The 48,369-nt window shown below is 74.2% G+C and carries 44 protein-coding genes and 2 pseudogenes; 24 read left to right on the top strand and 22 right to left on the bottom strand.

What is annotated here, in order from left to right:
* Positions 1-91 precede the first annotated feature (91 nt).
* Entirely contained in the window at positions 92-1,378 is a 1,287-nt protein-coding gene (locus AB0442_RS31385) for an MFS transporter (RefSeq protein ID WP_366167000.1), read from the bottom strand.
* Positions 1,375-1,914 carry a winged helix-turn-helix domain-containing protein gene (locus AB0442_RS31380; RefSeq protein ID WP_366166999.1) on the bottom strand — a complete coding sequence of 180 codons (540 nt, stop codon included), beginning with the start codon at positions 1,912-1,914 and terminating at the stop codon, positions 1,375-1,377. The genes AB0442_RS31385 and AB0442_RS31380 overlap by 4 nt, the downstream gene beginning before the upstream one ends.
* A gap of 379 nt (positions 1,915-2,293) precedes the next feature.
* Between AB0442_RS31380 and AB0442_RS31375 the strand changes: the two genes are divergently transcribed.
* Positions 2,294-2,953: a TetR/AcrR family transcriptional regulator gene (locus AB0442_RS31375; protein ID WP_366166998.1), complete on the top strand. Its 660-nt coding sequence runs from the start codon at positions 2,294-2,296 to the stop codon at positions 2,951-2,953.
* 87 nt (positions 2,954-3,040) lie between these two features.
* On the opposite strand, the pseudogene AB0442_RS31370 reads toward AB0442_RS31375, so the two are convergent.
* Both AB0442_RS31370 and AB0442_RS31365 read right to left on the bottom strand, forming a co-directional pair.
* Positions 3,041-3,421 (bottom strand): annotated as a pseudogene (locus AB0442_RS31370) (discoidin domain-containing protein); the annotation flags it as partial.
* Between the two features lie 117 nt (positions 3,422-3,538).
* A pseudogene (locus AB0442_RS31365) lies at positions 3,539-5,917 on the bottom strand (discoidin domain-containing protein); the annotation flags it as partial.
* Between the two features lie 334 nt (positions 5,918-6,251).
* Here AB0442_RS31365 and AB0442_RS31360 point away from each other — a divergent pair.
* Entirely contained in the window at positions 6,252-6,446 is a 195-nt protein-coding gene (locus AB0442_RS31360) for a DUF1918 domain-containing protein (RefSeq protein ID WP_095877200.1), read from the top strand.
* A gap of 4 nt (positions 6,447-6,450) precedes the next feature.
* The gene (locus AB0442_RS31355) at positions 6,451-7,338 is read left to right on the top strand and encodes a DedA family protein (protein ID WP_366166997.1); all 888 of its coding nucleotides are present in this window, start codon (positions 6,451-6,453) and stop codon (positions 7,336-7,338) included.
* On the opposite strand, the gene AB0442_RS31350 is transcribed toward AB0442_RS31355, so the two are convergent.
* Genes AB0442_RS31350 through AB0442_RS31335 form a run of 4 tightly spaced genes read right to left on the bottom strand, consistent with a single transcriptional unit; the run spans position 7,302 to position 10,062 of the window.
* Positions 7,302-8,042: a PIG-L deacetylase family protein gene (locus tag AB0442_RS31350; protein ID WP_363539350.1), complete on the bottom strand. Its 741-nt coding sequence runs from the start codon at positions 8,040-8,042 to the stop codon at positions 7,302-7,304. The two genes, AB0442_RS31355 and AB0442_RS31350, sit on opposite strands and share 37 nt — an antisense overlap.
* A gap of 2 nt (positions 8,043-8,044) precedes the next feature.
* Positions 8,045-8,701, bottom strand: a complete 657-nt coding sequence (locus tag AB0442_RS31345) for an NAD(P)-binding domain-containing protein (protein WP_366166996.1) — start codon at positions 8,699-8,701, stop codon at positions 8,045-8,047.
* Positions 8,702-8,729: 28 nt separating this feature from the next.
* Positions 8,730-9,086 carry a VOC family protein gene (locus tag AB0442_RS31340; RefSeq protein WP_363539346.1) on the bottom strand — a complete coding sequence of 119 codons (357 nt, stop codon included), beginning with the start codon at positions 9,084-9,086 and terminating at the stop codon, positions 8,730-8,732.
* A 34-nt stretch (positions 9,087-9,120) separates the two neighbouring features.
* Positions 9,121-10,062 carry a LysR family transcriptional regulator gene (locus AB0442_RS31335; RefSeq protein WP_366166995.1) on the bottom strand — a complete coding sequence of 314 codons (942 nt, stop codon included), beginning with the start codon at positions 10,060-10,062 and terminating at the stop codon, positions 9,121-9,123.
* A 178-nt stretch (positions 10,063-10,240) separates the two neighbouring features.
* Between AB0442_RS31335 and AB0442_RS31330 the strand changes: the two genes are divergently transcribed.
* Positions 10,241-11,725, top strand: coding sequence for an amino acid decarboxylase (locus AB0442_RS31330; protein WP_366167004.1), 1,485 nt, complete (start codon positions 10,241-10,243; stop codon positions 11,723-11,725).
* Between the two features lie 242 nt (positions 11,726-11,967).
* Here AB0442_RS31330 and AB0442_RS31325 read toward each other — a convergent pair whose 3' ends face one another.
* Positions 11,968-13,233, bottom strand: coding sequence for an MFS transporter (locus AB0442_RS31325; RefSeq protein ID WP_366166994.1), 1,266 nt, complete (start codon positions 13,231-13,233; stop codon positions 11,968-11,970).
* Positions 13,234-13,345: 112 nt separating this feature from the next.
* On the opposite strand from AB0442_RS31325, the gene AB0442_RS31320 reads away from it, so the two are divergent.
* Positions 13,346-14,326 carry a DUF5937 family protein gene (locus tag AB0442_RS31320; protein WP_366167003.1) on the top strand — a complete coding sequence of 327 codons (981 nt, stop codon included), beginning with the start codon at positions 13,346-13,348 and terminating at the stop codon, positions 14,324-14,326.
* A 64-nt stretch (positions 14,327-14,390) separates the two neighbouring features.
* Here the strand turns inward: AB0442_RS31320 and glmS are convergent, their stop codons facing one another.
* Together glmS and AB0442_RS31310 are read right to left on the bottom strand one after the other, a co-directional pair.
* Positions 14,391-16,217, bottom strand: coding sequence for a glutamine--fructose-6-phosphate transaminase (isomerizing) (gene glmS, locus AB0442_RS31315; RefSeq protein WP_366166993.1), 1,827 nt, complete (start codon positions 16,215-16,217; stop codon positions 14,391-14,393).
* A 34-nt stretch (positions 16,218-16,251) separates the two neighbouring features.
* Entirely contained in the window at positions 16,252-16,527 is a 276-nt protein-coding gene (locus AB0442_RS31310; protein ID WP_030269292.1) for a hypothetical protein, read from the bottom strand.
* Positions 16,528-16,687: 160 nt separating this feature from the next.
* Here AB0442_RS31310 and asnB point away from each other — a divergent pair, with 160 nt between their 5' ends.
* From asnB to AB0442_RS31280, 6 genes are all read left to right on the top strand, one after another.
* Entirely contained in the window at positions 16,688-18,538 is a 1,851-nt protein-coding gene (gene asnB, locus AB0442_RS31305) for an asparagine synthase (glutamine-hydrolyzing) (RefSeq protein ID WP_366166992.1), read from the top strand.
* Positions 18,539-18,713: 175 nt separating this feature from the next.
* Positions 18,714-19,820 carry a hypothetical protein gene (locus tag AB0442_RS31300; protein WP_366166991.1) on the top strand — a complete coding sequence of 369 codons (1,107 nt, stop codon included), beginning with the start codon at positions 18,714-18,716 and terminating at the stop codon, positions 19,818-19,820.
* 135 nt (positions 19,821-19,955) lie between these two features.
* Positions 19,956-21,404 (top strand): pyridoxal-dependent decarboxylase, encoded by a 1,449-nt coding sequence (locus AB0442_RS31295; RefSeq protein WP_366166990.1) that lies wholly within the window; start codon positions 19,956-19,958, stop codon positions 21,402-21,404.
* A gap of 98 nt (positions 21,405-21,502) precedes the next feature.
* Positions 21,503-22,888, top strand: coding sequence for a GNAT family N-acetyltransferase (locus AB0442_RS31290; protein WP_366166989.1), 1,386 nt, complete (start codon positions 21,503-21,505; stop codon positions 22,886-22,888).
* Positions 22,889-23,069: 181 nt separating this feature from the next.
* Positions 23,070-23,231, top strand: coding sequence for a WecB/TagA/CpsF family glycosyltransferase (locus AB0442_RS31285; RefSeq protein ID WP_366167002.1), 162 nt, complete (start codon positions 23,070-23,072; stop codon positions 23,229-23,231).
* 3 nt (positions 23,232-23,234) lie between these two features.
* Positions 23,235-24,386, top strand: a complete 1,152-nt coding sequence (locus tag AB0442_RS31280; protein WP_366166988.1) for a glycosyltransferase family 4 protein — start codon at positions 23,235-23,237, stop codon at positions 24,384-24,386.
* A gap of 52 nt (positions 24,387-24,438) precedes the next feature.
* On the opposite strand, the gene AB0442_RS31275 is transcribed toward AB0442_RS31280, so the two are convergent.
* Positions 24,439-25,080 carry a sugar transferase gene (locus AB0442_RS31275; RefSeq protein WP_366166987.1) on the bottom strand — a complete coding sequence of 214 codons (642 nt, stop codon included), beginning with the start codon at positions 25,078-25,080 and terminating at the stop codon, positions 24,439-24,441.
* Between the two features lie 212 nt (positions 25,081-25,292).
* On the opposite strand from AB0442_RS31275, the gene AB0442_RS31270 reads away from it, so the two are divergent.
* Positions 25,293-26,318, top strand: coding sequence for an LCP family protein (locus tag AB0442_RS31270; protein WP_366166986.1), 1,026 nt, complete (start codon positions 25,293-25,295; stop codon positions 26,316-26,318).
* A gap of 7 nt (positions 26,319-26,325) precedes the next feature.
* On the opposite strand, the gene AB0442_RS31265 is transcribed toward AB0442_RS31270, so the two are convergent.
* The gene (locus AB0442_RS31265) at positions 26,326-27,423 is read right to left on the bottom strand and encodes a GNAT family N-acetyltransferase (RefSeq protein ID WP_366166985.1); all 1,098 of its coding nucleotides are present in this window, start codon (positions 27,421-27,423) and stop codon (positions 26,326-26,328) included.
* Entirely contained in the window at positions 27,420-27,773 is a 354-nt protein-coding gene (locus tag AB0442_RS31260; protein ID WP_366166984.1) for a hypothetical protein, read from the bottom strand. Before AB0442_RS31260 ends, AB0442_RS31265 begins: the two co-directional genes overlap by 4 nt.
* A gap of 376 nt (positions 27,774-28,149) precedes the next feature.
* Between AB0442_RS31260 and AB0442_RS31255 the strand changes: the two genes are divergently transcribed.
* The 9 genes from AB0442_RS31255 to AB0442_RS31215 all read left to right on the top strand — a co-directional run bounded on the left by AB0442_RS31255 (position 28,150) and on the right by AB0442_RS31215 (position 37,205).
* Complete coding sequence (locus AB0442_RS31255; RefSeq protein ID WP_366166983.1) at positions 28,150-28,752, top strand: hypothetical protein; 603 nt, start codon at positions 28,150-28,152, stop codon at positions 28,750-28,752.
* Between the two features lie 131 nt (positions 28,753-28,883).
* Positions 28,884-29,024, top strand: coding sequence for a hypothetical protein (locus tag AB0442_RS31250; protein WP_366166982.1), 141 nt, complete (start codon positions 28,884-28,886; stop codon positions 29,022-29,024).
* A 289-nt stretch (positions 29,025-29,313) separates the two neighbouring features.
* Entirely contained in the window at positions 29,314-30,570 is a 1,257-nt protein-coding gene (locus AB0442_RS31245; RefSeq protein ID WP_344626428.1) for a MurT ligase domain-containing protein, read from the top strand.
* A 65-nt stretch (positions 30,571-30,635) separates the two neighbouring features.
* Positions 30,636-31,364 carry a type 1 glutamine amidotransferase gene (locus AB0442_RS31240; protein WP_030269330.1) on the top strand — a complete coding sequence of 243 codons (729 nt, stop codon included), beginning with the start codon at positions 30,636-30,638 and terminating at the stop codon, positions 31,362-31,364.
* A gap of 318 nt (positions 31,365-31,682) precedes the next feature.
* Positions 31,683-32,708, top strand: coding sequence for a 6-phosphofructokinase (locus tag AB0442_RS31235; RefSeq protein ID WP_030269331.1), 1,026 nt, complete (start codon positions 31,683-31,685; stop codon positions 32,706-32,708).
* Positions 32,709-32,821: 113 nt separating this feature from the next.
* Positions 32,822-33,403, top strand: coding sequence for a TetR family transcriptional regulator (locus tag AB0442_RS31230; RefSeq protein ID WP_366166981.1), 582 nt, complete (start codon positions 32,822-32,824; stop codon positions 33,401-33,403).
* Positions 33,404-33,501: 98 nt separating this feature from the next.
* Positions 33,502-34,836, top strand: a complete 1,335-nt coding sequence (locus tag AB0442_RS31225) for an MFS transporter (protein ID WP_366166980.1) — start codon at positions 33,502-33,504, stop codon at positions 34,834-34,836.
* 239 nt (positions 34,837-35,075) lie between these two features.
* A complete protein-coding gene (locus AB0442_RS31220; RefSeq protein ID WP_366166979.1) occupies positions 35,076-36,083 on the top strand; it encodes a 2-hydroxyacid dehydrogenase in 1,008 nt (335 codons plus the stop codon).
* Positions 36,084-36,242: 159 nt separating this feature from the next.
* On the top strand, positions 36,243-37,205 hold the full coding sequence (locus AB0442_RS31215; protein WP_366167001.1) for a cytochrome c oxidase assembly protein: 963 nt from the start codon (positions 36,243-36,245) through the stop codon (positions 37,203-37,205).
* An 88-nt stretch (positions 37,206-37,293) separates the two neighbouring features.
* On the opposite strand, the gene sigJ is transcribed toward AB0442_RS31215, so the two are convergent.
* From sigJ to AB0442_RS31175, 8 genes are all read right to left on the bottom strand, one after another.
* A complete protein-coding gene (sigJ, locus tag AB0442_RS31210) occupies positions 37,294-38,172 on the bottom strand; it encodes an RNA polymerase sigma factor SigJ (RefSeq protein WP_366166978.1) in 879 nt (292 codons plus the stop codon).
* Between the two features lie 24 nt (positions 38,173-38,196).
* Positions 38,197-39,078 carry an urease accessory protein UreD gene (locus tag AB0442_RS31205; RefSeq protein WP_366166977.1) on the bottom strand — a complete coding sequence of 294 codons (882 nt, stop codon included), beginning with the start codon at positions 39,076-39,078 and terminating at the stop codon, positions 38,197-38,199.
* A complete protein-coding gene (gene ureG, locus AB0442_RS31200; RefSeq protein WP_366166976.1) occupies positions 39,075-39,761 on the bottom strand; it encodes an urease accessory protein UreG in 687 nt (228 codons plus the stop codon). Before ureG ends, AB0442_RS31205 begins: the two co-directional genes overlap by 4 nt.
* Entirely contained in the window at positions 39,751-40,407 is a 657-nt protein-coding gene (locus AB0442_RS31195) for an urease accessory UreF family protein (RefSeq protein WP_366166975.1), read from the bottom strand. The genes ureG and AB0442_RS31195 overlap by 11 nt, the downstream gene beginning before the upstream one ends.
* Positions 40,408-40,417: 10 nt before the next feature.
* Positions 40,418-42,169, bottom strand: a complete 1,752-nt coding sequence (locus AB0442_RS31190) for an urease subunit alpha (protein WP_366166974.1) — start codon at positions 42,167-42,169, stop codon at positions 40,418-40,420.
* Positions 42,162-42,473, bottom strand: a complete 312-nt coding sequence (locus tag AB0442_RS31185) for an urease subunit beta (RefSeq protein ID WP_366166973.1) — start codon at positions 42,471-42,473, stop codon at positions 42,162-42,164. The genes AB0442_RS31190 and AB0442_RS31185 overlap by 8 nt, the downstream gene beginning before the upstream one ends.
* Positions 42,474-42,487: 14 nt before the next feature.
* Positions 42,488-42,790, bottom strand: a complete 303-nt coding sequence (locus AB0442_RS31180; protein WP_366166972.1) for an urease subunit gamma — start codon at positions 42,788-42,790, stop codon at positions 42,488-42,490.
* 246 nt (positions 42,791-43,036) lie between these two features.
* Positions 43,037-44,026, bottom strand: coding sequence for an endonuclease/exonuclease/phosphatase family protein (locus tag AB0442_RS31175; protein WP_366166971.1), 990 nt, complete (start codon positions 44,024-44,026; stop codon positions 43,037-43,039).
* A 252-nt stretch (positions 44,027-44,278) separates the two neighbouring features.
* Here AB0442_RS31175 and AB0442_RS31170 point away from each other — a divergent pair, with 252 nt between their 5' ends.
* The 3 genes from AB0442_RS31170 to AB0442_RS31160 all read left to right on the top strand — a co-directional run bounded on the left by AB0442_RS31170 (position 44,279) and on the right by AB0442_RS31160 (position 48,277).
* Positions 44,279-45,508, top strand: a complete 1,230-nt coding sequence (locus tag AB0442_RS31170; protein ID WP_366166970.1) for a glycerophosphodiester phosphodiesterase — start codon at positions 44,279-44,281, stop codon at positions 45,506-45,508.
* A 212-nt stretch (positions 45,509-45,720) separates the two neighbouring features.
* Positions 45,721-46,728, top strand: a complete 1,008-nt coding sequence (gene sph, locus AB0442_RS31165; RefSeq protein WP_366166969.1) for a sphingomyelin phosphodiesterase — start codon at positions 45,721-45,723, stop codon at positions 46,726-46,728.
* 145 nt (positions 46,729-46,873) lie between these two features.
* On the top strand, positions 46,874-48,277 hold the full coding sequence (locus tag AB0442_RS31160; RefSeq protein WP_366166968.1) for an NADP-dependent succinic semialdehyde dehydrogenase: 1,404 nt from the start codon (positions 46,874-46,876) through the stop codon (positions 48,275-48,277).
* The last annotated feature ends 92 nt before the right edge of the window (positions 48,278-48,369 follow it).

The raw sequence follows: 48,369 nt of genomic DNA, 5'->3' as shown, positions 1-48,369 counted from the left end.
TCGCGAGGGAGTCCAGGTCAGGCGTCACAACCGACCTTTGGACTCCCTCGCTTCATGTCATGCGTGCCAGCGAGCCCTTGGCATCAATCATCTAGACGGCGCCCTCCGGAACGAGATCCGCGGATTCTGCGCGCTCCGGGCCCCCGGCCGGGACGGCGGCGCGCAACGCCGCCTCGACCCGGCGGTTGCTGGTCATGGTCGACGTGACGGCGGTCATGGTGAGGAGGAGGCCGGCGGCGGCGTAGAGCGGGGTGCGTACGTCGTAGGCGGTGGCCAGCCAGCCGCCGAGGAAGGCGCCGAACGGGGCGGCGCACATGGCGAGCATGCGGGAGGTGGAGGCGACCCGGCCCATCAGGTGGGCGGGGACGACCGCCTGCCGGAGGGAGGGGGCGAGCACCATGGTGGCGCCCATGCCCGCCCCGCAGACGGCGAGCGCGAGGCCGGCGACGTACGGGTTCGGGGCGGCGGCGAGCCCCAGGACGGCGAGTCCCTCGACCGCGGCCGTGCAGGTCAGCGCGGTGCCGGTGCCGAGTCGCCGGCCGAGGAAGGAGGCGATGCCCGCGCCGAGCAGACCGCCGGTGGCCTCCGCCGTGAGGAGCAGGCCGAAGCCGGAGGTGCCGATGCCGAGACGGTCGTGCGCGAAGAGCGCGAGTACGGTCTCCACGGCGAGGAAGGCGATGTTCCCGACGGCCGGGCGCAGCGCGAGGCCGAGCAGCAGCCGGTCCCGGAACACGTACGAGGCGCCGTCCCGCGCCTGGCGCAGCAGCGACTCACGGGCCTGCGGTACGGGCCGGGGCGCGGCGGGCAGCGAGCGCACGAGCAGTGCGGAGAGTGCGAACGACACGGCGTCGGTGAGCAGCGGGAACGCCCGCCCGAGCGCGAGCAGGGCGCTGCCCGCGGGCGGCCCCGCGAAGCCGGAGGCGGCGGTCTGGCTGCCGCGCAGGCGGGAGTTGGCGCGTTCCAGGAGCGCGGGGTCGCGGCCGAGCAGGTCCGGCAGGTAGGCCGTGGCGGCCGTGTCGAAGAAGAGTCCGCCGAGGCCGAGCAGGAAGGCGACGGCCGCGAGCAGGGGGATGCTGAGCACGTCGAGCGCGGCCGCTGCCGCCGGTACCGCGAGCAGCACCGCGCGTGCCGCGTCCGTGGCCCACATCGTGCGGCGACGGTCCCAGCGGTCCACCAGCGCACCGCCGAGCACCCCGAAGAGCAGCCACGGCAGCGTTCCGGCGGCCGAGACGACGGCGAGCGCCATCGGATCCCGCGTCAACGTCAGTGCGAGCAGCGGCAGCGCGGCGTGCGACACGCCGTCACCGAGCGAGGACACCGTCTGCGCGGTCCACAGTCGTCCGAACCCGGCGGGCAACTTACCTATGTCCGAAGTCACTTGGCGTCCCCCTCGGCCTGCACGCGCGACGCCGGGTGGAAGAGCGCGAAGACGAGTGACGCGTCCGGCAGCGCCGGGTCGGACAGCTCCCGGTACTCGTCCGCCAGTGCCTCCAGCCGCGCCCCCAGCTCCGCGAACTGCTCCTCGGTGAGCCGCAGATGGGCCATCCGCACGTGCCGCTCACCGTCCGCGGGCGCCGCCTCCAGGTCCGCCACCGCGTGCCGCATCAGCACGTCGGACCCTCCTTCGCCCGGGTCCGGCAGCACGATCGACCGCGCGGCCATGGCGTAGTACCGCTCGGTGACCCCGCGGACCTTCCGGGTGCGCACCACCGTCACCAGGCCGGCCCGTTCGAGCAGTCGTACGTGGTAGCTGGAACTCCCCTTCGCGAGGCCCACGCGCTCGGCGATCTGCGTGATCGTCGCGGGCTCGAAGCGGAGTACGGCCATGATCCGGTGGCGCGTCAGGTTGGAGACGGCCCGCAGCTGTTCGTCGGTGGTGACGTGGAACGTCTCGGGAAGATCGTCGGTAGGCATGCCATCAATGGTCAACGCTTCTTGACCATTCGTCAAGCGTTTTCTGCAGGACGGCGCGGCCCACGTGCCGGAGCCGGTCGAGCGAGGAGTTCGGGCCCGGAAGGCCATCGGGCCAGAGGGGCTGCGGGCCGGAGCCGGTGCCGTACGCCCCCGTCGCCGCGGGGGTGTCCGACGCCCGCCCGGCCGCCGACGTCCTGTCGCTGCCGACCCGCGGCCACCACGTCTCCTCGACGGAGGAGCCCGGCCACTGGACGGCCGAACGCGTCGCCCCGCGTCGCCCGGGTCGTGGTGGCAGCGCTCGTCGACGACCGAGAGGCCGTCCGACCGCCGCACCGCACGTGATTCGCGCGTGGAATGCCCGATACGGCACAGTGATCCCATGAAGGCGCAGACGGGGACAGACCACCGGCCGCCGTCCGGGGCGGTCCGGCGCCGGCCCGTCCAGCAGCGCAGCCAGGAACGGTACGAGCGGCTGCTGGACGCCTGCGCGGGCCTGCTCGACGAGGTCGGCCCGACGGCACTGACCACCAAGGAGGTGGCCCACCGGGCGCAGGTGCCGATCGGCACGCTGTACCAGTTCTTCTCCGGCAAGGAGAGCCTGCTGGGCGCCCTCGCCGAGCGGAACCTGGACCGCTTCCTCTCCCGGCTGGCCGTCCGGATCGAAGCGGCGGCGCCGGTCGGCGGCGCCGGTTTCGTCGACCTGGCGGTGGACGAGTTCGTCGCGATGAAGCGCAGCGTCGCCGGCTTCGGCCACCTGGACTTCGGCCTGGTCGCCGCGGTGCCGGGCGACCTGCGGGACGACCGGCACCTGCTCGACCGGGACTTGGACAACAACGCGGCGGTCGCCGAACGGATCGGCGCCCTGGGCGGCGAGCTGTTCGCCTACCCGGGCTCCGCGCTGGCGCTGCGGGTGGCGATGGAGTGCGCGGACGCCGTCCTCAAGGTGGCCTTCCGGGTGGACCCGGAGGGCGATCCGGCGCTGATCGGAGAGTGCAAGCGGCTCCTGCGCGGCTACCTGGCGGAGCGGCCCGCCGCCTGACCACGGGGCCGGCTGCTTGAACACGGAGCCGGGAAAAGCGGATGCCCACCTCCGGCGAGGTGGGCATCCGCTGCCAGGTCTTCGCGGTCAGGAGGCGAAGGCCTGGAGTTCGGAGAGCTGGCCGGCCGGCCAGGCGGTGTTGCCGGTCACGGTGATCCGCAGGTGGCGGGTCGAGTTCGCCGGGAGGTCGATCGTCACCGTGTTGCCGGTGGCCGGGTCGAAGGTGCGGCCGGCCGGACCCGCCAGCGTGCCGAAGGACGAGCCGTCGGTGGAGCCGGAGACCGCCAGGGTCTGGGTCCGGGTGTTCCAGGCCGAGGCCGGCGGCAGCTTCAGGGTCACCTTGCCGAGCGCCACCGCGCAGCCCAGGTCGACCTGCACCCACTGCGGGAACGCGTTGTTCGCGCTCTCCCAGTACGAGTTGGCGTCACCGTCCACGGCGTTGCCCGCACCGTACGTCTGGGTGGAGCCGGACGCGGTGGCGGGCTCGCCCTGCGCGATGTTGCCGGTGCCGGGATTGCAGCCCGGCGTGGTGCTCGGGGTCGGCGTCGGCGTCGGCGTCGGGGAGGACGTCTGGCCGCTGCCGAGGAAGGCCTGCACCTCGGAGAACTGCGCGGCCGGCCAGGCGGTGTTGCCGGTCACCGCGATCCGCAGGTGGCGGGTCGAGTTCGCCGGGAGGTCGATCGTCACCGTGTTGCCGGTGGCCGGGTCGAAGGTGCGGCCGGCCGGGCCCGCCAGGGTGGTGAAGGACGAGCCGTCGGTGGAGCCCTGCACGGAGAGGGTCTCGGTGCGGGTGTTCCAGGCGGAGGCCGGCGGCAGCTTCAGGGTGACCTTGCCGAGGCCCACCGCGCAGCCCAGGTCGACCTGCACCCACTGCGGGAACGCGTTGTTCGCGCTCTCCCAGTACGAGTTGGCGTCACCGTCGACCGCGTTGCCCGCACCGTAGGTCTGGTTGCTGCCGGATGCGGTGGCGGGCCTGCCCTGCGCGATGTTGCCGGTGCCGGTCGGGCAGGTCGGCGTCGGCGAGGAGGACGGGCTCGGCGAGGGGGAGGAGGACTGCGAGGGGCTCGGCGAGGGGCTGGAGGTGCCCGGGTTCGAGGGCACGCCGTTGTACGTCCAGACGGGGGCCGGCCAGGTTCCGGTGCAGGTGGAACCGGTCAGGCCCGAGTTGCCGCCGCCGTCGGTGATGACGAAGCCGGTGCCCACGCAGTTGTGGATCGGCGTGGCGGACTGCGCGATGTTGGTGGCCTTCACGTTGGTGAACTTCAGGGTGGCGTTGGCCTGCGCCTGGACGGCGAAGGTGCCGGCGCCGTTGATGTTCACGTTGGTGAAGTTGATGCCGTTGGCCGCACCCTCGATGGTCTGGATCGCCTCGTAGGAGCTGTCCAGGACGTCGGTGTCGGTGATGTTGATCGTCGCGCCGCTGATCGGCTCGTTGAGGCCGCTGAACCAGACCGCGCCGACGCCGAAGTTCCAGTTGTAGTCGCTGTTGCCGGTGCGGATCAGGGTGTTGCGGGCGGCGGTGATGGTGCCCGCGACGGCGGTGCCGCTGCCGGAGTTGACCCCCGGGTAGCGGTTGGCGATGTGCAGGCCGCCGCCGTTGGTGATGGTGTCCGACATGACGTTGTCGGAGATGGTGAAGTCGCGGCCGCCGTAGGTGACGATGTTGTTCGCCAGGATCGGCAGCACCACGGTGTTGTGGGTGAAGCTGTCGTTGGTGTTCGGCTTGTCCTGCGGCCAGGAGGCGAGGCCGTCGTCACCGGTGTTGCGGACGAAGGTGTTGGTGACCGTCGAGTTGGTGACGCCGGTGTGGAAGTTCACGCCGTCGGCGGTCTGGTCGAGGATGCGGCTGTTCTTGATGGTGAGGCGGTCCATCGGCCCGTCCATCCAGGCGCCGACCTTGGTGTGCTGCAGCCACAGGTTGTCGACGGTGGAGTTGGACATCGCGCCGCCGAGCGCGTTGACCTGGTCCTCGTCGACCCGCTCGCGGATGTCGCCGATGATCGCGAAGTCCTTGAGGGTGACGTTCGAGCTGCCGCCCTGGTTGGCCCACTTGCCGTAGACGCCGGCCGCGTTGGCGCGGTTGTTCGGGTCGCGCCCGCCGAGCACCGAGTACCACGGGCCGGCGCCGACCAGGGTGACCTTGTCCACGACCACGTGGCTGTACAGGGTGAAGTCGCCCTGCGGGATGTACACCGTCCTGCCCTGGGCCGCGCCCGCGTCGACCGCGGCCTGGAACTTTGCGGTGGAGTCGGTGGCACCGGTCGGGTCGGCCCCGAAGTCGGCGACCACGTCGAGGGCGCCGGCCGGCTTGCCGATCGGCCCGGCGACGTTCTCGAAGTCCGCCAGGTCGATGGTGAAGGTGGGTGACTGGGCGGTCGAGGCGACCTGCAGCCGGATCTTGGTGCCGATCGGGTAGGTCCGGCCGAGCAGGGTGCGGGTCTCGTCGTAGAAGTGGTGCGGGTTGGAGTCGCCCGGGTTGTTGTTGAACGGGTAACCGCCGTAGTACCAGCTGTACTTCGAGGTGACGGGGACGCTCTTCAGCTTGGCACCGTCGACCAGCAGGTCGATCGAGGCGTCGCGGCCCTTGCCGTCCGCCGAGTCCGGCAGGCTGTAGCGGAAGTCGATCGAGTTGGCCGGCTGGGTCAGCGTGAACTCGACGTACTGGCCGGTGCCGTTGAGCGCGACGGCCTGCCGGCCGGACGCCTCGGACGGCAGCGCGCCGTACTTGCGGTCGGGGCCGATCACGGTGCCGTTGGTGGCGGCGTACTCCGCCTCCTGCTCGACGAACGGCACGGTCGCTCCGCGGCCCGGGACGTTCAGCGGGGAGAGGGCGGGCACGCCGGCGGCGTGCGCGGCACCGGCGTTCGCCAGGACGGCGGTCAGCAGGCCGACGGTGCCGAGGGCGGTGGCGGTCAGGGCCGCGACGGTGCGCCTGCCGTGCCGGGTGGGGGGTGGTTGCTGCATCTGCGGCTGCACATCCTTGCCGATCGTGGGGGTGCTCCGGGTGGGGGCAAGTGCCCGGCCGCCGCACCGCACTGACGCCGCGTCGACGACGCACCGGTGCAGCCCGCGGCTTCCCGCCGGGCGTGGCGAGACTATGAGCAGCGGATGCACGAAGTCCATACCCGTGCGCAAAAAATCGATCTAAGACTGCAATTTGGATGTGATGGATCAGCAAAGATCTGATCACCTGAGAGGTGAGGGAAGTTGTGCCCCATCTGCCCCCATTGCGTGCACCCGGCCCGCGCCGCAGAGTGGAAGCACAGTTCAGTGTCGACAGCCACCGAGGAGCATGATCATGCAAGCCACTGTGGGCGACCAGCTCCACATCCACAGCCGGTCCGTCGGCATGGTGGACCGCAAGGGCGAGATCATCGAGGTCCGCGGGACCGACGGCGAGCCCCCGTACCTGGTCCGCTTCGAGGACGGTCACGACGGCCTGGTCTACCCCGGCCCCGACTGCGTCATCGAGCACCAGCAGGAACGCCGCTAAGGGATTGACGACCCCGCCTCCGCTGCCGGGCCCGCTGGCCCACCTGGCCCCACTGCTGGACGACTACGGTTATCTGGCAGTGGGCCTGCTCGTGCTGCTCGACAACTGCGGCATCCCCGTCCCCGGCCAGACCGTCCTGGTGCTGGCCGCCGTCTACGCGGGCACCGGCCGGATGTCCATCGCGGGCGTGGTCGCGGTGGCGTTCACCGCCGCGGTGGTCGGCAACAGCCTCGGCTACCTGATCGGCCGCACCGGCGGCCACGCCTTCGTCCACCGCTGGGGCAAGTACGTCTGGCTCACCCCGGCCCGGATGGCCCACGCCGAGGGCTTCTTCCGGCGCAACGGCGTCAAGGTCGTCCTGGTCGCCCGGTTCGTCGACGTCCTGCGCCAGACCAACGGGATCATCGCCGGCACCACCGACATGGCCTGGCGGCGCTTCCTGCCCGCCAACGTCGCCGGCGCCGCGCTCTGGGTGGGCGTCTGGGCCGCGCTCGGTTACGCCCTCGGCACGGACATCGGCACCCTCTACGAACAGGCGCTGCGCTACCAGGTCTACCTGCTCGCCGCGCTCGGCGTGCTGGTCGCCCTCGTCGGGCTCCGCGCCTACCTGAAGCGGCGCCGCCGGGCCGCCGCCGGACCCGCGGAGAGCGGGGAGGCACCGGCACGGGACTCGGCCGCGCAGGAGGTGTCCGCGCAGGACGGGTCGGCGCGGGACTCGGCCGCGCAGGACGGGCCGGCCGACGGGTCCGGGGCGCAGCCCGGCCCGCCCCCGCGGAGGAACGGCGGGGACGGGCCGGGTACGGGCGGGTCCGGTGCCGGCGGGTCCGGTCCGGGCGGGCCGGGCGGGCCGGGCGGTCAGCCCAGCAGGATGACCTCGAACGGCGACGCGTAACGGGTGCCGAGCCGCTCGCCGGCCATCGCCCCGAAGGTCTCCAGCGTGCCGCGGGCGTCCGCCATGTCGCCGCCGAGTCCGTCGAGGTACGCACGGTGCGCCTCCAGCGAGGCGACGCCGAGGTCGAAGGACTCGGTGGTGTCCACCGCGTGGCCGGAGTCCGGCGAGGCCGCGGCCCACAGCTGCCGGACGCCGTTCCACGGCTCGTGGCCCTCGTCCAGCAGGTCGCGGAAGACCCAGCGGTTGCCCGCGTCCCGGACGGCGTCCAGGGTGGCGCGGCCGACCGCGATGTGGTCCGCCTGGTTGGGCCACGTCCCGCCGTAGGTCTCGCGGAAGTTGGTGGTGATCACGATCTCCGGGCGGTGCCGCCGGATCGTCCGGGCGATGTCCTTGCGCAGCGGCAGGCCGTACTCGACGACGCCGTCCTGGTGGCCGAGGAACTCCACCACGTCGACGCCGACGAGGGCCGCGGAGGTGATCTGCTCCTCCTCGCGGACCCGGCGGCAGGTCTCCGGGTCCATCGAGTCGATGCCGGCCTCGCCGCTGGTGGCCATCACGTAGACCACGCGCTTGCCCTGGGAGGTCCAGCGGGCGACGGCCGCCGCGGCGCCGTACTCCATGTCGTCGGGGTGCGCGACGACGGCGAGGGCGGTCTGCCAGTCCTCGGTGACCGGCCGGTACGGGGGTGGTGCCTGATCCGTCATGGTCAGTCGGCGCTCCTGATCGAGTAGTTGAAGTCGGTGTGGCCGAAGTGGCCCATCAGCCGGAGCCAGAACGGCATCAGCATCTCGGTGCCGCGGGCCGCGCTGATCCCGCCGAGGTCGACGACCTGGTCACCGGGCCAGCCGAACTGCTCCAGCACCCCGCGGACGAGGGCCTTCGCCTCCGGGTCCTCCCCCGCGACGAACAGCTGGTGCGGGCCGGGCACCCGGCCCGGGTCCACCATCAGCGGGGCGGACAGCGTGTTGAGCGCCTTGACCACCCGGGCCTCGGGGAACTCCCGCTGGATCTGCTCGCCGACGCTGTCGGTGTTGACCGGCTCCAGGCTGACCTCGCCGGTCGGCGAGAACACCAGCGGGTTGGAGACGTCGATCAGCACCTTGCCCGCCAGCCGCTCCGCACCGGCGAGCCGCAGCGCCGGCAGCGAGACCGTCCCGGCGGTGGCGTTGATCACCACCTCGCCGAAGTCGGCGGCGTCGGCGAAGGTGCCGGCGTGGCCGTTCGGGCCGGACTGGTCCGCCCAGGAGACGGCCGCCGCGTTGTCCTTGGTGCGCGAGCCGAGGGTGACCTCGTGGCCCAGCGCGACGAGCTTGGCGGCCAGGGTGCGGCCCACCGTGCCCGTACCGATGATCCCGAATCGCATCGCAAGTCTCCCGTGTGTGGGGTCCCGTTCAAGGGTCGCTTCGTTGGGCGAGGACGCAGAACTCATTGCCTTCCGGGTCTGCGAGGACGACCCAGGGTGCCCCGTCCTGTCCGACGTCGGCCCGGCGGGCGCCGAGGGCGAGCAGCCGCTCGACCTCGGCCGCCTGGTCGTCGGGGCGGAAGTCCAGGTGGAGGCGGTTCTTCAACTGCTTGCGCTCGGGCACCGGGACGAAGATCAGACCGGGCAGCCGGTCCGCGGACGGGCGGATCTCGAACTCGTCCGGCGCGTCGTTGACCACCGTCCACCCGAGGGCGGACACCCACCAGCGGCCGAGCGCCACCGGATCGGCGGAGTCGACGACGACCTGCTCCCACTCCAGTGCCATGGTCGCACCATAGTCCACCCGAGCTGACGGGGCATCACCCCCCGCCGCCCGCCGCCCGGTCCGCCTCCGACCAGCGGTGACGCAGCCGGTCCGCCTCGTCACGGAGGGCTGCCAGCAGGGCCCTGGCGTTCGCCGAATCGCTGGTGCGCAGCGCGGCGACCCCGATCCGCCGGGCCAGTTGCGGACCGTCGACCGGCCGCACCACGAGGTCGTCCCGGTGCGGGCCGAGACCGAGCCTCGGCAGCAGCGCCACACCGACCCCGGCGGCGACGAACCCCTGCAGCACCGAGTAGTCGTCGGTGCGCAGCACCGGCACGGGTTCGAAGCCGTCCTCCGCGCACGCCCGGAACAGCACCCGGTCGACCGGGTCGGCGTCGCTCACCCCGAGGATCCAGCCGTCCTCACGCAGCGCCGCCAGCGGCACCCGGTCGCGGCCGGCCTGCGGGTGGTCGGCCGGCAGGACGAGCTGCAGCGGATCCTCCAGCAGCGGGTGGACGACGAAGTCCTCGCCGAGGTCCAGGCCGCCGTCCGAGCGGGAGTAGACCAGGGCGACCTGCAGCTGCCGGCTGCGCAGCCCGGCCAGCAGGGCCGGCAGCTCGCCCTCGGTGAGCGCCAGGTGCACCCCGGCGCGGTGCAGGGTGCGGACCGCCGGCGGCAGCAGCAGCGCACCCGCGGTCGGGAAGGTGCCGACCCGGAGCGTGGCGGCGCCCCGCTCCACCAGGTCGGCGAGCTCCCGCTCGGCGACCCGGACCCGGTCGAGCACCGCCTCGGCGTGGGGCAGCAGGGCGAGGCCCGCCTCGGTGAGGACGGCGCCGCGGGCGCCGCGGTGGACCAGCGGGGTGCGGAAGTGCGCCTCCAGGGTGGCCAGGTGGTGGCTCACCGTCGGCTGGCTGTGCCGCAGGGAGCGGCCCGCGGCGGCCAGCGAGCCCTCGCGGGCGATGGCGCGGAGCACCTGCAGGTGGCGGAGATCGAGCACGGGTGGGGCCTCGGCTGTCGGTGTTGCGAGCGTGGGGCGGTCCGGGTGTGGGTCGGTCCGGGTGTGGGTCGGTCCCCGTCGTGGCCGGGGTGGAGTCATCGAGGTTTTCTGGAGATGTCCAGAAAAGTACCGGGTGCCTCGATGGGCGGCGCGGTGCGACGGTCGGAGGGTGAGCACCATGACCCTCTCCTCCCTCGTCCCCGCCGCCGACCCGGACCAGCTGCGCGCCCCCTACGCCGAGGCGGTACGGGCGAGCGCGGACCGCGACTGGCTGCGGCTCAACGTGCCCGGGCACGGCGCCGACCCGGACCGCTTCGCCGGGCTGGCCGGACACGTCGGCGAGGCCGTGCTGCGGCGCGACGTGCCGCCCCTGCTGGAGGGCATCGACCTGGGCCCGGACAACCCGATGGACCAGGCCCTGCAGCTCGCCGCCGACGCCTGGGGCGCCCGGCGGACCTGGTTCCTCACCAACGGCGCCTCGCAGGGCAACCGGATCGCCGCCCTGGTCGCCCAGTCGCTCGGCCGGACCCTCGTCGTCCAGCGCAGCGTGCACTCCAGCGTCGTGGACGGCCTGGTGCTGTCCGGCCTCGGCGCCGCCTTCGTCCAGCCGACCGTGGACGCCCGGACCGGCATCGCCCACGGCGTCACCGCGAGCGACCTCGCCGTCGCCCTCGCCCGGAACCCCGACGCGGCGGCCGCCTACGTCGTCACCCCCAGCTACTTCGGCGCCGTCGCCGACGTGGCCGCGCTCGCCCGGGTCGCGCACGCCGCCGGGGTCCCGCTGATCGTCGACGAGGCCTGGGGCTCCCACTTCGGCTTCCACCCCGCGCTGCCCGCGAACGCGCTCGCGCACGGCGCCGACCTGGTCGTCTCCAGCACCCACAAACTCGGCGGGGCACTCACCCAGGCCGCCATGCTGCACCTCGGCAACGGGCCCTTCGCGGACCGGCTCGAACCGCTCGTCGAACGCGTCTTCCACCTCACCCAGTCGACCAGCGCCAGCTCCCTGCTGCTCGCCTCGCTGGACGAGGCCCGGCGGACCCTCGTCACCGGGCACCGGGCGATCTCGGAGTCACTGGCCACCGCCGACGCCATGCGGGCCGCGGTACGGGCCGGCGGACGGTTCCGGGTGGTCAGCGACGGCTTCGGACGCTTCCGGGACATCGTCGCCACCGACCCGCTGCGGGTCTCCGTGGACGTCCGGGCCGGCGGCATCTCCGGGCACGAGGCCCGGCGGCGGCTGATGCAGGAGCACGGGGTCCTGGTCGAGGTCGCGACCGACGCCGCCGTCGTCGCGGTGGTCGGCGCGGGCGCCGGGCCCGAGGCGGAACGGTTCGCGGCGGCCCTGCACGCCCTGCCGGTGGTCCCGGGCGTCGCCGAGGACGCCCCGGGGCCGGAGCTCCCCGCGCCGGGAGCCGTCCGGATGACACCGCGGGAGGCGTTCCTGGCGCCGGGGCGGTCGGTGCCCGCCGCCCGGGCGGTCGGACGGATCTCCGCGGACGCCCTCTCCGCCTACCCGCCCGGCATCCCCAACGTGCTGCCCGGCGAGGAGATCACCGCCGAACTCGTCGCCTTCCTCCACGCCGTGGCCGCCGCCCCCACCGGCCACGTCCGCGGAGCCACCGACCCGGCCGTCCGCTTCCTCCGGGTCGTGGAGGCCTGACCGGCGCGGAAGCACCATCGGGGACCACCCCGGGCGGGGTCGGCCGCCCGCGCCCCCGAATCGGCTTGCCCTCCCCGTCGGGCGAACCCCGACAGGGGCGCGGGGAACTGCGCGAAACGGAAGGCCGCACACCGACGCTCCCGCACCCACCCGAGTGCACCGGTGGCAGGCCCGTTCCTTCCGCTGCGCGCAGTTCCCCGGGCCCCTGAACGGGCTTCGTCCTTCGGCTTCGCCGTTTCCCGTCAGGTGCCCGGGAGGGTGGGGGCGGTGCGGAGGGGGGAGCGGCGGATCGGGAGCCAGACCAGGGCGAGGCCGAGGGCTCCGGCCCAGAGGGCGGCCCGTTCGGAGAAGAGGGTGCCGAGCAGGCCCGCCAGGGCGCCGCCGACGGTGAGGGCTCCGGTGAGGATCACCCGCATGGTGGCGTTCATCCGGCCGAGCAGGTGGTCGGGGGTGACGTGCTGGCGGAAGCTGACCTTGATCACGTTGTCGATGCCGACCTTGAGCGTGGTCACCAGCCAGGCGGCGGCCGCGCACCAGAGCGCCGGCCCCCGGTCGACCAGCGCGACGCCGATGCCGACCGGTGCCACCGCGATCCCCATCAGCCAGAGCAGCCGTCCGGCCCCCGTCCGGCGGGCCAGGGGGCGGGCGAGCAGGGAGCCGAGGAAGACGCCGACGCCGCCGACGGCGAGGAACAGGCCGGTGGCCGCGTCCGGCAGCCCGAGCGTCCGGGCGAAGAGCAGTGGCAGCACGGTCTGGCAGAGCTGGACGGACACGTTGGTGAGGGCGCCGGCGAGGGCGATCGGCCGCAGGACGGGGTGGGTGAGGACGAAGCGGAGCCCGTCCCGGATCTCGTCGGCCAGGCGCGGGCCGTCGGGGCGGGTCGGGGCGGGGGCCGGTTCGGGGTGCCGGATCCGCCGCAGCAGCCAGGCCGATCCTAGGCAGCCGGCGGCGTCCACGAGCAGGGTCACGGGGGCGGTGAGCAGGGCGACCAGGAGGCCGCCGGCGCTGCGTCCGCCGATCTGGGCGACGGCGTCGACGGTGACCAGGTGGGCGTTGGCCCGGGTGAGTCCGGCGCGGCCGACCACGGACGGCAGGTGGCTCTGGGCGGCGATGTCGAAGAACACGGTGGCGGTGCCCGCCAGCAGTGAGACCGCACAGAGTTGGGGGAAGCCCAGGCAGCCGAGCGCCCAGGCCGCCGGGACGGAGGCGTACAGCAGCGCGCGGGCGACGTCCGCGGCGATCATGACGGGCCGTTTGCGGAGCCGGTCGACCCAGGCCCCGGCCGGCAGGCCGATGAGGAGGAAGGCGGCGGTCTGGAGCGCGGCGAGCAGACCGACCTGCCAGGCGGGGCTGTGCAGGGCGAGGACGGCGGTGAGCGGCACGGCGAGGCCGCCGACGGCGCTGCCGGCCTTGCCGGCGGCGGCCGCGGCGATCAGCAGCCGGTAGGCGCTGTCCGGGCCGTCCGGTACGGCGGCGGGCGAGGGCGCCCGGGTGTGAGTGGTGGTCATGACCCGGGACGATGGCGTCCGGTGGCCCGTCACGGCCACGGATTCAGTGTGGGCTAAATTCGGAGCGGCCCGGGGCGACCGCCGGTCGACGGGCGTGGAGGACGAAGTGCCGATGCTGGACCTGGAGTTCACCACCCGCGACCTGGCGCTGACCCGGTTCGCCCTCTCACCGCTCTGGGAGGTGGTGGCGGCCGTCCGGGTCCTCAAGCGGCCGGAGCAGCATCCGCTGTACCTGCCGTGGAGCGGTCCGGCGCGGGAGCGGCTGGACGCCGCCGGGCCGGACTGGGGGCTGCTCGCCGACCTCGTCCCGGAGCCGCCGCGGACCATCCCGGTCTTCGTCGCGCCGCCGCCGACCACCTCGGTGCCCGATCTGCGGCTGGAGCTGGACGGGTTGCGGGCAACCGCACCGGAGGCGGTCCGGGCCGGGCTGAGCGGCCCTCGTGCGCCGCGGTCCGAGCGGGTCGCCGCGCTGCGTGCGGACCCGGCCCGCGGGCTGGCCGAACTCGCCGACGCGGTGGAGGCCTTCTGGGCGGTGGTGCTCGCGCCGCTGTGGCCGAGGCTGCGGGCGCTGCTGGAGGGGGACGTGCTGCACCGGGCCCGGCTGCTGGCCCGGTCGGGCGCCGAGGGTCTGCTCAACGACCTGGATTCCCAGGTCGGTTGGGAGGGCGAGACGCTCCGCATCGGCCACCGGTACGCGCGCGGCGGGCGCCGGCTGGGTGGGCAGGGGCTGCTGCTGGTGCCCTCGGCGTTCGTCTGGCCGACGGTCTTCTCGGTGACCGGCCCGGGTTGGCAGCCGACGCTGCGCTACCCGCCGCGCGGGGTCGCCACCTTGTGGGAGCGGCGCGAGCACGAGCCGTCGCAGGCGCTGGCGGCCGTCCTCGGAAGGACCCGGGCGCGGCTGCTGGCCGAACTGGACGAGCCGGCGTCGACGGGTGAGCTCGCCCGCCGCACGGGGATCTCGCCGGGCGGTGTCTCGCAGCACCTCGGCGCGCTGCGCGCCGCGGGTCTGCTCGACGCGCACCGCGCCGGCCGCCAGGTGCTGTACGCCCGGACGGAGGCCGCCGAGGTGCTGCTCCGGGCGGCCGGTCCGTAGCGGCGCCGACGGGCCGGGCGGCCGGGGCGCAACGCCCCCGGCCGGCCGGCCCGTCGGGGTGCGGCTACTCGACGGTGACGGACTTGGCGAGGTTGCGCGGCTTGTCCACGTCCCGGCCGAGGGCGACCGCGGCGTGGTAGGCCAGCAGCTGGAGCGGGATGTTGAGGAGCAGCGGGTCGAGCTCGGGCTCGCTCTTGGGGACGACGATGCAGTGGTCGGCGAGCTTGGTCTCGGGGGCGCGGTGGGCGATCGCGAGGACGCGGCCGGAGCGGGCCTTGATCTCGCCGAGGGTGGTGAGGTTCTTGTCGAGCAGCTCGTCGTCGGGGACGAGGGCGACGGTGGGGAGTTCGGGGCTGATCAGCGCGAGGGGGCCGTGCTTGAGCTCGCTCGCGGGGTACGCCTCGGCGTGGACGTAGCTGATCTCCTTGAGCTTCTGGGCGCCCTCGCGGGCGACCGGGTAGCCGCGGACCCGGCCGATGAACATCATCCCGGCGTTGTCGGCGTACTCGGCGGCGAGCTCGGCGATCTCGTCCTGCTGGTCGAGGATCTCCCGGATGTTCCCGGGCAGGGCCTTGAGCGCGGCGACGATGCGGCGGCCGTCGGCGGGCGAGAGGTCGTGGATGCGGCCGAAGTGCAGGGCGAGCAGCGCGAAGGCGATCACCGTGGAGGTGAAGGCCTTGGTGGAGGCGACCGAGATCTCCGGGCCGGCGTGCAGGTAGATGCCGCCGTCGCACTCGCGGGCGATGGCGCTGCCGACGGTGTTGACGACGCCGAGGACGCGGCCGCCCTTGCGCTTGATCTCCTGGACGGCGGCGAGGGTGTCGTAGGTCTCGCCGGACTGGCTGACCGCGACGTAGAGGGTGTCGGCCTCGATGACGGGGTTGCGGTAGCGGAACTCGGAGGCGGGCTCGCTGTGGGCGGGGATCCGGGCGAGCTCCTCGATGAGCTGGGCGCCCATCTCGCCGGCGTAGTAGGCGGAGCCGCAGCCGAGGATCTTCACCCGGCGGATCTCGCGCAGTTCGCGGGCGTCGAGGTTGAGGCCGCCGAGGTGGGCGGTGGCGAAGCGCTCGTCGAGGCGGCCGGAGAGGGTGCGCTCGACGGCGGCGGGCTGCTCGTGGATCTCCTTGAGCAGGTAGTGCTCGTAGCCGCCGGTGTCGTAGGAGCCGACCTCCCAGTCGACGGTGGACGGCTGGCGGGTGACGGTGCGGGCGTCCTCGGTGAAGGTGCGGAAGCCGTCGGCGCGGACGACGGCGAGTTCGCCGTCCTCCAGGTGGACGACCTGGCGGGTGTAGCGGACGAGGGCGGCGACGTCGGAGGCGGCGAACATCTCCTTCTCGCCGAGGCCGAGCACGATCGGGCTGCCGTTGCGGGCGACGACGATGCGGTCGGGCTGGCGGGCGTCGACGACGGCGATGCCGTAGGTGCCGACGACGTGCTTGAGGGCGGCGCGGACGGCGTCCTCCAGCTCGGTGCCCTCGCCGCCGTGCGCGGCGACCAGGTGGGCGAGCACCTCGGTGTCGGTCTCGGAGGTGAAGACGGCGCCCTCGGCGGTCAGCTTGGCGCGCAGTTCGTCGGCGTTCTCGATGATGCCGTTGTGCACGACGGCGATGTGCTCGGCGTTGTCGACGTGCGGGTGGGCGTTGGCGTCGCTGGGCTCGCCGTGGGTGGCCCAGCGGGTGTGGCCGATGCCGGTGGTGCCCCTGAACCGGGCGGGGACGGCGGCGGCGAGGTCGGCGACCCGGCCCTTCGTCTTGCACACCTTCAGGCTGCCGGTCCTGCCGGTGACGGCGACGCCGGCCGAGTCGTAGCCGCGGTACTCCAGTCGCTGCAGGCCCTCCAGCAGGAAGGTGGTCGCGTCCTTGGGGCCGATGTAGGCCACGATTCCGCACATGGGTGGGACTCCTTCGGTTCAGCGGTCGGGCGGCTCACCCGTACACGATGCGGCGCAGCTGGCGGGTGGACAGCTCGGGCGCCGCGACTCGCCGGGACGCCAGTTCGGCGCCGAGGCGGGCGAAGATCCGCTCGTTGGTCAGGCCGCGTGCCTGCAGCTCACCGTGGCGGCGGCGGACGTACTCCTCGGTGGTCTCGGAGAAGTACGCGATCACCTCCGCGACGACCCGCGCCGCCTCGCCCGGCCCGAGCGGGCTGGTGCGGGTGAGGTGGGCGAGGAGGTCTTCATGAGGGTGGGGTGAGGCGGGCACGGTCGAGGACTCTATGCGCCCGATCGCCGGAAGCCCAAGATTTCTGCCCGAAATCGGGCAGACATTCCCTGGTTCGGCCCTCTCGAACACACTTGCAGCGGCCGAACGCTCCCGCGTAGCGTGCTGATCCGTACACGCCAAAGACAGTTGCGGAGGCGGCATGTGCGGAATCGCGGGGTGGGTGGCGTTCGACCGGGACCTCACCCGGGAACGCGCGGCGCTGGAGGCGATGACGGCCACCATGGCCTGCCGGGGCCCGGACGGCGGTGGGCTGCACCTCACCCGGCACGCCGCGCTCGGCCACCGGCGGCTCTCCGTGATCGACCCGGCCGGCGGCGCCCAGCCGATGGCCGCCGAGCAGGGCGGCCACTCCCCCGCCGTCCTCAGCTACAGCGGCGAGGTCTTCAACCACCGCGAGCTGCGCACCGCCCTGCAGCAGGCCGGGCACCGCTTCCGCACCCGCAGCGACACCGAGGTCGTGCTCCGCGCCTACCTCCAGTGGGGCCCGCGCTTCGTCGACCGGTTGAACGGCATGTACGCCTTCGCGCTCTGGGACGCCCGCCGCGAGGAACTGCTGCTCGTCCGCGACCGGATGGGCGTCAAACCGCTGCACTACCACCGCACCGGCGCCGGCGTGCTGTTCGGCTCCGAACCCAAGGCGCTCTTCGCCCACCCGGCGCTGCGCCCCGAGGTCGACCTCGACGGGCTGCGGGAACTGCTCAGCACCGCCCGCACGCCCGGCCACGCCGTCTACCGGGGCCTCGTCGAGGTGCAGCCCGGCCAGGTGGTCACCGTCCGCCGCTCCGGGCTGACCGCCCGCCGGTACTGGGCGCTGGAGGCCCGCGAGCACACCGACGACGCTGCGGCCACCGCGGCGGCCGTCCGCGAACTGCTGGCCGACACCGTACGGCGGCAGCTGGACTCCGACGTGCCGCTCTGCGCCCTGCTCTCCGGCGGACTCGACTCCAGCGCGATCACCGCGCTCGCCGCGCAGGCGCTGCGGCGGCGCGGCGCGGGCCCCGTCCGCACCTTCGCCGTCGACTACGCCGGGCAGACCGAGCGGTTCCGCCCGGACGCGATGCGCGGCACCCCGGACGGCCCGTACGCCCGGCTGCTCGCCGAGCACGTCGGCGCCGACCACCGCACCGTCGAGCTGGACAGCGACACCCTGAGCGACCCGGCGCACCGGACCGCCGTGCTGCGCGCCCGCGACCTGCCCTGGGAGTTCGGCGACATGGACACCTCGATGCTGCTGCTCTTCCGGGCGGTGCGCCGGGACTCGACGGTGGCGCTGTCCGGCGAGGCCGCGGACGAGCTGTTCGGCGGCTACCCCTGGTTCCACGACCCGGCGCTGATCGCCGCCGAGACCTTCCCCTGGGCCGCCCTGCTGGCCCGCACCGCCGGGCTCGGCGCCGGCCCCCGCGAGGGCCTGCTCGACCCGGGCCTGCTCGCCGGGCTGGACCTGGACGCCTACCGGGCCGACCGCTACCGGGAGGCGGTCTCCGCCGTGCCGCAGCTGCCCGGCACCGACCCGGTGGAACGCCGGATGCGCGAGCTCACCCACCTGAGCCTGACCCGGTTCGTCCGGATCCTGCTGGACCGCAAGGACCGGCTGTCGATGGCCTGCGGCCTGGAGGTGCGGGTGCCGTTCTGCGACCACCGGCTGGTCCAGTACGTCTTCAACACGCCGTGGCGGATCAAGTCCGCCGACGGCCGGGAGAAGAGCCTGCTGCGGGCCGCCGTGCGCGACCTGCTGCCGAACGCCGTCGCCGACCGGGCGAAGAGCCCCTACCCCTCGATCCAGGACCTGCGCTACCCGCGCTCGCTGCAGTCGGCCCTCGGCCGGCTCGCCGCCGACCGGGACTCCCCCGCCGCGGCCCTGCTGGACCGCACGGCCGTCGCCGAGGCGCTGGCGCCGGGCGCCGACCCGCAGTACGCCCGGGCCGCCACCGAAGTGGTGCTCGGCATCGACGACTGGCTGCGAACGTACGACGTGTCACTCGTGATGTGAGACGGTGGGGGTGAGGTGTCGACAGGGGGGCCTGTTGCGCCGTCCGGGGGAAACCGCTCCCCCGGTGGTGCCGACACCTCACCGTTCGGCGGCGGCCGGTCCGTGCAATCGGTGCCGCCGACGTCAGGATGGGAGTGCCGCCCGTCCGTCGTCGACCACCGGGGGAATCAGCACCATGCATCCGCGGATCTTCGCGATCGTCACCGCAGTCCTGCTCGGCGTCCTCGGGATCGGCGCGGTCTCGGTGACCCGCTGGACCCCCGAGACGGCACCGGTCGCGGCCGGCGTGCCCGCCACCACCCAGGCCGCGCCCGGCGGAGCCACCCCGGCGTCCGCCTCGCCGACCGGCGACCCCGCGGTGTGGACCCGCTCCACCCTGCGGAACAAGCTGGTCGCCGAGATGGACGCCACCGACCCCGGCGTGGCGCTGGCCGACCTCGACAAGATCACCAAGGAGAAGCCGTACACCGTGCGGTTCTGCCACCCGATCGCGCACGAGCTCGGCCACACCGCGGTGAAGCGGTACCACGAGGACTTCCAGAAGGTCATCTCCTTCCCGCACGAGACCTGCGCGGCCGGCTACCTGCACGGCGCGGTCGAGGAGATGCTCGCGGCATCCAAGAACCCGCAAGCGGACATCCTGACGCTCTGCGCACCCGCCAACACCGGGCCGTGCATCCACGGCGTCGGCCACGGGATCATGTTCGTCACCAAGCAGGACATCCCCTCCGCCCGCGACCTGTGCAGCAAGTTCCCCAGCACCAGCCGCCGGATCACCTGCTCCGAGGGCCTGTTCATGCAGCTCTTCGCCCCGGACGAGGAGGACGAGAAGGCCAAGGCGAACCTGCCCGCCGACAAGCTCGCCGCCGAACCGCTCTACCCCTGCCCCGAGCAGCCGGCCCTCTTCCAGTCCGCCTGCTTCTTCTACGCGCCGACCCTGTACCTCAGCTCGCACGACTACGCCAACCACCCCGAGGCCTTCGCCGGGGCGCTCAAGTGGTGCCTCAACGCCCAGGCCTCCGGCGGCGCCAACGACTGCAGCCGCGGGGTCGGCTCGCGCACCATGAAGTACAACCTGGACCGCGCCGACTGGGCCGCCCAGCAGTGCGCCACCGCCGCCGACACCTGGCAGCGCAAGGCCTGCACCCAGGGCCTGGTCAGCTACTGGACGGTCAACTACACCGAGTCCGGCGCCGCGGCCAAGCTCTGCAAGCAGATCACCGACAAGGAGATCGCCGGCTACTGCCGCTCCGCGGGCGGCCTCTCCAGCACCCTGGACTGACGGGGCAAGCGCAGGGGCACGTGGGGCACCTGGGTGGATCCACGCCGATGTAAGGAGCGTACGATCGGGACGCGGGTGCGCCGAGGAAGCCGCGCCATGGCTTCCCCCACCCCCGTTCTCTGGAGTGCACCCACCATGACCTCCGAAGACTTCCGCAGTGCGGCGCACGCCGCGGCCGACCTGGTCGCCGACCACCTGGAGGGCCTGGCCGACCGCCCGGTCTGGCAGCCGATGGCCGTGGCCGACCGGCAGGCGCTGCTGGACCTGCCGCTCCCCGAGACCGGCACCGACCTGGACGGCCTGCTCAAGACCGTCGCCGAGCAGGTGCTGCCGGCGCCCATGGGCAACGGCAACCCGCGGTTCTTCGGCTGGGTGAACTCCGCCCCGCAGCCCGCCGGTGTGCTCGCCACCCTGGTCGCCTCCGCGATGAACCCCAGCTCGGCCGGCGGCGACCACGCCGACGTCCACCTGGAGCGGGCCGTGGTCCGCTGGATCGCCGAGCTGGTGGGCTTCCCGCACCCGGCCGGCGGCGGTCTGCTCACCTCGGGCACCTCGATGGCCACCATCGTCTGCCTGGCCGCCGCCCGGAACCGGGCCGCGCTGCGGGCCGGGGTGGACGTCCGTGCCGAGGGCCTCGCCGCGCTGCCGCCGCTGGTCGGCTACGTCACCGGCGAGACCCACTCCTGCGTCCGCAAGGCCGCCGAGCTGCTCGGCCTCGGCAGCCGCCACCTGCGCACGGTGGCCACCGACGCCGAGGGCCGGCTGGACACCGCCGCCCTGGAGGCCGCGATCGCCGAGGACCGGGCGGCCGGGCGGCTGCCCTTCCTGGTGGTCGCCTCGGCCGGCACCGTCGGCACCGGCGCCGTCGACGCGTTCCACCCGATCGCCGACCTCGCCGAGCGCGAGGGCCTGTGGATGCACGTGGACGGCGCGTACGGCGCGTTCGGCGTGCTCGACCCGGTGATCGCCCACCGCTACGCGGGCATGGACCGCGCCGACTCGCTCGCCCTGGACCCGCACAAGTGGCTGGGCGTGCCGGTGGACTGCGGCTGCGCGCTCGTCCGGGACACCGGGGGCCTGCGCGGCACCTTCAGCCTGGTGCCCTCCTACCTGCGCGACGAGGCGGCCGGCTCGCTGGGCTGGTTCTCCGAGTACGGCACCGAGCAGACCCGGCCGTTCCGCTCGCTGAAGGTCTGGGCGTCCGTCGCGCACCGCGGCCGCGAGGGCGTGGCCGCCGACATCTCGCACACCACCGCGCTGGCCCGCCGGCTCGGCGAGCTGGTCGAGGCCGACCCGGCGCTGGAGCTGCTGGCGCCGGTGGAGACCTCGATCGTCGCCTTCCGGTACCGGCCCGCCGGGCTGGACGGGGAGGAGCTGGACCGGATCAACCGGGAGCTGCCCGCGGCGGTCCAGCTGCGCGGCCGGGTGTTCGTCACCGGCGCCGTGCTCGGCGGGCACGAGATGCTCCGCGCCTGCCTGCTCAACGCCACCACCACCGAGGCCGACGTCCGGCTGCTCGTGGACGAAGTGCACGCCGCGGCGGCCGGGCTGACGGGCCGTCCGGACACCTCCGGCCCCGCCTGACGTGCCCCGATCATGCCGAGGGGCCGGCCGCGGAGACATTTACCGTCAGGTCACGGGGGATTCGTGATCGTGAAACACCGGCGCGACACGATACCTGCATGGACACTCGTGAACCCGTCACCACCGCCGGCCCCTCGCGCGCCCAGCGGCGTGCCGCCCGGACCCACCGCTGGCGCAGAGAGACCGTCGAACTCGCCGCCGTCTTCCTCGCCGTCGCCACCGCCGACCTGGTCGCCAACGTGGTCGTGCACGGCCACGACGGCCCGGTGCTGCTCGCCGTGTCGGCCCTCGCCCTGCTCGCCACGGCCGTCTTCCACGGCTGGTGGGCGCACCGGCGGCCGCACGGACCGCCCTCACCGGACACCCATGCGCCGCCCGGGGAGGCCGCGGTGAGCGACCCCCTGAACGCGCTGGAGGCGACCGTGCTGTGGCGGGTCCGCACCACGGTCGAGGACTCCCCCGGCAGCCTGGCCCGGATCTGCACGGCACTGGCCGAGCGCCGGGTCAACATCGTCTCGATGCAGTCCCACCCGCTGGCCGCCGGCACCGTCGACGAGTTCTTCCTGCGCGCCCCGGCCGCCCTGGACCGGGCCGAGCTGACCGCGGCGGTCGCCGCGGCCGGCGGCACCGACATCTGGACGGACCGCGCCGACGCGCACGAACTGGTCGACGCGCCCACGCACGTGCTCGCCCTGGCCACCCGCACCGCGCTGGACGCCGCCGAGCTGCCGGTCGCCCTGCGGCAGCTGTTCGGCCGGTGCACGATCCGGCAGTACCCGGACCGCGGCCGCTCCACCCCGGCCGGGGTGGACGGCCACACCATGCGGCTGCCCGTCCCCGGCGGCGACCTGATCGAACTCACCCGGCCGCACCTGCCGTTCACCCCGACCGAGTTCGCCCGCGGCCAGGCGCTGGTCGAGCTCGACAGCCTGCTCGGCCCGCGGGTGCCCAAGGTCGAGGCCCGGCTCGCCCGGCCGGCCGGTGCCGACCTGACCGTCCGCCGCGCCGCGCCCGGCGACAAGCGGGCCGCGCTGGAGATGCACCGGCGCTGCTCGTCCGACACCCTGCGCAAGCGCTACCACGGCCCGGTCAAGGACGCCGACCGCTACCTGGAGCACCTGCTCGACCCGCGGCACGGGCAGACCCTGGCGGTCGAGGACGCGGACGGGCGGATCGTCGCCCTCGCCCACCTGATGTGGGACGACGACGGCGCCGAGGTCGCGCTGCTGGTCGAGGACGACTGGCAGCGGCAGGGCCTCGGGGTCGACCTGCTCCGCCGGATGGCCGCCCTCGCCCTGGAGGCCGGGGTGGCGACCGTCTACGCGGTGACGCACTCCTCCAACACCGGGCTGATCTCCACCATGCGCCGGCTCTCGGCCCCGCTCGACTACCAGGTCGAGGACGGCACCCTGGTGATCACCGCGCACCTCGCGGAGGCCGCCGACAAGCTGCCCACCCCCTGGCCCACCCGCCCGCGCCGCTGAGGCGACGTCACCCGCAGCACTCCGAACGGACTCCGGCCCGGCCGCACCTCGCGGCCGGGCCGGAGTGCCGTGCGCTCCGCCGAACGGAGGGGCGCAGACGGCGCACGGCCCCGAGCGGACCCTGACACCCCTTCAGAGCAGATATATCCCTTTCCAGTGACTTGTCGTACTCCACGCCGGGCTGCAGCGGCCGGCCCCCGCGTGGATGCAGCGGCGCGGCCTGGAGTGGTCGTACCGGCTCGCCCGCGAACCCCGCCGCCTCTGGCGGCGCTACCTGCGCAACAACCCGGCGTACCCGGCGCGGATCGCGCTGCGGCCGCCCCGGATGAGAGGGACCGACTGACCGGTGGACACGCTGCGGGTCGCCCTGGTGCACAGCTTCTACGCCTCCGCGCAGCCCAGCGGCGAGAACGAGGCCGTCCGGGACCAGGCCCGGGCGCTGCGCGCCGCGGGCCACGAGGTCACGGTCGTCGCGGCGCACACCGACGAGGCTGCCCGCAGCCCGCTCCACCCGCTGCGGGCCGCCGCCACCGTCGCCACCGGCCGCGGCCGCTCCCCCGTCGCGGAACTGCGGGCCTTCGCACCGGACGTGGTGCACGTCCACAACCTCTTCCCCAACTTCGGCCGCAGCTGGGTCCGCGACTGGCCTGGCCCGCTGGTGGCGACCCTGCACAACTACCGCCCGCTGTGCGCCGGTGGTGCGCTCTTCCGGGACGGGGCCACCTGCACCGCGTGCCCGGACGGCAGCCCCTTCGCCGGACTGCGGCACGGCTGCTACCGGGGTTCGCGGCTGGCCACCGCGCCGCTCGTCTGGGCCAACCGCCGCGGGCCGGACGGCGATCCGCTGCTGCGCCGGGCCGACCGGCTGGTGCTGCTCTCCGAATCGGGCCGGCGCACGTACGTACGGGCCGGCGTGGCCGCCGAACGCACCGCGTTGATCCCGAACTTCGTCGACGACCCGGCGCCCCGGCCGGCCGGTGGCACCGGGGGGCGGTGGGTCTTCGCCGGCCGGCTGACCCCCGAGAAGGGCGTGCTGGAGCTGCTGGAACGCTGGCCGGCCGACGAACCGCTGGACGTCGTGGGCGAGGGCGAACTCCTCGACCGGGCCCGGGCGGCGGCCCCGCCGCAGGTCCGCTTCCTCGGACGCCTGGACCGCGCCGAGCTCCGCCGCCGGCTGCCCGGCTGGCGGGGCCTGGTCTTCGCCAGCCGCTGCCTGGAGGGCGCCCCGCTGGTGCAGGTCGAGGCGCTCGCCGCGGGGCTGCCGGTCCTCGCCTTCGAAGGCTCGTCCGTCGCCGAGACCGTCCGGGCCCGCGGCACCGGCACGGTCGTCCGCTGGGACGAGCCCCTCGGCCCCGTCCTCGCCGCCGCCGGGGCCCGCTTCCCGGCCCTGCGGACGCACTGCCGCCGGATCTTCGAGGACCACTTCACCGAGGCCGCCTGGCTGCGGAGCATGGAGGACCTGTACTGCGGCGTGCTGGCCTCCCGGACAGGCCGCTAGGGCGCTCGGGCGGTGCACCGCCCGAGCGCCCCTGAGGTCGCCGCGGAGCGCGTCAGTGCGCTCCGCGGCTGGTGATGACCGCGGGGATGGTCCGGAGCAGGATGCCGGCGTCGAGGCGCAGGGAGAGGTTCTCGACGTAGTGGAGGTCCAGCCGGAGCCTCTCCTCCCACGGCAGGTTCGAGCGTCCGCGCACCTGCCACAGGCCGGTGAGGCCGGGCGGGACGAGCAGCCGGTCCCGGGCCCGTCCGGTGTAGTCGGAGTCCTCCAGCAGGAGCGGCCGCGGGCCCACGAGCGACATCTCGCCGCGGAGCACGTTGAAGAGCTGGGGCAGTTCGTCGAGCGAGAACCTGCGCAGGTGGCGGCCGATCCGGGTGACCCGCGGGTCGTCCCGCAGCTTGAACAGGTGGCCGTCGGTGTCGTTGCGCCCGGCGAGGGAGGCCCGCTCGGCGTGGGCGCCGAGGTGCACGGTGCGGAACTTCAGCATGCGGAAGGGCCTGCCGTGTCGGCCCGCGCGGACCTGGCGGAAGAGCACGGGCCCGGGGCAGGTGGCCTTGAGGAGCAGGACGACGGACGCCATGACCGGCAGGAACAGCATCAGGAGCGAGATGGCGCCGACGATGTCGATCACCCGTTCGGCAGGGAGCCGTCCGACCGGACGCCGACCGGACGGGCGGTGCGGGGCAGAGAGCGCCATGTGACACCCCTTTAGGCGTAAAAGATGTCAGATGAACGTGAACCGGAGCATTTCCGGCAATCACTCTCACACAAGACAGGGCACCTTGCGGGTGCGGCACGCATCCTTTACTCCGGACGGAAGGGCGGCGGTCCGATGGGCACGGCGGCGCGAGTGGCAGGACGGGGCGGTCCAAGCACCGGAGCGCCGATCTCCGAACAGGCCCCGACTCGATGACCGGCGCGCCCGAGGACCCGTCGGCCGACGCTCCGTCACCCCGCCGCCGGCGACGGGCACTGCGGATCCTGGCCCTCGCGGTCGCCGCGGGTCTGGCCGCCGCGGTCGGGCTGGGCTGGTGGGCCTACGTGCAGCTGGACGGGAACCTCCGCACGGACACCGCGACCGAGCGGGCCCTCGCGGAGCAGGCGGGTCTGCGGCCCAAGTCCTCGGGGAGGGCCGAGAACATCCTGGTGATGGGCTCCGACTACCGTCCCGAGCTGGGCAGCGCACGCTCCGACACCGTCCTGCTGGTGCACCTGGCCGGGGACGGGAAGCGTCTCCAGGTGATCAGCGTCCCGCGGGACATGATGGTGCCGATCCCGAGCTGCCCGCGGGCCGGTGCGGCCGCGAGCCGCGCCCAGTACGCGCAGTTCAACTGGGCCTTCGACCTCGGCGGGGCGGCCTGCACGATCCGCACCTTCGAGGAGCTCACGGGCATCCGGGTCGACCACCACCTCGTCGTGGGCTTCGAGGGGTTCCGCCGGATCGTGGACGCGGTCGGCGGCGTCGAGATGGACCTGCCGCGGGCCGAGCGGGACCCGAACGTGGGCCTCGACCTGTCCGCCGGGCCGCACCTGCTGCAGGGCACCGACGCGCTGGCCTACGTGAGGGCCCGCGAGTACGTCGGCGACGGCAGCGACACCAACCGGATGTCCCGTCAGCAGGCCTTCCTCGGGCAGCTGTCGGCGAAGCTGCGCAGCAGCGGGACGCTGTTCAACCCCGCGCGCCTCTACCCCGTCCTGGACGCGGTCACCTCATCGATCAGCGCCGATTCGGGGCTGGACTCGCTCGGCAAGCTGTACGACCTGGTGGCCCGGCTCCGCGCGGTGCCGGAGGGCCAGGTGGACTACCGGACCGTTCCTCGCAAGCCGTACGCGGCGGACCCGGACCGGGACGTGCCGGACGAGCCCGCCGCCTCCGAGCTGTTCCGGTCGCTGCGGGAGGACCGTTCGCCGCCGCCCGACCCGGCGAAGGGCTGAGCCGGTCTCAGGCGGGGCCGTGCCGCCGCCGGGCGTGGCGCAGCACGGCGCCCGCCGCCAGGGCGCCCGCGCCGCGGGGGCGCAGCCACTGCTCGTCCCGGCGGTCCGAGGCGCCGAACGAGTCGTACTTGTAGGACTCGTTCCCGCGGAGGAAGTCGAAGGTGCGTGCGCCGAGGGCGGCGGCCGCGGCGATCGTCCGGTCGAGGAGGACGGTGCCGAGGCCGAGCCGGGCGTAGGCCGGGTCCCAGCCGCCGTTGTAGTAGGCGAAGGTGTCCTGCCAGAGGAAGCCGTAGACGGCGCCGACCGGGGTGCCGCCGCGTTCGGCGACCAGGGCGGCCGGTCCGCGGTCGGCGTCGGCGCGGTCCCGCAGGCGCAGGTGGAGCGGGCGGCGGTGCGGGCCGAGGACGGTCACCGCCCCGCGGTGGTCCTGCCGGAGGCGGTGCAGGGCGAGTACGGCGTCGAGGAGTACGGCGGTCATGTCCTGCGGTCCGACCCAGCGGAAGGCGATCCCGGCCTCGGCGAGCTGCCGCTCGCGGCGTCTCATGAGGCGGCGGAAGCTCGTCGAGCCGACGACTGCGCCCTCGCCGATCTCCAGCCGGGGGCAGGTGGTCCTGGCGATCCGGCGGGTGCCGGCGGGCAGCAGGGCGGTGTCGTTCTCCGGGTCCATGGCGGGGAGCCGGAGGCTGCCGCGCCGGGTGCGGTCGCGCAGCCAGGTCCGGACCTCCTCGCGCCGGTGCGCGGCGACGGGGAACAGGCCGTGGTCCGCCCCGTCGGCGTCCGCCCCCAGCAGGGTCCAGGCGGTCACGGGGAGGGGGATGCGCGGGTGGAGCCTGCCCATGGTGCGGGCGAGCGGCACCACCGCCTCGGGCCGGCCGTCCGGTCCCGTCCAGAGCGCGACCTCGGCCGCCGCGGCGGCGGCCGGGTCCATGGTCTCCCAGGTGCCGAGCACCCGGTCGGGCGTGGCGAAGTACGAGGAGCCGGGGGCGGCGGCGGCCAGCTCCCGCCAGCCCTGCTCGTACGGGGCGAGCGTCTCGGGGGTCCGGTGGATCCGGAGGCCGCCGGCCCGTGCGGGTGCCGTGCTCCGGGCGGGGGCCGGGCGGGTCACCGGCGCGCGTCCCGGAGCAGGTCGACGAGTCCGTCGGCGAAGCGGCGGCTCATCTCCTCGACGGTGTAGCGCGCCGCGTCCTTGCGGCACTCCGAGCGCATGGCGTCGAGCCCGGCCGGGCTGCCGAGGAGGCCGGCCACGGCGTCGGCGTACCGCTGCACGTCGTCCGGTGCGACGAGGGCGTTGCGGCCGTGCTCCAGGTACTCGAACTCGGGGGCGTGCCAGGGCCACGGCGTGGTGACGACGGGGGTCTCGAGCACGAAGGAGTCCACGGCGCACAGGCCGACCAGGCCGGGCATGAGCAACACGTCCGACACCGCCCCCAGCAGTGCCTTGCGGGTGTCGAACACCGGCCCCAGCGGCACGACGACCCGGCTGCGGGAGGCGGCGGCCGCCGCCCCCGGCTCCTCGCACGGCCTGCACCCCCGACCCGCCCGAACCGGCCGCCCCCGAGGACCACCCATGCACATCGGGTTCACCGGACCGATCTCGCCGGCCGCCTCAGCTGCACGCCGCCCGCCACCTACGCCGTGTCCTACACCGATCAGTTGGTGGACACCTGGCTGGGCCAGGGGCACCGCGTCACCGTGTACGCGCTCGGCTGGACGGAGCGGCGCTGGGTCCGCACCGCCGGCCCGCTGACCGTCGTCGTGCTGCCCACCCGGGCGCACGTCCGGCACTACTGCGGGACTTCTTCCGCGTCGAGCGGGAGGCCCCGTCCGCGAGATGCACGCCCGGCCGGCCGACGTGATCAGCGCCCACTGGACGTACGAGTTCGCCCCCGCCGCGGCGCGCAGCGGACTGCCCGCCTTCGTCACCGCCCACGACGCGCCGCTGCGCTGTGCCTGGGAGGAGGGCCTCAGTCCGTACCGCTGGCTGCGCGACTCCCTCGCCCTGCCCGCCGTCCACCGGGCCACCGCGCTCAGCGGCGTCAGCCCGGGGCCGCCGCCCCGTTGCACCGTCCGTGGCATGTCCGCCGGTCCCCCGCCCGGCCGGCCGCCGCCGGCTCCCGCGCCGCCCTACAGTGCGCGCATGAGGACAGCCGAGTTCGCGGAACGCTACCTCTCCGGCCTCGAGTTGTGGGGGGACGACTTCGGCCCCGCCCAGATCGAGGAGTGGTTCGCCGACGAACGCGAGGCGTACGCGGACCTCGGCGCGGCGTCCTCCGGCTCCGAGGCGTACGGCTACGGCGGGTTCAACCGCCAGTACGGCTTCCGGCGCCCGCCCGACCGCCGCTTCCCCCGGGCGCTCGGGGTCGGCAGCGCCTTCGGCGGGGAGTTCCTCCCCGTCCTGGACCGGATCGACGACATCACCACCGCCCCGGACTGACCCGGCGCGAACGCGGCATCCCGCGCCACCTGCTGGAGCGGGCAGTCCGCGACGCCGGGCTGTCGATCCGGTCGAGCCTCTTCTGCGCGGCCACCCCGACCTCCCGGATCGGCCGGCTGCTGCGCTGCAACATGTACGCCAACCGGATCGGCGCGGTCGTCGACCGGGCGCTCGCCCTCGCCACCGCCTGGAACTACCGGTACCACCCGACGTCGGCCTGGCAGAAGCTCCGCCCGTCGTCCGTCTTCGTCGTGGCGCAGCGGCCGGGATGACGTCCCGGCGCCGTGTTCCTCCCGGTTCGTGCGGTTCCGCCGGCGCCCGCCGGACCTGCGGCCGGACCGGCCGGCTGACCGGCCGTCACGCCCGTGACCGCCCGGCGGCGCCGCCCGACGCGGCCGTGGCAGGAGGGGCGCCGGAGCCCCGCCGGGGCCCGTCTCGGCAGGCCGCGAAGGGTCCTGCGCTCAGAGCCCGCCGCCGGAGTGGGTAGGCTGGCCCCCGTCCCTGCCGTCCGACGGTCCCGCACGACCGGGGCGGCGCCGCAGCAAGGAGGAACCACTGAGCATGCAAGGCACCGGTCCGGAAGCCGCACGCGACGCCTCGCTGCCCGCCCGCGCCAAGATCGCCGTGACGGCCGGCAAGATGGCCGCCGCCCTCTCGCAGAAGGCCGGGCGCGGCAGTGGTTCGGTGATCGGCGGCAAGATCGCGCTCAAGCTCGACCCCGATCTGCTGGCCACCCTGTCCGAGCACCTCGACGTGGTGCTGGTCAGCGCGACCAACGGCAAGACCACCACCACCCGGCTGATCGCCGAGGCGCTGCGCGCCGCGGGCCCGGTGGTCTCCAACGCCCTGGGCGCCAACATGCCGGCCGGTATCACCGCCGCGCTGGCCGGCGGCTCGGACGCGCGCTTCGGCGTGATCGAGGTGGACGAGAAGTACCTCGCGACGGTCGCCCGGGACACCCGGCCCAAGGCCATAGCGCTGCTGAACCTCTCCCGCGACCAGCTGGACCGCGCCGCCGAGACCCGCATGATGGCGGAGAAGTGGCGCGAGGGCCTCAAGGACTCGGACGCGGTGATCATCGCCAACGCCGACGACCCGCTGGTGACCTGGGCCGCCTCGTCCTGCAAGAAGGTGGTCTGGGTGGCCGCCGGGCAGGCGTGGAAGGAGGACGCCTGGTCCTGCCCGTCCTGCGGCGGCGTGATGCAGCGCCCCGGCGAGGACTGGTTCTGCTCGCAGTGCGGCTTCCGCCGCCCGAACCCGCACTGGGCGCTGCAGGGCACCCACGTCATCGACCCGCACCGCGGTGCCTGGCCGATCCAGCTGCAGCTGCCCGGCCGCGCCAACCTGGCGAACGCCACCAGCTCGGCGGCGGTCGCGGCGGTCTTCGGCGTCGCCCCGCAGGTCGCGCTGCAGCGGATGCAGACGGTCGCCGCGGTCGCCGGCCGCTACGACGTGGTGCAGTACCAGGGCCGCGACGTGCGCCTGCTGCTGGCGAAGAACCCGGCCGGCTGGCTGGAGACCTTCACGCTGATCGACCAGCCGCCGGCGCCGGTGGTGCTGTCGGTGAACGCGCTGGACGCGGACGGCACCGACACCTCCTGGCTGTGGGACGTCGACTACGAGCGCCTGGCCGGCCACCCGATCTTCGTGATGGGCCAGCGCAAGCTGGACCTGGCGGTCCGGCTGGAGGTCGCCGGGCTGCAGTTCCAGGTGGTGGACACCCTGGAGCAGGCCGTCCGGCTGGCGCCACCCGGCCGGATCGAGGCGATCGCCAACTACACCGCCTTCCAGCAGCTGCGCAAGGCGGTGGCGGTCTGATGTCGTACCCCGTCGACCCGCAGTTCCAGCAGCCTCAGCAGCAGCAGTACGGAAGGCCTTCGAGGATGAACGAGAGCAGCCTGCGCCTCGTCTGGGTGTACCCGGACCTGCTCAGCACGTACGGCGACCGCGGCAACGCGCTGGTCGTCGAGCGGCGGGCGCGGCAGCGCGGCCTCGGGGTGACCCGGATCGACGTGCGCTCCGACCAGGCGGTGCCGACCAGCGGCGACATCTACCTGATCGGCGGCGGCGAGGACCGTCCGCAGCGGCTCGCCGCGGAGCGGCTGCGCAACGACGGCGGGCTGGTCCGCGCCGCCGAGAACGGTGCGATCATCTTCTCGGTCTGCGCCGGCTACCAGATCCTCGGCCGCGAGTTCATCAACGACCTCGGCGAGCGCGAGCCGGGCCTCGGCCTGCTCGACGTGTGGACGACCCGCGGCGAGGGCTCCCGCTGCGTCGGCGACGTGCTCGCCGACGTCGACCCGGCGCTCGGCCTGCCTCAGCTCACCGGCTTCGAGAACCACCAGGGCGTCACCCACCTCGGCGAGGGCGTCAAGCCCCTGGCGAACGTGCGGACGGGCCGCGGCAACGGCACCGGCGACGGCACCGAGGGCGCGTACCGCGACACCGTGTTCGGCACCTACCTGCACGGCCCGGTGATGGCCCGCAACCCCGCCGTCGCCGACATGCTGCTCAAGCTGGCGCTGGACGTCAGCGCGCTGCCGCCGGCCGACACGACCTGGTACGACGCGCTGCGCGCGGAGCGCATCGCGGCCACCAGCCAGCCCGCCTGAGTCCGACGAAGGGTGTCCGGTTGACCGCATTGCGGTCAACCGGTGCCGTGCGGGCGGGATGCATAAGAGAATAGGGAACGCTGGACGCAACCCTCCTCGGCGTCCGGCTGCAGATTGCGCGGACGCGTCGACGATGCCGCTCCCGCTCGGCTCCTGCCCGGCCGGACGCAGGAACCGTATGCTGTGCCATGGTCGCCCCCGGTTGAAGACGCCCGGGTGCGACCTGTCCGCGGTGGCGACACCGAGGTGGTAGTCCGGCCTCCGGTTCTTCCCCCCAGCCTGGCGGCTGGGAGGTGCCCCCAGGGGAGTTGCAAAGCAATGCGTATTGGTGTCCTGACCAGCGGCGGTGACTGCCCCGGCCTGAACGCCGTGATCCGTTCCGTGGTCCACCGGGGGGTGGTCGACCACGGCGACGAGATCATCGGTTTCCAGGACGGCTGGCGCGGCCTCCTCGAAGGCGTCCACCGTCCTCTCACCCTGGAGTCGGTGAGCGGCATCCTCGCCCAGGGCGGCACGATCCTCGGGTCCTCCCGGGTCCAGCCGAGCCACCTGCGGGACGGCGTCGAGCGCGCCAAGCAGCACTGCAAGGACCTCGGGATCGACGCGGTCATCCCGATCGGCGGCGAGGGCACCCTGAAGGCCGCGAAGCTCATGAGCGACGCGGGCCTGCCGGTGGTCGGCGTGCCGAAGACGATCGACAACGACATCGCGTGCACCGACGTCACCTTCGGCTTCGACACCGCCGTCTCGGTGGCCACCGACGCGCTGGACCGCCTCAAGACCACCGCCGAGTCGCACCAGCGGGTCATGGTCGTCGAGGTGATGGGCCGTCACACCGGCTGGATCGCCCTCAACGCGGGCATGGCGGCCGGCGCGCACGCGATCGTGGTGCCCGAGCGCCCCTTCCACATCGACAAGCTGACCGACGTGGTGCGCGAGCGCTTCGACCGGCACAAGAAGTTCGCGATCGTGGTCTGCGCCGAGGGCGCCAAGCCCGAGCCCGGCACCATGCCGTGGGAGGAGGGCACCAAGGACATGTACGGCCACGAGCGGTTCACCGGCATCGCCACCCAGCTCTCCCGCGAGCTGGAGCACCGGCTCGGCAAGGAGGCCCGTCCGGTGATCCTCGGCCACACCCAGCGCGGCGGCACCCCGACCGCGTACGACCGGGTGCTCGCCACCCGCTTCGGCTGGCATGCGGTGGAGGCCGCCCACAAGGGCGCCTTCGGCCACATCACCGCGCTGCAGGGCACCGACATCCGCCTGGTGCCGCTCGCCGAGGCGGTCGCCGAGCTGAAGACCGTGCCGCAGGAGCGCTACACCGAGGCCGAGACGGTCATCTGACCGGCCCCGTCCCGCAGCTCTTCGGGAGCCCCGTCCGCCACGTCGGCGGGCGGGGCTCTCCTTCTCGCCGAACTTTCTTGACCGATCGATCCAGATAGCGCTATGGTCTTCCCATGGCAAGGACCAAGGAGTTCGACCCGGACGCGGCGCTGCAGGCGGCGCTGGAGCTGTTCTGGGAGCGCGGGTACGAGGCGACCTCGATGGCCGACCTCACCGGGCACCTGGGCATCGGCCGCGCCAGCCTGTACGCCACCTTCGGCGGCAAGCACGAGCTGTTCCTCAAGGCGCTCGACCGCTACCGGGAGAACACCGACGCCAAGCTGCTCGCCGAGCTCTCGCAGCCCGGCGCGGCCCTGCTCACGGTCCGCGCCGTGGTGCGGCGGTTCGCCGACGAGGCGGTCCGCGAGCACCGGCACCGCGGCTGCCTGATCACCAACACCGCCACCGAACTCGCCACCCGCGACCCGGACGCGGCCCGCCGCGTCCGCGCCAGCTGGGACACCCTGGAGACGCTCACCGCCGGCGCGCTGGCCCGGGCGCAGGCCCAGGACGAGCTGGCGCCGGAGAAGGACCCGCGGGCGCTCGCCCGGCTGCTGCTCACCGTGATGCAGGGCATGCGGGTGATCGGCAAGGCGGGCGACGACCCGCGGCGGGTCACCGACGCGGCGGACCTCGCCCTGTCACTGCTCGACTGAGCCCCGCGGGCCCGGACCGACAGCTCCACCGGCCGCTCCTCGGCGGCCCTCTGCACGGCCCCATATTGGACCGAACGGTACAGAAAGAGGGGGAGACCATGGCTGCCACGGCCATCACTCCGACGTCCACCGGCGCACCGGCGCCACGCACCGCACCCGGCTTCGCCCTGCTCGGCACCGTCCAGGCGACACTGATCTTCACCCTGATGGCGATCTCCGTGCCCCTGCCCGACATCGGCCGCGAGTTCGGCCTCGACCACAGCCGGCTCGTCCTGCTCAACGCCGCCTACGGGCTCTCCTTCGCCGCCCTGCTGCTGCTCGGCGGCCGGCTCACCGACCGCTACGGCGGCCGCCGGATGCTCACCACCGGCCTGGTGGTGCTCGGCCTCGCCTCGATCGCCGCCCCGCTCGCCCCCGGCTACACCGCCCTGCTGCTGCTCCGCTTCCTCCAGGGCGCCGCCGCGGCCCTGGTCGCCCCGGCCGGCATGGGCGTCCTCAAGACCCTGCTGCCCGGCCCCGCGGCCTACGGCCGGGCGATGGCCACCTGGGGCGGACTCTCCGTGCTCGGCGCCACCACCGGCAACCTCGCCTCCGGGGCCGTCGCCAGCTGGCTCTCCTGGCGCTGGATGTTCGCCGTCCCGGTGGTCGTCGCCGCCGCCGCCCTCGCCCTCGCCCCCGCACTGCTGCCCCGCGACCCCGCCCGCGACCGGCGCCCCGCCCTCGACCTGCCCGGCGCCGTCCTCGCCACCGCCGGCACCGTCCTGGTCAGCTACGGCCTCGTCCTCACCGAGACCGGCGGCTGGCAGCTGCCGCTCGCCCTCGGCCTGCTGGTGCTCGCCGCCTTCGTGCTCCGCGAGCGGCGCGCCGCCGAGCCGCTGCTGCCGCTCGGCTTCCTGCGCGGCGGACGGCGCCTGCTCGGCCTGGCCGCCACCCTGCTGAGCGCCGGCGGCACCGCCACCCTCTTCCTGCTGCTCACCCTGCACCTCCAGCAGGACCTGGGCTGGACCCCGCTCGCCACCTCCGGCGCCTTCCTCCCCTACGCCGCCGCACTGCTCCTCGGCGGGCAGGCCGCCGGGCCGCTGGTCGGCCGGGTCGGGCCGAAGGCCGTCACCGCGATCGGCCTGGCCACCGGCGCCGCCGGCCTGTTCGCCCTCGCCCACCTCGGCACCGGCTCCGGCTACCTGCCGCTCGTCCCCGGGCTGGTGCTGCTGCCCTTCGGTGCGGCCCTCGCCTTCGCCGGAGCCGCGGTGCTCGCCACCGACGGCGTCCCGAAGGAGCAGATCGGCCTGGCCGGCGGCGTGCTCAACACGGCGATGGAACTCGGCCCGACCGTCCTGCTCACCGCCCTCCTCACGGTCGGCCCGGGCGGCGCCGCACTGGCCGCCGCCGGCGCCCTCTTCGCCCTCACCGCCCTGGCCGGCGCCCTCACCTGACCGGCCGTCCCACCAGGGGCGCGGGGAACTGCGCAATTCGGACGCGGTCGCCACAACAGCATCAGGCCAAGCCCTGGTCCGTACGACGACCCACCCCCGGACTGCGCAGTTCCCCGCGCCCCTTTCGGTGCACCCGCGAGGGGACGATCGGCCCATGGCCGGGGTCCGGGGCGCACCATAGGTTGGGTGAGCGGCCGGGGCGCCCGGCCCGTCCCGCGCGAGCAGGAGGAGCAACCCCGATGGAGATCCTCGCCTACGGCGTGCAGACCGACGAGCGTCCGCTGCTGGACGCGGCGTTCGCCGGCCGGCACCCGCTGCGCATGCTGGACGTCTTCCTCACCCGGGACACCGCCCCGCTCGCCGACGGCTTCCCGGTGGTGTCCAGCAGCGTCAACGACGAGCTGGACGGCGTGGTGCTGGCCCGGCTCGCCGCGGGTGGCACCAAGCTGATCACCCAGCGCTCCACCGGCTTCAACAACATCGACCTGGCGGCCGCCCGCGACCTCGGCCTGACCGTCGCCCGGGTCTCCCACTACTCCCCGCACGCCGTGGCCGAGCACGCCTGGGCGCTGGCGCTGGCCGTGAACCGGCGGCTGCTGCGGGCGGCGAGCCGTACTCGCGAGTTCGACTTCCGGCTGGACGGCCTGCTGGGCCGGGACGTCCACGGGATGACCGTCGGCGTGATCGGCACCGGCAAGATCGGCGAGTGCTTCGCCCGGATCGCGCACGGCTTCGGCACCGAACTCCTCGGCTGCGACGTCGCCCCCAACCCGGCCTGCCGGGAGCTCGGTCTGCAGTACGTCGACAAGGACGAGCTGCTGGAGCGCAGCGACCTGGTCAGCCTGCACGTGCCGCTGCTGCCGGACACCCGCCACCTGATCGACGCGGCCGCGCTCGCCCGGATGAAGGACGACGCGATCCTGGTGAACTCCAGCCGCGGCGGCCTGGTCGACAGCGCCGCGCTGGTCGAGACGCTGCGGTCCGGCCGGCTCGCCGGGGTCGGCCTGGACGTGTACGAGGAGGAGACCGGCGTCTTCTTCACCGACCGGTCGGTGCACGGGGTGACCGACGACGTGCTGGCCCGGCTGATGACCTTCCCGCACGTGCTGGTCACCTCCCACCAGGCGTACTTCACCAGGACCGCGGTCGGCCAGATCATCGCGGCGACCGTCCGCAACGTCGAGGACTTCGTGGCCGGCCGCACCGGCGAGAACATCCTCGTCCCGGCCGCCGGCGCCGTCGGCTGACCGCGCCGCGCCCGCCGGGAGCGGGGCCGGGTTCGGTCCGTTCGTAAGCGCCGCCTAGGCTGTGCCGGAAGCAAAACGGACGAACCGGACCGGCCTGCGGGCGGGTCCGGTCGGCACCAGCGAAGGCAGGACGCGCCGATGGGCGACGGCATGGCAGGGATGCACCACCACGGCGGAACGGGCACGCTCGGCCCGTACGACCCGTCCGCCGCGCTCGGCTGGTCGCCGGACTGGCCCTTCCTGATCGGCGCGGTACTCGCCCTCGGCCTCTACACGGCGGCCGCGATCCGGCTGTGGCGGCGCGGCGACAAGTGGCCGGTCGGCCGGATGATCGCCTGGACGGCGGGCACCGGCACGGTCGTCCTGGTGACCTGCACCGGGCTGAACGACTACGGCATGGTGCTGTTCAGCGCGCACATGATCCAGCACATGGTGCTGTCCATGCTCTCCCCCATCCTGCTGCTGCTCGGCGCCCCGATCACGCTGGCGCTGCGGGCCCTGCGCCCGGCCCGCAAGGGCAGCGGCCGCGGCCCGCGCGAGCTGCTGGTGGCCCTGCTGCACAGCCGGTACGTCCGGGTGGTCTCGCACCCGGGTGCCACCATCCCGCTGTTCGTCGCCAGCCTGTACGCGCTGTACTTCTCGCCGCTGTTCGACTACCTGATGCAGTACCGCCTCGGGCACCTCGCGATGATGGTCCACTTCCTGGCGGTCGGCATGCTCTTCTTCTGGCCGATCATGGGCGTGGACCCGGGTCCGCACCGGCCGGGCTACATCATGCGCATCCTGGAGCTCTTCGTGGGGATGCCGTTCCACGCCTTCTTCGGCGTGGCCGTGATGATGGCGACCCACCCGCTGGTGACCACCTTCACCGACGCCGCCGCCCCACCCGGCACCAAGCTGCTGGACGACCAGGAGCTGGCCGGCGGCATCACCTGGGCGTTCGGCGAGATCCCGACCGCGATCGTGCTGATCGCCCTGACCCTGCAGTGGGCGCGGTCCGAGGAGCGGCAGGCCCGCCGCCGCGACCGCGCCGCGGACCGGGACGGCGACGCCGAGCTCGCCGCCTACAACGCCTACCTGGCCTCGCTGGACCGGCGCGGCCGCGCCGCCGACGCGGGCTGAGTCCCCGCCCCGCCGCACCCGCCACGAGCCCCGCCCGGTACGCACCGGGCGGGGCTCGCCCCCGTTCGGGGCCGTACCCGGGCCGGGGTCAGTCGTCCAGCAGGTCCAGGTCGAGCCGGGCGAGCCGCTCCGGGTCGGCCAGGATGTCGATCGCGACGATCAGGCCGTCGGCGACCACGAAGTCCATGACCGAGACCGGCCGGCCGTCGACCACGGTGACCGTGCCGGCCCCGCCGTTGACCAGCGCCGGCCGGGAGAACGGCGCCATGTGCCGGAACCGGAACGCCTGCGAGGCCACCTCGCGGGCCCCGCGCACCACGATCAGCGGCGCGGCCGGGCCGTCGTCGGCGCGCAGCACCACCTCCGGATGGAGGACGGCGACCAGTGCCTCGAAGTCGCCGCCGCGGGAGGCGGCGAGGAAGGCGTCCACCACCTCGCGGCGGCGTACCGGGTCCGGGTCCGGCGCGGGGGCCGCGCCCTGGACGCGCCGCCGGGCACGGCTGGCGAGCTGCCGGGCGGCGGCCGGGGTGCGGTCGACGATCGGCGCGATCTCGTCGAACGGCAGGCCGAACATGTCGTGCAGCACGAAGGCCAGCCGCTCGGCCGGGGCGAGCTGCTCCAGCACGACGAGCAGGGCGAGCCCGACCGAGTCGGCGAGCAGCGCCTGCTGTTCGGGGTCGGTGCCGTCGGCGTTCGCCACGACGGGGTCGGGCAGCCGCTCGCCGATCGGCTCCTCACGGCGGGTCCGGCGGGTGCGGAGCATGTCGAGGCAGACCCGGCCGACCACGGTGGTGAGCCAGCCGCCCAGGTTCTCCACCTCGTCGGCGTCGGTGCGGCTCAGCCTCAGCCAGGCCTCCTGCACGGCGTCGTCGGCCTCGCCGAGCGAGCCCAGCATCCGGTACGCCACCGACCGCAGATGGCCGCGGTGGCTCTCGAAGCGCTCGGCCAGCCAGTCGTTCCGGTCCATCGGCCCCTCCTCGTCGGTGTGCTCTCACCTCTCTGACGTTCGGGCGGCCGCGGAGGTGACGGTTGTGCCCGAACCGTTCCGGTCGGTGTCGGGTGCGAGCAGCCGGCGCAGTGCGAGGGCGTCCGGGGCGAGGGCGGTGAGCAGGGTGGCGGGCGGGCCGTCGGCGGGGTCGGGCAGGGTGAGCAGGGCGGCGTCGGTGCCGTCCGGGGGCGGCGTCGGTGCGGGCAGGCCGACGGTGAGCAGTTGTCCGACGGTGCGGTGCGGGCCGAGGACGGCGGGGCCGTCCCAGCCGGGGGCGCCGGGGCCGAGGTCGGTCTGCTGGTCGAGCAGGATGCGGTCGGCCTGGGCGGGGCCGGCCAGGTGGACGGTGAGCCGGGCGGTGATCCGGCCGGGCGGGGCGCCGCGGGTGTGGTCGTGCAGCCGGCCGAGCACCTGTTCCTCGCGCAGCCGCAGCCGGGCTCCGGGGGCGAGGCGGACGACGGTGGTGAGCAGCAGGTGGCTGCCTGCGGCGGCGATGACGGGTTCGGGGCACCAGTCGAGTTCGGCGTCCTCGCCGACGGTGAGGTGCAGGTCGTAGCGGGCGGGGGCGCCTCCGCGGCCGGGGAGGCTGACGGTGGCGGCGGCGCTGGTGACGGTGAGGGCGGCGCCGGGCCGGACCTCGGCGTGCAGGGCGAGCCGGTCGCCGCCGAGCGGGGCGGCCATCGAGCCGATCACGCAGACGTGGGCGGTGCCCGGGGCGCCGCGGGTGCGGCGCAGGGCGAGCGGACCGGCGCCGGCGAGGACGGGCAGGGCGGTGCCGCCGCGGCCGTCGGGTGCGGCGGTGATCCGGGCGGTGGCGTCGACGGCGGCCGGATGCGGGGCGGTGGTGTGCCCGGCATCCGGGTGCCGGGCGCCGGTGACGGTCACCGTTCGGCGAGCCGGGCGCGGACCCAGGCGGCGACGGGGGTGATGCCGTCCGGGGCGGTGAGGGCGGTGAAGACGGTGGGCAGGCCGCCGCGCTGGGCCTCGGCGTCGCGGGCCATCACCGCGAGGTCGGCGCCGACCAGCGGGGCGAGGTCGGTCTTGTTGACGACGAGCAGGTCGGAGGTGGAGACGCCGGGGCCGCCCTTGCGGGGGATCTTGTCGCCGCCGGAGACGTCGATGACGAAGATCTGGTGGTCGACCAGGCCGCGGCTGAAGGTGGCGGTGAGGTTGTCGCCGCCGGACTCGACGAGCACCAGGTCGAGCGGGCCGATGGTCTCCTCCAGTTCCTCGACGGCCTCCAGGTTGGCGGAGATGTCGTCGCGGATCGCGGTGTGCGGGCAGCAGCCGGTCTCGACGGCGGCGATCCGCTCGGGCGGCAGGACGGCGTTGCGCAGCAGGAACTCGGCGTCCTCGGTGGTGTAGATGTCGTTGGTGACGACGGCGAGGGAGATCTCGTCGCGCAGCTCCCGGCAGAGCGCGGCGACGGTGGCGGTCTTGCCGGAGCCGACCGGGCCGCCGAGGCCGATCCGCAGGGCGCGGCGGGTGCGGGTCTGCCCGGTCCGGGTGTGGTCGGTCCAGGTGTGGCGGGCGGGGGCGTCGTGGGGGTCGACGTGGTCACGATGCAAAGAGGCGGACCTTCCAGGAGCGGTGCTGTTCGGCGTGGACGTCGAGCAGCGGGGCGGAGGCTGCGGGCAGGGTGCCGCGGGCGGCGGCGGCCGCGGCCCCTGCGGCCACGGCGTCGAGGTCGGGGGCGAGCCGGGCGAGCACGGCGGCGACCTGGTAGGGGTCGAGGCCGAGCAGCCGGACGCAGGCGGTGGCGGGGCCGTTGACGCTCTCGTACGCGGCGAGGGCGGCGGCGTCCGCGGGGGTGAGCCCGGCGGCGCGGGCGGTGGTGCCGAGCGCGACGGGGTGGTGGGGGCCGCGGGGGTGGGTGCTGTGCAGCAGGTCGAGGGCGGGGTGCGGCCAGGCGGCGCGGGCGGCGCGCAGCAGTTGGCGGCCGAGGCGGCGGCTGGTGTCGCGCAGGGCGGGCGAGGGGGTGCGGGCGTCGGCGTCGGCGTCGAGGGCGGCGGGGTCGGCGTCCTCGGCGGCGGCCGCCGCGGCGAGGGCGGCGGCGGTCAGGCCCGTGGTGTGCAGGCGTCCGGTGAGGAAGGCGGCGAGGGTGTCGGCGTCGTGGATCCGGCCGGCCCGGACGGCGGCCTCGGCGCCACCGGAGTGGGCGTGGCCGCCGGCCGGGAAGCGGCCGTCGGCGAGGAGCAGCAGGGCGGCGTGCACCTGGGCCTCCTCAGAAGAGGAAGTACCGCTGGGCCAGCGGGAGTTCGGTGGCGGGGGCGGGGGTGACGGTCTCGCCGTCGATGGTGACGGTGAAGGTGTCGGGGTCGACCCGGACGTCGGGGCGGGCGGTGTTGTTCACCATGTCGTCCTTGGTGACGCCGCGGGTGGACCGGATGGCGGTGAACCGCTTGCGCACGCCCAGCTGTTCGCCGAGCCGTTCGGGCAGCCGGTCGTCGATCGCGGCCTGCGCGGTGAAGTTGAGGGAGTTGGCGGCGGGGGCGCGGCCGGTGGCGCCGAACTGCGGGCGGGGCAGCACGGGTTGCGGGGTGGGGATGGAGGCGTTGGCGTCGCCCGTCTGCGCCCACGCGATCTGGCCGCCCTTGATCACCAGGTCGGGTTTGACGCCGAAGAAGGCCGGGGTCCAGAGCACCAGGTCGGCGAGCTTGCCGGGTTCGACGGAGCCGATCTCGTGGTCGACGCCCTGGGCGGCGGCCGGGTTGATCGTGTACTTGGCGACGTAGCGGCGGGCCCGGTGGTTGTCGGCGCGGCCGTCGCCGGGCAGGGCGCCGCGGCGGACCTTCATGACGTGCGCGGTCTGCCAGGTGCGCAGCACGACCTCGCCGATCCGGCCCATCGCCTGGGAGTCGGAGCTGATGATCGAGATGGCGCCGAGGTCGTGCAGCACGTCCTCGGCGGCGATGGTGGACGGGCGGATCCGGGACTCGGCGAAGGCCAGGTCCTCGGGGACGTGCGGGCTGAGGTGGTGGCAGACCATCAGCATGTCGAGGTGTTCGTCGACGGTGTTGACGGTGTGCGGGCGGGTCGGATTGGTGGAGCTGGGCAGCACGTTGGGCTGCGAGACGACGGTGATGATGTCGGGGGCGTGGCCGCCGCCGGCGCCCTCGGTGTGGTAGGCGTGGATGCCGCGTCCGGCGATCGCGGCCAGGGTGTCGGCGACGAACCCGGCCTCGTTCAGGGTGTCGGTGTGGATGGCGAGTTGGGCGCCGGTCGCGTCGCAGACCCGCAGGCAGGCGTCGATCGCGGCCGGGGTGGCGCCCCAGTCTTCGTGGATCTTGAAGCCGAGCGCTCCGGCTCTCAACTGGTCGTGCATCGCAGCGGTGTTGACGGTGTTGCCCTTGCCGAGCAGGCCGATGTTGAGCGGCAGGTCGTCCATCGCGGCGAACATCCGGGCGAGGTGCCAGCCACCGGGGGTGATGGTGGTGGCCTTGGTGCCCTCGGCGGGGCCGGTGCCGCCGCCGATCAGCGTGGTGATGCCGGAGGCGAGGGCCTCGTCGGCGAGCTGCGGGCAGATGAAGTGCACGTGGGCGTCGATCGCCCCGGCGGTGAGGATCTTCCCGTTGCCGGCGATCACCTCGGTCTCCGGGCCGATCACGAGGTCCGGGTGGACGCCGTCCATGGTCTCCGGGTTGCCGGCCTTGCCGAGGGCGGTGATCCGGCCGTCCCGGATGCCGATGTCGGCCTTGACCACACCCCAGTGGTCGAGCACCACCGCGCCGGTGATCACGGTGTCGGGGGCACCCTCGGCCCGGCTCGTCCGGGCCTGCCCCATCGACTCGCGGATCACCTTGCCGCCGCCGAAGACCGCCTCGTCGCCGCCGCGGCAGCGGTCCTCCTCGACCTCGATCAGCAGCGCCGTGTCGGCGAGCCGGATCCGGTCGCCGGTGGTCGGCCCGTACAGGTCGGCGTAGCGCTCGCGGCTCAGCCGCAGCGCGGGGGCGGACGGGTCGCCGCGGTCAGCCATCGAGGGCACCTCCGGTCTCGCCGCGCAGGCCGTGCACCTCGCGGCGGCCGCCGATCGGCACGAGTTCGACCTCCACCGGGATGCCCGGCTCGAAGCGGACGGCGGTACCGGCCGGGATGTTGAGCCGCTGCCCGCGGGCGACCGCCCGGTCGAACTCCAGCCCCGGGTTGGCCTCGGCGAAGTGGTAGTGCGAGCCGACCTGGATCGGCCGGTCCGCGGCGTTCACCGCGGTCAGCCGGGTGACCGGTCGGCCGGCGTTCAGGCCGACCTCCCCCTCGCCGTACAGGATCCCGCCCGGCGTCACGGGGCCCGGCGCGCTCACTGGATCGGCCCGTGGACGGTGACGAGCTTGGTGCCGTCCGGGAAGGTGCACTCCACCTGGACGTCCGGGATCATCTCGGCGATCCCCTCCATCACGTCCTTGCGGGTGAGCACCTGCCGCCCGGACTCCATGAGTTCGGCGACGCTGCGGCCGTCCCGGGCGCCCTCCAGCACGTGCGAGGTGATCAGTGCCACCGCCTCGGGGTGGTTGAGCAGCAGGCCGCGGGCCCGCCGCGAGCGGGCGACGTCGGCGGCGACGTGGACGAGCAGGCGCTCCTGCTCGTGGGGGGTCAACTTCATCTGTACGCACCTCGGGGTGGGAGGTCGGACGGTGACGAGGAGGACATTGGATCCGCCCTTTGTTGTGCACCGGTTACGCCCTACTTTCCGAGGCGTAACCGCCCAGCCCCCACCCTGGTTACGCATGACCGGCAGGTGCACACCCAGGGGCGCGGGCCAACCACCAGGGGCGCGGGGAACTGCGCGATGCGGGAGCGGCTCCCCGAACTGTTCGGGGCGAGCCCCGGTGGTTGCCCGCGACTCGCCTCACAGCCGGATCCGGGCCGCCACCGGCAGGTGGTCGCTGCCGGTCCGGGCGAGGGTCCAGGTGCGGACGGGCGTAGCCCCCCGCACCAGCACCTGGTCGATCCGCGCCAGCGGGAACCCCGCCGGCCAGCTGAAGTCGAAGCCGCCCCGGGCGGGCGTCAGCCGGGAGGTGACCGGAGCGAGTCCGCGGTCGTCGAGGGTGCCGTTCATGTCGCCCATGACGAGGATCCGCCGCAGCGGCTCGGCGTCGATCGCCGCCGCCAGCAGCCGCGCGCTCTCGTCGCGCCGGGGCGTGGTGAACCCCTCCGCCGGCGAGATCCGCACCGAGGGCAGGTGCGCCACGTACACCGCCAGGTCGCCCTTGGGCGTCCGCGCGGTGGCCCGGACCCCGCGCTTCCAGTACTCGTGCACCTCGGCGGGCTTCAGGTCCACCGGCCGGACGTCCGTCAGCGGGAGGCGGGACCAGAGTCCGACGGTTCCGGAGCGTGCCCGGTAGGGGTAGACCGTGCCGAGGATCCGCTCGTACACCCCGTCCGCAGGCTCCGTCAGTTCCTCGACGGCCAGCAGGTCGGCGCCCGTCCCCGCCAGCCGGGTGGCGGTGCCCTCGGGGTCGGTGTTCTCGTCCGCGACGTTGTGCTGCACCACCGTCAGGTCGTAGCGGCCGCCGTCGCCGCCGGGCAGCAGCCGTCCGCCGAACAGGCCGGTCCAGGCGACGGCCGGCAGCAGCACCGCGGCGAGGGCGAGCGGCGAGCGGCGGAGCAGCGCCGCCGCCAGCAGCACCGGGACGGCGAGCCCGGCCCACGGCAGGAAGGCCTCCAGCAGGCTGCCGAGGTGCCGGCCCCCGTCGGGAACCAGCCGGTGACCGATCAGCAGGAGTGCGGTGAGTGCCGCCAGGGTGGCCGTCACCCGGCCGCGGGGCCGTCCGGGCGGCCGGGCGGGTGCCTCCCAAGGCGTCCGCTCCTCCACCGCCGTGTCGTCGCCCCGTGCCACCCCGTGGTACCTCCGTCCTCGGCCCTGTCGCCGTCCGCTGCGAGGACGCCGTACCCGGTCGGGCGGGTTCCGCACCGGCCGCCACCCGGAGGGAGCAGTGCGGTGCCCGTGTGCGGCGGTCCCGAGCCGCAGTGTCGTACGGACGGGCGTTCGGCGGCGGTTGGCAGGTGGTTCGTTCCCGGTTCACCGCGTGGTGCGCACCGGCCGCCTAGGGTGCCGGGCATCGACCGAAACCCTTGGCAGGGAGGCCAGATGACGCAGCGTCCGATCGGCGGGGGATCCTCGCGCCGCACGTTCCTGCGGGCGACCGGGGCGGCCGGCCTCGGTGCGGCCGCGCTGACCGCGGCGGGGGCGACCCCCGCGTCCGCCGCCGACGACGAGCAGGCGGACGGCCGGGGCGACGCGCAGCGGGCCGCGGGGACGCGTCCGCCCGTCCGCACGGGCACCGGCCTGGACCGGCTGCCGCACCCGCTGGTGGTGGCGCACCGGGGTGCGAGCGGCTACCGGCCGGAGCACACCCTCGGCAGCTACGAGCTGGCCCTGGAGCTCGGCGCGGACGTCATCGAGCAGGACGTCGTGCCGACGAAGGACGGCCACCTGGTCGTCCGCCACGAGAACAACATCGCGGAGACGACGGACGTCGCCGACCACCCCGAGTTCGCCGCCCGGCGGACCACGAAGACGGTCGACGGCACCGCGCTGACAGGCTGGTTCACCGAGGACTTCACGCTGGCCGAGCTGCGCACGCTGCGCGCGAAGGAGCGCCTGCCGCAGCAGCGCCAGCGCAACACCCCGTACGACGGCCGCTGGCCGGTGCCGACCTTCCGCGAGGTGGTGGAGTTCGCGAACAAGCGCTCCCGCACCCTGGGCCGCCCGGTGTGGCTGTACCCCGAGACGAAGCACCCGAGTTACTTCCGCTCGATCGGCCTGCCGCTGGAGGAGCGGCTGGCGGACGAGCTGCGCCGCGGCGGGCTGGCGGGCCGCAACGGCCGGGCGGTCCTGCAGTCCTTCGAGCCGAGCAGTCTGCAGCGGCTGGCGAAGCTGGTCGACAACCCGCGGATCCAGCTGCTGAGCGGTCCGACGACGCAGCCGTACGACTTCGTGCTGGCGGGCGACCGGCGGACGGTCGCGGACCTGGTGACGCCGGGCGGGCTGCGCTGGCTGGCGTCGTTCTCGCACGGCATCGGCCCGACCACGCAGCTGATCGCGCCGGTGGACGCCGCGGGCAGGCTGCTGCCGCCGACCACGCTGGTGGCGGACGCGCACGCGGCCGGCCTGGTGCTGCACCCGTGGACGGTGCGCAACGAGAACTCCTTCCTGCCGGTCGACTTCCGCCGGGGCACCGACCCGAACGCGTACGGCGATTCGATCGGCTGGGCACGCCGGCTCTACGACCTGGGCGTGGACGGCTTCTTCACCGACAACACGGACACCTCGGTGCTGGCCCGCGGCGACTTCTGGGCTGATCGCGGGGTGAACTGACGTTCGGTCAGCCATTGCGGCCGGGTCGGGCGCAGGCGCACCCGGCCCGGCCGCCGTGCGTCCCGGACCCATCCGACTACCGATCGGTAGCACTGTTTCGGACGAGTTCACCGAATGCTCGCCCGATGTCTTGCACACCGTGCGGGCGCCGAAGTTGGATGCACAACATCCCGCAACCCGACGGGTTCACGACACACCCTCACGGAGCTTCGATGCCCCTGTCGTCCGTCCGCCGCGCCACCAGAACGGCCGCCGCGGCCTGTGTCGCCGCCGCCGTGCTCGGCACGCTCGCCGCCACCCCCGCGGCGGCCGCCACCGGCGCCGCGGCCGAGAGCGCGCCGGTCACCGCACCCGCGCTCGACGTCCTCACGTACAACGTGTTCCTGATGAGCAAGTCGCTCTACCCGAACTGGGGACAGGACCTCCGCGCGCAGGCGATCGCCTCGGCGGACTTCTTCCAGGGCCACGACGTGGTGGTCCTCCAGGAGGCGTTCGACAACGCCGCCTCCGACGCGCTGACCGCCCGCGCCTCGGCCGCGTACCCGTACCACACGCCGGTGGTCGGCCGCTCCACCGGCGGCTGGGACGCCACCTCCGGCAGCTACAGCTCGACCACCCCCGAGGACGGCGGGGTGACGCTGCTCAGCAAGTGGCCGATCCTGCGCAAGGAGCAGTACGTCTTCAAGGACGCCTGCGGCGCCGACTGGTGGTCCAACAAGGGCTTCGTGTACGCCGTGCTGAACGTCGACGGGCTGCGCACCCACGTGGTCGGCACGCACTTGCAGTCCACCGACACCGGCTGCTCCAGCGGCGAGCCGGCCGCCGTCCGGGCCAAGCAGCTGCTCGCGATGCGGGCCTTCCTCGACGCCAAGCGGATCCCGGCGGACGAGCCGATCGTGCTGGCCGGCGACCTCAACGTCGACTCGCACGGCTCCGAGTACCAGGCGCTGCTCGACAACGGCAACCTGGCCCCGGCCTCGCAGCGCACCGGCTGGCCGTACTCCTTCGACACGGTCGACAACTCCATCGCCGCCTACCGCTACCCGGGCGAGCCCGAGGAGGACCTGGACTACGTGCTGTACCGGGCCGACCACGCCCGGCCGCAGCAGTACACCAACCAGGTCGTGCGCTTCCACAGCACGCCGTGGACGGTGAGCAGCTGGGGTAAGAGCTACACGTACAACGACCTGTCGGACCACTACCCGCTCGCCGCGCACTGATCCTTCCGCACGGCGGGCACGCCGCGGCGGACCCGCCCGCACCCCGGGCGGCCGCCGCGGCTGCGCCCCGCCCCGATCGGGGGGAGGGTGGATCCGACCGGGGCCCGACCGGCACCCGCGTGCCAGAACCGAGGAGTGAGCCGCCATGCCCATCGCCACCGTCAACCCGGCCACCGGGGAGACCGTCGAGACCTTCACCCCGTACGACGACGCCGCCCTCGAACAGCGGCTCGGCCTCGCCGCCGAGACCTACCGGTCCTGGCGGACGACCTCCTTCGAGGAACGCGCGGCGCTGCTGAAGCGCGCCGCGGACCTGCTCGACGCCGAGCGCGAGGAGATCGCCCGGACGATGACGGTGGAGATGGGCAAGCCGGTCGTCGCGGCCCGCGCCGAGGTCGCCAAGTGCGCGAAGGCGATGCGCTGGTACGCCGACCGGGCGCCGGAGCTGCTGGCCGACGAGCACCCGTCCGAGGCCGACGTGGCGGACTCCGGCGGCGCCTCGGTGCACGTGCGCTACCGGCCGATCGGCGTGGTGCTGGCCGTGATGCCGTGGAACTTCCCGCTCTGGCAGGTGGTGCGGTTCGCCGCGCCGGCCCTGATGGCGGGCAACGTGGGCCTGCTCAAGCACGCCTCGAACGTGCCGCGGACGGCGCTGGCGCTGGAGCGGGTGCTGCTGGAGGCGGGCTTCCCGCAGGGCTGCTTCCAGACCCTGCTGATCGGTTCCGCCGCGGTGGAGGGCGTCGTCCGGGACCCGCGGGTCGCCGCGGTGACGCTGACCGGCAGCGAGCTCGCCGGCCGCTCGGTCGCCTCGATCGCCGGCGACGAGGTGAAGAAGTCGGTGCTGGAGCTCGGCGGCAGCGACCCCTTCCTGGTGCTGCCCTCCGCCGACCTGGCGGGCGCCGTGCAGTGGGCGGTCACCGCGCGCACCCAGAACAACGGGCAGTCCTGCATCGCCGCGAAGCGCTTCATCGTGCACGCCGAGGTCTACGAGGCGTTCACCAGGGCGTTCACCGACCGGATGAAGGCCCTGAAGGTCGGCGACCCGCTGGCCGAGGAGACCGAGATCGGCCCGCTCGCCACCTCCCAGGGCCGTGCCGACCTGGAGGAGCTGGTCGACGACGCGGTGGCCGCCGGGGCCGTCGCGGAGTGCGGCGGCGCCCGCCCGGACGGCCTGCCGAAGGAGCTGGACGGCGGCTGGTACTACCTGCCGACCGTGCTGACGGGCATCACCCCGAAGATGCGCATCCACCACGAGGAGGCGTTCGGCCCGGTCGCCACCGTGTACCGGGTGGAGAGCCTGGACGAGGCGATCGAGCTGGCCAACGACACCCCGTTCGGCCTGAGCTCCAACGTGTGGACGACCGACCACGAGGAGCAGGAGCGCTGCGCCCGCGACATCGAGGCCGGCGGCGTGTTCTTCAACGGCATGACGGCCTCGCACCCGGCGTTCCCGTTCGGCGGCGTGAAGCGCTCCGGCTACGGGCGGGAGCTGTCCGGCCACGGCATCCGCGAGTTCTGCAACATCACCACCGTCTGGCGCGGCCGCTGACCGGCCCGGACGTGGCGGGGGGGGGGGCGCCCCCCGCGGGGGGGCCCCCCCCCCCCCCCCCCCCGACGGGGGCGCGCACGGCCGCCCCCCCC

It is taken from the genome of Kitasatospora sp. NPDC085895, from assembly GCF_040702125.1.
Classification (GTDB): domain Bacteria; phylum Actinomycetota; class Actinomycetes; order Streptomycetales; family Streptomycetaceae; genus Kitasatospora; species Kitasatospora arboriphila.
The sequence above is the reverse complement of the archived record's forward strand: the minus strand, read 5'-3'. Positions and strand labels throughout refer to the sequence as shown.

Bases quoted from the DNA above. Each gene is read 5' to 3' on its own strand.
- AB0442_RS31230 (WP_366166981.1), top strand. From the start codon at position 32,822: ATGGCAAGGACCAAGGAGTTCGACCCGGACGCGGCGCTGCAGGCGGCG.
- AB0442_RS31190 (WP_366166974.1), bottom strand. From the start codon at position 42,169: ATGGCTGACCGCGGCGACCCGTCCGCCCCCGCGCTGCGGCTGAGCCGC.
- AB0442_RS31255 (WP_366166983.1), top strand. From the start codon at position 28,150: ATGCACGCCCGGCCGGCCGACGTGATCAGCGCCCACTGGACGTACGAG.
- AB0442_RS31160 (WP_366166968.1), top strand. From the start codon at position 46,874: ATGCCCATCGCCACCGTCAACCCGGCCACCGGGGAGACCGTCGAGACC.
- AB0442_RS31330 (WP_366167004.1), top strand. From the start codon at position 10,241: ATGACCCTCTCCTCCCTCGTCCCCGCCGCCGACCCGGACCAGCTGCGC.
- sph (WP_366166969.1), top strand. From the start codon at position 45,721: ATGCCCCTGTCGTCCGTCCGCCGCGCCACCAGAACGGCCGCCGCGGCC.
- AB0442_RS31245 (WP_344626428.1), top strand. From the start codon at position 29,314: ATGCAAGGCACCGGTCCGGAAGCCGCACGCGACGCCTCGCTGCCCGCC.
- AB0442_RS31375 (WP_366166998.1), top strand. From the start codon at position 2,294: ATGAAGGCGCAGACGGGGACAGACCACCGGCCGCCGTCCGGGGCGGTC.
- AB0442_RS31295 (WP_366166990.1), top strand. From the start codon at position 19,956: ATGACCTCCGAAGACTTCCGCAGTGCGGCGCACGCCGCGGCCGACCTG.
- AB0442_RS31235 (WP_030269331.1), top strand. From the start codon at position 31,683: ATGCGTATTGGTGTCCTGACCAGCGGCGGTGACTGCCCCGGCCTGAAC.
- AB0442_RS31220 (WP_366166979.1), top strand. From the start codon at position 35,076: ATGGAGATCCTCGCCTACGGCGTGCAGACCGACGAGCGTCCGCTGCTG.
- glmS (WP_366166993.1), bottom strand. From the start codon at position 16,217: ATGTGCGGAATCGTGGCCTACATCGGCCCCAAGGACGCGACCACCTTC.
- AB0442_RS31250 (WP_366166982.1), top strand. From the start codon at position 28,884: ATGTACGCCAACCGGATCGGCGCGGTCGTCGACCGGGCGCTCGCCCTC.
- AB0442_RS31380 (WP_366166999.1), bottom strand. From the start codon at position 1,914: ATGCCTACCGACGATCTTCCCGAGACGTTCCACGTCACCACCGACGAA.
- sigJ (WP_366166978.1), bottom strand. From the start codon at position 38,172: ATGGACCGGAACGACTGGCTGGCCGAGCGCTTCGAGAGCCACCGCGGC.
- AB0442_RS31240 (WP_030269330.1), top strand. From the start codon at position 30,636: ATGAACGAGAGCAGCCTGCGCCTCGTCTGGGTGTACCCGGACCTGCTC.
- asnB (WP_366166992.1), top strand. From the start codon at position 16,688: ATGTGCGGAATCGCGGGGTGGGTGGCGTTCGACCGGGACCTCACCCGG.
- AB0442_RS31290 (WP_366166989.1), top strand. From the start codon at position 21,503: ATGGACACTCGTGAACCCGTCACCACCGCCGGCCCCTCGCGCGCCCAG.
- AB0442_RS31270 (WP_366166986.1), top strand. From the start codon at position 25,293: ATGACCGGCGCGCCCGAGGACCCGTCGGCCGACGCTCCGTCACCCCGC.
- AB0442_RS31325 (WP_366166994.1), bottom strand. From the start codon at position 13,233: ATGACCACCACTCACACCCGGGCGCCCTCGCCCGCCGCCGTACCGGAC.
- AB0442_RS31300 (WP_366166991.1), top strand. From the start codon at position 18,714: ATGCATCCGCGGATCTTCGCGATCGTCACCGCAGTCCTGCTCGGCGTC.
- AB0442_RS31340 (WP_363539346.1), bottom strand. From the start codon at position 9,086: ATGGCACTGGAGTGGGAGCAGGTCGTCGTCGACTCCGCCGATCCGGTG.
- AB0442_RS31215 (WP_366167001.1), top strand. From the start codon at position 36,243: ATGCACCACCACGGCGGAACGGGCACGCTCGGCCCGTACGACCCGTCC.
- AB0442_RS31345 (WP_366166996.1), bottom strand. From the start codon at position 8,701: ATGCGATTCGGGATCATCGGTACGGGCACGGTGGGCCGCACCCTGGCC.
- AB0442_RS31225 (WP_366166980.1), top strand. From the start codon at position 33,502: ATGGCTGCCACGGCCATCACTCCGACGTCCACCGGCGCACCGGCGCCA.
- AB0442_RS31170 (WP_366166970.1), top strand. From the start codon at position 44,279: ATGACGCAGCGTCCGATCGGCGGGGGATCCTCGCGCCGCACGTTCCTG.
- AB0442_RS31275 (WP_366166987.1), bottom strand. From the start codon at position 25,080: ATGGCGCTCTCTGCCCCGCACCGCCCGTCCGGTCGGCGTCCGGTCGGA.
- AB0442_RS31360 (WP_095877200.1), top strand. From the start codon at position 6,252: ATGCAAGCCACTGTGGGCGACCAGCTCCACATCCACAGCCGGTCCGTC.
- AB0442_RS31350 (WP_363539350.1), bottom strand. From the start codon at position 8,042: ATGACGGATCAGGCACCACCCCCGTACCGGCCGGTCACCGAGGACTGG.
- AB0442_RS31320 (WP_366167003.1), top strand. From the start codon at position 13,346: ATGCTGGACCTGGAGTTCACCACCCGCGACCTGGCGCTGACCCGGTTC.
- AB0442_RS31180 (WP_366166972.1), bottom strand. From the start codon at position 42,790: ATGAAGTTGACCCCCCACGAGCAGGAGCGCCTGCTCGTCCACGTCGCC.